The sequence below is a fragment of the Marinobacter sp. genome, from assembly GCF_046484525.1.
Lineage (GTDB): Bacteria > Pseudomonadota > Gammaproteobacteria > Pseudomonadales > Oleiphilaceae > Marinobacter.
In genome coordinates, this window is record NZ_JAWOIS010000027.1 from 1 (window position 1) to 55686 (window position 55686).

The following is a 55686-nucleotide window of genomic DNA, read 5'->3' on the forward strand; positions in this document are numbered from 1 at the left end:
CGCCCTCGGATTTTGCCTTCCCGCACGATGCGGTCATGGCTGAAACCACGCCCAATACCGAAATGATCATGTTCTCGGACATGGACCTGGAAAAACTGACACTGATTCGTAACGAAGGGTCGGTGAACAATCTGAAGGACCGCCGGGAAGATATGTACGAGGTGCGGGTGAAATCATCGGACTGATAAGAACAAACCCTCTCACAATTAAGGAAGTGCCTGAGAGGGTTTCCGTAGGGCACTGATGGAATTGCCAATACCGTAAACAGTGTCTATTGTTTAATCATTATCCAGCCTGTCCGATCAGTGGACAGGTCGCAGTGGATAGGAATCTTAGCAGAGAACAGGATTCATGAACGAAGCATTACCGGATCTCATTGCCCGTTTCAGGATCAAGCAGGGGCTGTTCCGCAAGGAGTTGGTGGAGGCCTCCGTCTTTGAACTCGACAGCTACGGCTGCGTGATGAAAACCGACAAGGTCTTCGAGCCCGGCGACAGCCTGACTCTGGATCTGGTCATGGATATGCCCTTTGAAGAAATCTGTGCGGAAAGCGTTTCCGGCCTGGTGACCGAGCGCAGAAAGCACTGCAGCAATTTCTTCTACTCGATTGATTTTTCAGAGTTTGAGCCTGGATCGCCGAATGGCGACAAACTCAGGCGGATTCGCGAAGTGCTGTCCAGAAAACTGTCTCTGAAATCCCGCCGTACATCCTCAGGATCCATCTCCGGCTTCCGGCAAATGGCCTGATCGTTACTGTCCGTTCCACCACATCCGTAAGGAGACATTTCATGGCGAAGAAAGCCAAACCGAGCGTCGACAAGATCGTAAAGAAGGTCAACAAGGAGTTCGAGAAAACCTCATCCCAGATTGAGAGGCTCGTCAATGACGCCCTGAAGCAGTTCGACAGCCTGCAGACCCAGATCGAAGAGCCTGTACGCAAACTGCTCAAGGAAGTGAACGAGCTCCGGGAACGGGAAATGAAACGCTTCAACGAGGAGTTCGAGCGCCGCCTGGCCGAATTCCACGAACTCCAGAGCAGTATTCTGGAGCGCCTGGGCATGGCAGCCAAAGAAGCCGGCTCTGACGTCAAACAACTGACTGACGAAGTCAATAAGGAAGCCCAGGCCGCCGCCAAAAAAGCCGCGCCAAAAAAGGCTGCTTCTAAGAAGCGCACGACGAAGGCGAAGTCCGCGACCGCCGCGAAGAAGGCGCCGGCAAAGACTTCCGCCAAAAAGGCCGCCAAGCCCGTAGACAAGAGCGATCTGACCCTGGTCAAGGGTATCGGTCCGGCAACTGCCAAAAAGATGAAGGATGCGGGCATCACCTCCATCGACCAGATCGCCAACCCGTCTGCGGCTGACAGCGAAAAACTGAAAGCCTTCAAGAGCATCAAGAGATTTGACCAACTGACCGCCGAAGCCAAGAAAGTTATCTGATGCAAGCGCCTGACCAGCCTGTTTTACGGGACGTAGTCCTGGTTGGCGGAGGGCACAGCCACGTCGGGGTCCTCAAGCGGTTCGCCATGAACCCGGTCCCCGGTGTGCGCCTGACCCTCATCTGCCGCGACACCCACACCCCTTACTCCGGAATGCTGCCTGGCTATGTGGCCGGCCATTACAGCTACGATGATGTCCACATCGATCTGAGCCGACTTGCGGAATACGCCGGAGCGCGTTTTTACCGTGACGAAGCCATCGGTATCAACCGGACCAACAAACGCATCCTGTGCCGGAACCGGCCGAACGTGCCCTACGACATTCTCTCCATCAATATCGGCTCCTCGCCAAGGGTGAGTGAGGTCGAGGGTGCGGAGGAGCATGCCGTACCGGTGAAGCCCATCAACGGCTTCAACGAGCGCTGGTTGTCGTTGCTGTCCCGCATCGAGAACCACGAGGGCCCAATGTCCGTCGCGGTGGTCGGTGCCGGTGCAGGAGGCGTCGAGCTGACCCTCGCCATGCAGTTCCGGCTCCGGAACGAGCTCTCACAGCGCGGCAAGGATCCCGATCAGTTGCACTTTCATCTGTTTGACGCGGCGGACCAGATCCTTCCCACCCATAACGCAAAAGTGCGGGCAGTATTCGAGCGCAAACTGTCGGAACGGGGTGTAAGGGTGCATCTCGGCTCCCCGGTTTCCCGGGTCGAATCCGGCCTGCTGACCTCAGATTCTGGCGAGACACAGCAGGTGGATGAAGTACTCTGGGTTACCCGGGCCGGTGGCCCGGCCTGGCTGGAGGAAACCGGCCTGGCCCTGGACGAGGGCCGTTTCCTCCGGGTACGCGATACCTTGCAGAGCGAAAACGACGACAGCATTTTTGCTGCCGGCGATATCGCCAACGTGATCAATCATCCCCGGGAGAAAGCCGGCGTGTTCGCCGTGCGCCAGGGTCCGCCCCTGGCCGACAACCTGAAACTACTGGCCATCGGCAAGGACACACGCAACTTCTATCCCCAGAAGAAATGGCTGGCCCTGATCAGTACCGGCGACAAGTATGCAGTTGCCTCTCGCGGTGATGTGGAGTTCCACGGCCGCCTGGTCTGGCGCTGGAAAGACTGGATCGATCGGCGGTTCATGCGTAAGTTCAGTGACCTTCCTGCCATGGAAGAGTCCACCAGACTGCCGGATACCGCAGCGGCCCAGAGCGCCGAGGAAGCCTCCCAGGCCATCTCCGCCGTGGCCATGCGTTGTGGCGGTTGCGGCGCCAAGGTGGGCAGTACGGTTCTCTCCCGCGCCCTGAATGAACTCAAGCCCATCGAGCGAGACGATATCATCATCGGCCTGCACGCTCCGGACGATGCTGCCGTTCTGCGAGTACCGCCGGGCAAGGCCGTGGTGCATACCGTCGACTTCTTCCGGGCCTTTATCGATGATCCCTACGTGTTCGGCAAAGTCGCTGCCAATCACAGCCTGGGCGACGTATTCGCCATGGGAGCGGAAGCGCAGAGCGCGACCGCGGTGGCAACAGTACCCTACGGCATCGAATCCAAGGTGGAGGATGTTGTTTACCAGATGATGTCCGGTGCCGTGGAGGTCCTGAACGAAGCCGGCTGCGCGCTGGTGGGCGGTCACACCGGCGAAGGCAAGGAACTGGCTCTTGGCTTCGCGGTGAACGGCCTGATTGATCCTGAAGAGGTCATGAGCAAGGGCGGCTTGCGCGCCGGCGACGTGCTGATCCTGACCAAACCGATTGGTACCGGCACCCTGTTCGCTGCTCATGCCCGGCTTGCTGCCAAGGGTCGCTGGATCGATTCCGCCCTCGCCTCCATGATGCACTCCAACAAGCTGGGGGCCGAGTGCTTGCGGCGCTATGGCTCCAGGGCCTGCACGGATGTCACCGGTTTCGGCTTGCTGGGCCATTTGGTGGAAATGACCCGCCCCTCCGGCGTGGATGCGGAACTCGACCTTTCCGCCATCCCGGTGTTACCGGGTGCGGAAGAGACCGCGGCCGCGGGCATCCTGAGCTCCTTGCAGCCGGCCAACATTCGTTTGCGGCGGGGCATCCGCGACCAGGAGAAATGGGTGGATCACCCCCGCTACCCGCTGATCTTCGACCCCCAGACCGCCGGTGGTTTGCTCGCCAGCGTGGCCTCTGACCAGGCGGAAGCCTGTGTTCGGGAGTTGAAGGCGCTTGGCTATCCGCACACCGCAATTATCGGCAGGGTTTTGCCCCAGGACGAATCAGGTCCCATCGAACCGATCAGCCTTAAAGACTAACCGGCACCAACTCGTTCTGAACAGCGTTGGCAGGCAAGGGCCAACGCCTGTTCCAGGCTTTCCTGCTCCCTTTCCGGAGTAAATCGGACGGCAAGCCGGGTCACCCGGGATTTCAGGTCCTGCAGGAATTCCGGTTCGGCTTCCGCCTTACGAAGCAGGTTGGCCAGCGTCTGTTCGTCCCGGGCCGGAAAATAGCCCGGATAGTCATCGCCCAGCAGACCCCGGTTGCCGGGGATATCGCTGGCAAGTATCGGAATGCAGGCGCGGCAGGCTTCGGATACCACATTGGCACCGCCTTCCATCACGGAACTGATGACCATGAGCCGGCTGCTGGTGAGTAGCTCCCGGGTGCCCTGCTCATCCAGTTGCCTGAGCCACTCGAATCGTGGATTGTCGGCGGCTTCCTGCTCGGCCATTCGCTGCCATTCGGCGTTATGCGCCTTGCCGGCGGCAACCAACAGGATTCGGGATTCGTCAGGTAGCAGCCTTGCGGCCCGGGCTGCCCGCAGGGAATCCTTCTCGTCGCGCAGATGGCCAATAACGCAGACCCGGAAATGGTCGCTCGAGTGCTCCGGCGCTGGAGGTGGCGCGATGGCGGACTGGCAGAGAGTGACCAGTTTATCCCGAAAACGGGCGGGAATATCGTCTGCCACTCGATCATGCAGGCCAATGAGGGCATCGGCCGCGTCCATGGTGGCAAGGGTGGGCTCGGGAAATTCGATCTGGTGACGGTAGATATCGGTGCCGGTCAGCACCACGAGCAGCGGTATATTGGGCCAGAGCTCCCTGAAACGGCTTACTGCATCGCGGCTGCGCCAGGCATGCAACGCAATGAAAAGGTCACAGGGTTCACCCTGATAGTCCGTCACGACCTCCACCCGGTGGCCGGCATTCTCAAGCAATCTTTGCCAGCGTTCCGCCGTGGCCCGGTTGCCGGCCCGGGAGCCCGGAGCGGCAGGAGTAATCATTATTATTTTCATAGGTTGCAGTAGCTGGTAATCAGCTGAAAGAAAGACGTTTTTAGTTGAGCCGATAGGGCCTGCCAATCGTATAGCTGTTCAGAGTTCAGGTAAATCAAGGTATCCTGACCACCCTCCGAAACCAAGCGAAACAGGGATTTCAAATGGCTTTGAATCTGATACGGAAATTTGTGGCCTCCAGCCTTCTTTTCATGACGGCAGCCTCGGCAAGCGCGGAGACGTTTGTGTTCACGGCTATTCCCGATGAGGACGAGACCAAGTTGGTGGAGCGTTTTCGTGGCGTGGCCGACTACCTGTCGGAGCAGCTGGACGTGGATGTGCGCTACATCCCGGTAAAATCCTACGCAGCGGCGATCTCCGCCTTCCGCAATAATCAGGTTCAACTGGCCTGGTTCGGTGGTTTGTCCGGCGTTCAGGCCCGTCGTCTGGTCCCCGGCTCCGAGGCCATTGCCCAGGGCGTGGAAGACGAAGCCTTCCAGACCTATTTCATTGCCAACACCAGCACCGGCATTGAGCCGGTTGAGGAGTTGGCCGAGCTGGAAGACCAGCTCCGGGGCAAGACCTTCACCTTTGGTTCCAAAGGCTCTACCTCAGGGCGCCTGATGCCCGAATTCCACATTCGTGAGACCTTCAATGAAGCCCCTGAAGATTTCTTCGGACGGGTCGGTTTCAGCGGCAACCACACCCGTACCCTGCGCCTGGTCGAGTCCGGCACCTATGAAGTCGGCGCCCTCAACTTCCAGGTATGGGAAAAGGAACTGGAGAACGGCAACATCGATACCAACGCCGTCCAGGTTATTTGGGAAACCCCTGCTTACCCGGACTATCAGTGGACCATCCGTGGCGACGTGAATGAGCGCTTCGGCGATGGCTTCAAGGCCAGGGTGAAGGAAGCCCTGCTGGCGCTGGATGACCAGGAACTCCTGGAAAGCTTCCCCCGTTCCGGCTTTATCCCTGCCTCCAACGAGGACTATGAGCCCATTCGCAAGACTGCCGAAGAGATTGGAATCCTTGATTGATGTCCGGATTTGATCTCTCAGGCCTCAAAGCCTCATTCGGGGGAGCGCGCGTCCTCGGGCCGCTCTCCCTTCGTGTCCGGGAAGGCGAGAAGGTTGCCCTCGTTGGAAAAAGCGGCGCGGGCAAATCCACGCTGATCCGCCTGATCCACGAACAGGTGGGCCGCAACTCCTCGCTGGTTCCCCAGGAACTGGGCCTGGTCAACGCCCTGCCCGTTTACCATAACGTGTACATGGGCCAGCTGGACAAGCATCCCACCTGGTACAACACCCTGACCCTGATCCGGCCCTTCGCCGCCGACCGGGCTGCAGTTAAGAGCCTGCTGAGCGATCTGGGGATGGCCGAGAAGTTGTGGATTCCCACTGCGTCCCTGTCCGGCGGGCAGCGCCAGCGGGTTGCCATTGCCCGGGCAATCTACCGGAATGAAAACCTGCTGCTGGCGGATGAACCGGTCTCGGCGCTGGATGGCCCCAGGGCCCATCAGGTGATGGCCCTGCTCAGGGACCGATTTGCCACCAGCGTCATTGCCCTGCACGATGTAGAACTGGCACTGCAGTACTGCAACCGGATTGTCGGCATTCAGGACGGCCTGGTAGAACTGGACGAACCCAGCGACCGCCTGTCGCCCTCCGACATCATGTCCCTGTACTGAGGTTATCGGCGGATTCCATGCTTTCCTATCCTACGGTCAGAGCAAGCCTGATTTTTGTCGCCGTCGCGGCGGTAGGGCTGCTGTTTGCGGATATCGCCATCACCGCCTCCAATCCCTGGCGGGACCTGGGCAACTTCTTCCTCGGCGTGGTTACGCCCAATTTCTTCAGTTCCGAGGGACTGCTGACCGCCCTGCTGCGAACCGTAGCCTTCGCCTTCGTGGGCGTGGCGCTGGGCAGCTTCTTCGGCTTCTTGCTTGCATTGGTGTATCGCCTCCTCCCGGTACGCATCTTCTGCGCGTTTATCCGGGCCATCCATGAGCTTTTCTGGGCACTGATCTTCCTGCAGTTTTTTGGCTTCCACCCGCTGACCGGGGTGCTGGCCATTGCCATTCCCTATTCCGGGATCTTTGCCAAGGTCTACTCGGAAATCCTCGATGAGGCTGATCCGGAACCCCGGCGCCTGCTGCCGCCGGGCACAGGTATGATTGCGGCGTTTCTTTACACCCGCATTCCGGATTGCTGGCAGCAGATAAGAACCTACACGGCGTACCGACTGGAGTGCGGCCTTCGCTCCAGTGCCATCCTCGGTTTTGTGGGCCTGCCCACTCTCGGCTTCTACCTTGAGTCCTCCTTTTCCCAGGGGCTCTACTCCGATGCCGGGGCCATGCTGATCCTGTTTTACGTACTGATCGCCACCATTCCCCTGTGGGTCCGCCCAAAACTGCTGCCCATCTATATCCTGGCGGCACCGTTTTTCCTCGGGGAGGGGTTGCCCATCGTGTGGGGCAATGTGGAACGCTTCTTCACCGAAGACATCATCCCCGCACCTCTGCGCACTGGTGAAGGTATGGCCGGGATGGTGCCCTGGCTCCATGACCTGATGGTGAACGAGGCACTGCCCGGAATCTGGAATACCGTCCTGCTGACGCAAATTGCCCTGGTTGCCACCGGCATTCTGGCACTGCTCGCGTTCCCGCTGATCTCCAATCATTTCGGAGGCCCGGTGCGCCGGACCAGTGGGCATGTGTTCCTGGTTATCGCCCGTTCGACCCCGGAGTACATCCTGGCCTACATACTGCTACAGCTCTGGGGCCCATCCATGTTGCCGGCCATGGTTGCCCTTGCCCTGCACAACGGCGGCATCATCGGACATCTGATCGGCCGTCAGACCAACACCCTGCGGCTACGGCCCGACGCATCCACCGGATTCAACCGCTACACCTGGGAACTCATTCCCCGGGTGTACCGTTCGTTCCTGGCATTCCTGTTCTACCGCTGGGAAATCATCATGCGGGAAACCGCCATCCTGGGGATCCTCGGCATCTATACTCTCGGCTTCTATGTCGACAGCGCCATCCAGAACATCCGGTTCGATCGGGCCATGGTACTGATCCTCATTACGGCGCTGCTCAATATTGGCGTTGATGCACTGGGCCGCTATATCCGCCGCAAGCTCGCCCTGCAGACGATGCCCACCTGCTGAACCTGCCTGAGACCAGCGTCACAAGTTGGTAAACCCAGCGTTCGTCCCTGGATAAATTGCTGAACCGTTGGCAGCTTTCCGTCGTTACAGATTGTTACAATCGTTTCGTTCAGGGAGGTCTATCAAGGTGGTCGAGGATATGTCGTATTGGCTGGTGCCATTCGCACAGGCGGGCTTGTTTGCACTTTTGCTCTTGCTCGGGGTTCAGATGTTCCGGCTGTCACGGAAGGGGGCGCTGGTCGAAGGCATTGGTGATGAACCAACCCGGCCTCCCGAAAGCAAGGCAACCGGGGGCGGAAAGGCTTCCAACAGCCGATACCGCACCGAACTTTTCACCCAGCTTCACATCCTTGCCGCGCTGCAGGAACGGGAATGCCGGAATAAAGGGTTGGACCGGCCCGAGGCGGCACGCATCGTGGGCCCCTGCGCCACCGCCTGGCTTTATGGTGCTGGTTGTGCCCTGTGCGACGAATCCGACCGGCACTCGGAAACCCTGGCCGGCCTGGTGGCACATATTGTCGGCCGGAAAACCGGAATCGCTCGTGCAGAGGCCCTCTCGGTCATTGAGGAATTGACCGCCAGCAACATCTACCTCGCCTGCTTCCGTGGTGGTCTGGACGGCGCCAATCACTGGCGGGAGCACAACCATGTACCCAGCCCATCCGGTCTCTGTGAATTGGTGGCGGGCCATACTTTCATCTAGGTGGTGAGTATTAACGGGCCCAGAAGGTGAGCTTCATCGGGTTACCGCCCACCGGCTCTTCCGCGCTCTGAAGCTCAATCCGCCATTCCATTTCCGAGCCGGTGGTGCAGAACGGCGCAGTGAATCGGGCGGTCCATGTTTCACCGCCCTGGTGCTTCAGAGGAATCGGATATTCGCCCATATACATGGATTCGCCCCGCAATACCGCCAGGAAACGGTCGGGGGCCTCAGGCGCATTCACGGTGACCTGGAACTCAGTGCCCTGGTCCCCTTCGCCGAGCGGTTCCAATTCGACCAGCCAGGTGCCCTCTTCCCCTTCCCACTGGCAATCCCGTTCCAGCAAGTCGCACCGGGGCAGATCAGCACGTGACACCTCGTCGGACACGGGAGAACTCAGGAAACGGGGGCCAAACACCAGTAATGCAACCAGCCCGATAATCAAACCTGTAACCGCAATTGCCCGTATCATTACCCACCTCTTTTCGCCAAAGGCGCATTATGGGGATTTCCCCTGCCAAGGCAAAGGTTTCTAAACAGGCGCCAGTCGTGAGAAAATACTGCGCCTCCTAGGGAGCCTCTGATCACCTCCACCTTCTGACACAGGATACGCCCGTGCAACCGGATATTTCCGTCTGGCACCTGAACAAAACCTATGGCGATGGATTCCAGGCGTTGAAAGACATCAACCTGGAGATCGATCGCGGCGAGATCTTCGCCCTGCTTGGCCCCAACGGTGCCGGCAAGACCACCCTGATCAGCATCATCTGCGGCATCGTCAACCCGACCAGCGGTGAGGTCAAAGCCGCCGGCTATGACATCGTCAAGGATTACCGGAAAGCCCGGGAAACCATCGGCCTCGTGCCCCAGGAGCTGAACACTGACTCCTTTGAAACCGTCTGGGATGCGGTTTCTTTCAGCCGCGGGCTGTTCGGTAAGGCACCGAATCCGGACCACATCGAGAAAACCCTCAAGGCACTGTCACTCTGGGACAAGCGCAACAACCGGATCATGTCCCTCTCCGGCGGCATGAAGCGGCGCGTGATGATCGCCAAGGCGCTGTCCCACGAGCCCCAGATCCTGTTCCTGGATGAGCCGACAGCGGGGGTGGACGTGGAACTGCGGCGGGATATGTGGGAGATGGTGCGCAAGCTGCGGGAGAACGGCGTCACCATCATCCTGACCACCCACTACATTGAAGAAGCCGAGGAAATGGCGGACCGCATCGGCGTAATCCGGCAGGGGGAAATCATCCTGGTGGAAGACAAGGCCCAGCTGATGACGAAGCTCGGCAAAAAGGAGCTGCGCCTCCAGCTCCAGCACAAGCTCGACCAGGTGCCCGGGGAACTCACCCTGGAACCGGTGGAACTGGCCGACGACGGCTGGGAGCTGATCTTCACCTTTGATTCCCAGCAGGAGCAGGCTGGGGTGGCGAGGCTGTTGCGCACACTGGGCGATCTCGGCATTGAATACCGGGATCTGCAAACCCGGGAAAGTTCCCTGGAAGAGATTTTTGTCGGCCTCGTCCACGAGTAGCCCGACCTGACGGAGAATCGAATGAACATTTACGGTATCCGCGCAATCTACAAATTCGAAATGGCCCGGATGAAACGCACAGTGATGCAGAGCGTACTCTCACCGGTGATTTCCACCTGCCTGTACTTCGTGGTGTTCGGCTCGGCCATCGGCTCGCGCATGGGCGATATCGACAACATCAGTTACGGTGCCTACATCATTCCCGGCCTGGTGATGCTGTCGCTGCTGATGCAGAGCATTTCCAACGCCTCCTTCGGTATCTACATGCCCAAATTCTCGGGCACCATCTACGAGGTGCTGTCGGCGCCGGTCTCCTATGTGGAGGTCGTCATCGGCTATGTCGGCGCGGCAGCAACCAAGTCGGTGATCCTTGGTCTTATCATCCTGGCCACGGCCAAACTGTTCGTGGACTACACCGTGCTGCATCCATTCTGGATGCTGTCGTTCCTGGTGCTCACATCAATAACGTTCAGCCTGTTCGGTTTCATCATCGGCATCTGGGCGGACGGCTTCGAGAAACTGCAGATCGTGCCCATGATGATCGTCACGCCGCTGGTCTTCCTGGGCGGCACCTTCTACTCCATCGAAATGCTGCCCGAAATCTGGCAGACCATCAGCCTGTTCAACCCGGTAGTGTATCTGATCAGCGGTTTCCGCTGGGCGTTTTACGGGGTATCTGACGTGCATGTAGGGATCAGCGTGGGCATGACCATGGTGTTCCTGACCCTGTGCATGACCGCCGTCTGGTGGATCTTCAAGACCGGCTACCGGCTGCGCTCCTGATGGCTGCTATTCGATGGGCCAGCCTTGTGCTGGCGTTTGTCCTGGTAACCGGGTGCGGGGTCAGCGCCACCCCGGCCCAGTCCGACCTGCCCATGGCAGACGCATGCTTCGTGACCGACTCAGATTCTGTTCCAGTGGTCCTGGAAGTAGCCAGCACGTCGGAACAGAGGCAGGTAGGGCTCATGGGGAGGACAGAATTGCCGGCAAGCCACGGCATGCTTTTCCGGTATGAGGAACAAAGGGAACCAAAGAACGGTTTCTGGATGTATCGCACACTGATTCCCATGGATATCGCTTTTCTGGACCGGGAAGGCACCATTCGCAATATCCGCACAATGGTGCCCTGCTCCGCCTCACAGGGCAGGAACTGCCCCATCTACCCGGCGGGCGTCCACTACTGGTCCGCCGTGGAGATGAACGCCGGCTTCTACCTCGCCAACGGTGTCGAGGTGGGCGACCGACTGGTCCTGGATGGCGAGAACTGCCGGGCGAAAGATTAGCTGTCCTTCCACTCGGGCTTGCGCTTTTCCAGGAACGCACAGATGCCTTCCTGGGCGTCGTTGGCCTGCATATTTTCCGCCATCACCGTTGACGTATACTCGTAGGCCTCCGCCAGTGGCATTTCCAGCTGGCGGTAGAACGCGCTCTTGCCAATCTTCAGGGTGTGGCCGGATTTCTCCGCAATGGTGCGTGCCATCTGATAGACGGTTTCATCCAGAACCTGCTCGTCCACCACGCGGTTGACCAGCCCAATCTGCTCCGCCTTCGGCGCACTGACCAGCTCCCCGGTCAGCAGCATTTCCATCGCATGCTTGCGGGAGACATTCCGCGACAGCGCCACCATCGGGGTGGAACAGAACAACCCGATGTTCACACCCGGCGTGGCAAAGCGTGCGGTATCCGCGGCGACCGCCAGATCACAGGACGCCACCAGCTGACACCCGGCCGCCGTCGCCACTCCCGCGACCCGGGCAATCACCGGCTTGGGCAGGTTCACAATCTGCTGCATCACCTTGCTGCACAGGTTGAACAGACCCAGCTGAAAGTCATGACTGTCGAACTGATCCCGGATTTCCTTCAGATCGTGCCCGGCGCAGAACACATTACCGCGCGCGGCCAGAACCACGACCCGCGTTTCCGCATCCGCCGCTACCCGCTCAAGCTCGTCCGACAAGGCCTCCAGCATGGCCACGGACAGGCTGTTGCGACGCTCCGGCTGATTCAGCGTGAGCGTGGTGATTCCGTTTTCCGAATAATGCGTTACCAACGCATCGCTAACCTCGGTCATGAGATGAACCTCCTGAACGTGTTGTCATTCTTTTGATTCAGTATCAGCCAGGAGTAGCGCTCTGTCGAAGGGACTTTGGTCGGATTCATTAGGAGGGTTAGCTCCTATTAACCAGATAGCGGTTGCAAATGCAGTATCCGTCCACAGGATAACAGGTAGACACTCGTTAGATACGGGAGGAGGACCGGATGTCCAGATCACTGATTCTCAAGATTATCGTGGCCATCGCCATCATCGGCGGCGGGATTTTCGTCATAATCAAAGACGAACCAAACCCGCCCACCGGCGACATCAACCGCATTGAGCCCTTGCCCAAACAGGACAGCCCATGACCCACGCCAAACGCGTTTACCTGGCCGGCCCGGAGGTCTTCTTCCCGGCAACCGAACACCAGATCATCGTGACCGAGAAGAAACGCATTCTCCGGGAACTGGGCTGGGAGGGCGTGGATCCCCTCGATACCGGACTGGAATTCGGCGATGCCGAATCCCCGCAGCAGCGTGGCTTCCGGATTTACCGCGCCAATCGCGAACTGATGGACAGCTGCAATGCCATTATTGCTAATCTCACGCCCTTTCGCGGAATCAGCGCCGACCCGGGAACTGTATTTGAAGTCGGCTACATGATCGGCCAGGGGAAACAGGCGATTGGCTACAGCCTCAACCCCCTCACCTACCGCCACCGGGCCGGAAACCGCACCCACGACGATCTGGGCCATGCCATCGAGAATTTCGACCTGGCGGACAACCTGATGATCGAGTGCGGAATCGTCGAGTCCGGTGGCCGGCTTTTTGTGGCCGAGCACCGGTCAGAGTTAGAGTTCTTTGACTCGGAACTATTCGAGAAGTGTGTCCGGGCGCCAAAAGACTGACCCCCTCCTGATGGCCAGGGACCTGTTCATAGAGCATTAGGGAGTAGCCTCTTGCAGACCACACGGATCAAAGGCCTGACCATTGCCGCCCTGGGCGTCCTGTTTATTGTCCCGGACGCGCTGCTCGTAAAAATCACCTCCGTACCGCCGGTCGTATTCCTGTTCTGGCGAGGCCTGCTGCTGACCTTCAGCTTCTGGCTAATCAGCTGGCTGAGATACCGCGACCGGCTGACGACAGAAATCAGGCGCTGCGGCTGGAAAGGCATCTTCTGCGCAGGAGCCTTCGCCGTCAGCACCCTGGGATTTGTCGTGGGCATGAAAAACACGGCCGCTGGCAACGTGCTGGTGATACTCAACACCTCACCCGTCATCGCCGCGCTGATTGCCTGGCTGGTCTGGAAGGAAACCCTGCCCTGGAGAACCTGGATCGTTATCCTGGTCTGCGTCACAGGCGCAACCTTCATGGCCGTCGGCGAACTCGGCAAAGGCGATCCACTCGGCCTGATCATGGCCGGCATCGCCGCCACCGCCCTCGCCTCCAACCTCAACGTCGCCCGCTCCCGCCCAGACTGCGACATGAGCGTGATGCTGATGTTCGGCGCCCTGGCACTGGCCATCATCGCGGCACTCATGGGCGGCGCCGAGCTCCTTTCGGCGAGAGACGCTTTTTTCATCGGCCTGCTCTGCCTGGTCTTCCTGCCCATGGCCTGCATTCTGATCCAGATCGGGCCACGCTACATACCGGCGGCAGAGGTTAGCCTGATGCTGTTGCTGGAAACGGTGCTGGGGTCTTTTCTGGTTTGGCTGTTTCTGGGGGAAGTGCCACCGAAGCTTAGTCTGATTGGCGGGGTGATTGTCTTTTCAGCGCTGGCTACCCATGGCTGGATAGAAGTAAGACGGTATCGCAAAGCACGGGTGGCATGAGCCACAGAATTATGGTGCCCGGAGCCGGAATCGAACCGGCACGACCTAACGGTCGAGAGATTTTAAGTCTCTTGTGTCTACCAATTTCACCATCCGGGCATTCGGAGGGAGGTTTAGAGGGGCAGAATTGTATAAGGCCATGTGCCGTAACGCAATTCTGAATCCCGCTGCCGTCAGATCTCTGCTGGCTTCACCGCCCTCCCCTTGTAGATGTAACCGGCGATCTTCGGGGCGCTGGGGATGTAGAGGTTTTCCAGTTCCCGGATCTCGAAACCGGCTTCTCGGATGAGGTCGGCGATGTGGCGGTTCAGGTGGCAGCCGCCGGCGACTTTCTTCCACGCCGGGGTGATGCGGTGCTGCCATTTTTTTACGCCGTGATGGTCGGATTCCCCGTGTTCCAGGAAGATCAGTTCGCCGCCCGGTTTGAGGACGCGTTTCATCTGTTGCAGCGCGGTGTGCCAGTCGGGAATGGTGCACAGGGTGAAGGTGAGCAGCACGGTGTCGATGGTGTTGTCTTCCAGGGGGATCTTTTCACCGGGCAGGTCCAGCCACTCGACCTTGATGCTGGAGCGTCGCAGGTTTGGTTGGGCTTTGCGCCGCATTCCTTCGGAGGGTTCCAGGCCGTAAACGAGGTCGACTTTGTCGGTATCGTAGAATTCCAGGTTGATGGCCGATCCCATGCCCACTTCCAGCACGGTTCCCCGGGCGTGGGGAACCACCTGGCTTCTCAGCTTCATCACCTGGCCCATGGAGCAGGCCTTGTCTATGATGTGAGGGAGTATCCGGTCTTCGTAAAAGCTCATTGGTGTCACCATAATTGTTATAAATCAATCGGTGCGACAATCTGCCCTATCGGTTTTGTCGTGTCATTGAGTAGCATGGTATTCATCTGCCGGTAATTACAACATAACAATATGAGCTAAGGCAGCGGCTGGGCGGGTGTAGTGTCCCGGCTGGCTAATTCGCTAACCTACTGAGCCACTGAGGGCCTTGAGAGCAAGGCGTGGTGACGAAAATTTGGTGGTTCCAAATTGAGACACCGCAACGCGGCTATCAAGGCCCTCAGTGGCTCCCGAAGGGCGCTACGCTGAAGCCTCTGCCCGGTGTTGTCAGCCCTTGATGTGGAGCCACCACACCTGCGGACTGACGCCTTGGTCAGAGGCTTCAGCGTAGCGCAGTAGGCTAGCGAATTAGCCAGCCGGGACACTCTCGCCTTCTCTAATTGTGATGTGTGGATTTACCGGAGGTTCCCATGGAACTAGATCCCCTCTTACTATCGCGAATCCAGTTCGCGTTCGTGGTGTCATTTCACGCCATCTTTCCGGTGTTTACCATCGGTTTGGCCTCCTATATTGCAGTGCTGGAAGCTCTGGGCTTCAAGACCGGCAATCCGGTGTGGCTAAAACTCTCCGGCTTCTGGACCAAGGTTTTTGCCGTGGTCTTCGGCATGGGCGTGGTCTCGGGCATCGTGATGTCGTTCCAGTTCGGGACCAACTGGAGCAACTTCTCCCAGGCCACCGCCAATTTCCTCGGGCCGGTGCTCAGCTATGAGGTGATCACCGCCTTCTTCCTGGAAGCCGCGTTCCTGGGCGTGCTGCTGTTCGGCCGCAACAAGGTGCCGCCCGGCGTGCACCTGTTCGCCGCGATCATGGTGGCCACCGGCACCTTCATCTCGTCGTTCTGGATTCTCTCCGCCAACAGCTGGATGCAGACCCCGGCCGGCTTCGAGCTGATTAACGGCGTGTTCCATGTCACCTCCTGGAGTGAGGCGATCTTCAATCCCTCCTTCCAGTACCGCTTCATGCACATGGGCCTGGCCTCGTTCCTGACCGGCAGCTTCGTGGTAGCCGGTGTCAGTGCCTGGTACATCCTCCGGGGCCGGGAAGTGGAAGCGAACCGCAAGGCGCTGTCCATGTGCCTGTGGCTGATTCTATTCATCGCCCCGGCCCAGCTGGTGGTCGGTGACTTTCACGGCCTGAACACCCTGGAGCACCAGCCCACCAAGGTGGCGGCGATGGAAGGCAACTGGGAAACCTCCTCCAACGTGCCTCTGCTGCTGTTCGCCATTCCGGATCAGGAAGCCCAGACCAATCATTTTGAGATCGGCATTCCCAGCCTGGCCAGCCTGATCCTGACCCACGAGTGGGATGGGGTGGTGCCGGGCCTGAAGGACGTACCCCGGGAGGAACAGCCGCCGGTGGCCATCGTGTTCTGGTCGTTCCGGATCATGGTCGGCCTTGGCACCCTGATGATCCTGGTGGGCCTGACCGGCCTGGCGCTGCGTCGCGGTGGCCGTTACTTCCAGTCCACCTGGTTCCTGCAGGTGCTGCGGGTGATGAGCATTGCCCCGTTCATTGCGGTCCTGACCGGCTGGTTTGTGACCGAAGTGGGCCGCGCGCCCTGGCTGGTGTACGGCATCATGGACCAGGCTGCGGCGGTGACTCCGTCCCTCACTGGCGGCATGGCGTTGTTCACCCTGATCGGCTACATCGTGGTTTATGCTCTGGTGTTCTCCGCCGGTGTCTACTATCTGATGCGGGTGCTGTACGTGGGGCTGGAAGACCAGCATGACGAGGAAGAGCACGAGGCGGATCGCCCCGCCCGCCCGCTATCCGCTGCCCACGTGCCGTTCGAATACGGCGAAGACAAACACCGCAACCCGGCCAAGCAGGGAGGTCACTGATTATGGAACTCTTCGATCTGCCCCTGATCTGGGCATTCATTATCGGCTTCGGCATCATCATGTATGTGCTGATGGACGGCTTCGACCTCGGTGTGGGCATCCTGTTCCCGTTCGCCCCGAGTGAGGGTGACCGGGACACCATGATGAACTCGGTGGCCCCGGTATGGGACGGCAACGAGACCTGGCTGGTGCTGGGCGGTGCCGGCCTGCTGGCTGCCTTCCCGATGGTCTACACCATTTTCCTGCCGGCGCTGTACATCGGCGTGTTCCTGCTGCTGGCCGGTCTGATCTTCCGGGGCGTGGCCTTCGAGTTCCGGTTCAAGGCCCGGACCTCCCGCTACCTGTGGAACTGGGCCTTTGCCGGCGGTTCCACTGTTGCCTCCTTCGCCCAGGGCGCGGTGGTCGGTGCCTACATCCAGGGATTCAATACCGTTGATGGCGTTTACGTTGGCGGCGCCCTGGACTGGCTGACGCCATTCACCGTCCTCACCGGCCTGGGCATGCTGGCCGGCTACTCCCTGCTGGGTTCCACCTGGCTGATCATGAAGACCGAGGGCCGGCTGCAGGAATGGGCCTACAAGATCACCCTGCCATTGCTGGCAGCGGTGCTGATCGTCTTCGGCATCATCAGCGTCTGGACGCCGTTCGTGGACGACATGGTGCGCGAGCGCTGGTTCTCCAACCTGACCGTAATCTGGGTTCTGCCGGTGCTGACCCTGCTGTGTGCGTTCCAGATCTTCCGGTCCGTGCGCAACCGATTCGAGGGTATGCCGTTTGTGGCCACCATGGGGCTGTTCATCACCACCTACCTGGGCCTGGTGGTCAGCCGCTGGCCGTACGTGGTGCCGCCGGAGTACACCCTGTGGGATGCCGCCTCGGCCTATGGCTCCCAGATGTTCCTGCTCCTCGGCACATTGCTGGTGGTGCCCATCGTGATCGCCTACACCGCCTGGACCTACTGGGTCTTCCGCGGCAAGGTGCGCGCCGGTGAGGGATACCACTAAGTGACGGCTCCGGAGCAGCGAAACGTTCGCCGCTGGCTCACGGAGCTTGCCGCCGGCAATCGTCGGTGGGTGCAGGGTGCCGTCGTGAGCGGCACCCTGGCCGGCATTGCGACCATTGTGCAGATGGTCCTGCTGGCCCGTATCGTTCACCTCGGCGTGATCGAGGGCGTCGCGGCGTCAGAACTGACCCGGCTATTTGTCGCCCTGGTCATTACCCTTGTCATCCGTGCGCTGTTCCAGGGGCTGCAAACCCGTCTGGCGACCCAGTGCAGCAAGCGGGTCCGCCGGACCGCCCGCCGCCAGATTCACCGCCATTGGCAGGCCGCCGGCCCGGTGGCCATGGGCCAGGAGTCCGCCGGGGCACTTGCCCGGGAATGGATTGACCATGTGGAAGCCCTGCACGGCTACTACGCCAGGTTCCTGCCCCAGATGCAGCTCTCGGTGATCGTGCCCCTGCTCATCCTGGCACTGGTGTTCTGGCTGGATTGGCTAGCTGCGGTCTTCCTGCTGCTGTCTGCACCACTGATTCCCCTGTTCATGGCGCTGGTGGGAATGGGCGCGGAAAAACTCAACCAGCAGCATTTCGAGACCATCAGCCGGCTGTCCGGTCAGTTCCTGGACAAGGTGCGCGGCCTCACCACCCTTCAACTGTTCGGCCAGACCGAATCCGCCGGGGACATCCTCGCCCGCCGCTCGGATCGCTACCGGGTGGTCACCATGAAGACCCTGAAGATTGCGTTTCTTTCCTCCGCGGTACTGGAATTCTTCGCGTCGGTGGCGATTGCGGTGATCGCCATTTATATCGGCTTTGGTTTGCTGGGCTATATCACCTTTGGCCCCGCCGATGAGCTTACCCTGTTCACCGGCTTGCTGATCCTGCTTTTGGCGCCGGAATTCTTCCAGCCGCTGCGAATGCTATCCCAGTATTACCACGATCGGGCGTCGGCGCTGGGTGCCGGCACCGAGATTCTCGCCCGCCTGCAGCACTACCCGGCTACTAGCCCGGCCGTGCAATGGGAGCCGCCCGCCTCCGAAACTGCCGGACCGGCCAACCTCATTACCCTCGATCACGTGAACTATACTCACCCGGGCGAAGCTACCCCCTGGTTCAGCGATTTGAACCTGGAGATCAAAAAAGGTCACGCCGTGGCCCTGACCGGCCCGTCCGGCGGTGGCAAATCCACCCTGCTCTATCTGTTGGCCGGTTTTCTGGCGCCGGACTCGGGGGAGATCCGGATCCTTGGCCAGGCGCCGGGTAAAGCCGGTTTTGGCTGGCTGGGCCAGAAGGGTTTCCTCGTTCACGGTACCTGGGCCGATAATCTCCGGCTCACTTCCCCGGACGCTTCCGACATTGCCATTGATGCGGCACTCCGGCGGGTTGGTCTCGGCGATCTGGTGGATAGCAGGGAGGACGGCATCTACAGCGGGGTGTCGGATCAGGGCCGGGGTCTGTCCGGTGGCCAGGCCCGGCGCCTCAGTCTGGCCCGGATCTTCCTGGCGGACTACGACCTGATTCTGTTGGACGAACCGACCGCCGGGCTTGATTCAGCCAGTGAAATCTTCATTCTGGAGAGCCTTCGCAAGCTGTCGGAGGCAGGCAAGACCCTGATCTTCTCGACCCATCACCATGCCCTCCTCACCCTTGCGGATCGCGTTCTGACCGTCGACAACGGGGAGGTCGCCAATGCGTGAACTGACGCCCTGGCTTGCCCTGATCTTCCAGCGCCCCTGGCGACTGGTGCTGGGAGGGGTGCTGATTCTGGCAACCCTGGCATCGGGCATCGGCCTGCTGGCGCTGTCCGGCTGGTTCATCACGGACACCGCTATTGCCGGCATCCTGCTTGCAGCCGGCACCCAGGTAGCAGTCAACCTGTATGTGCCCGGCGGCGGCATACGGTTCTTTGCGGTCTCCCGGACGGTGGCCCGGTATCTGGAGCGGGTCTATAACCACGATACCGTATTGCGGCTACTCACGGACATCCGGGTGGCGCTGTTCCGCAAGCTTGCCGGGGCAAACCGAACCGGGCAGTCGAAACTTTCCGGGGCGCAGTGGCTATCGCGCCTGACCAGCGATGTGGATGCCCTGGATACCATCTACCTTCGGGTCATCGCACCTGCGGCCCTGGCGGGAGTTATCACCTTTTTGGTGGCCTTGCTCGCCTCGGTGCTGTTCAGTGGCGCGGTGGCGCTGGGTCTGCTTGTCATCACCGCCCTCGCCTTCGTGCTCGCAACCGTCGCCGTCTATGTTCGTACCCGAGAACCATCCTATCGCCAGGCCAACCTTCAGGAGCAGCTGCGCACCGCGGTCGTCGAGCACATTGAAGGCTTCGCGGAACTGCGTGCTGCCGGGCGCACCGGGCGGCACGGAGCCTGGTTGCTTCGCCAGGCTCACCAGATGAACTCGGAACAGGTTGAGGTGGACTCCAAGGTTGGCTGGCACCAGGCGATCAGCCACCTGCTGATCAATCTGTGCGCTGTATTTGCACTCTGGGCCGGCTACAGCCTGTTTGAGACCGGTGCCATCTCTGGCCCGGTCCTGGTGCTGCTTCCGATCGCGATCCTCGGCCTGGCAGAGGTCTATTCCATGCTGCCGGAAGCCTTCGGCAAGCTTGGCAGTACCGTCTCCTCCGCCGCCCGCCTGAACCAGGATGCAGCGCCAGCCGGTGAGGACGCGAAGGCCGAAATACCAGCGCCGGCCGACGATCTTGCCCTGGAGGCCAGGGATATTGCCGTTCGGCACGAGGGGTTCGCACCTGTTCTTACCCATTTCGACCTTACCCTTGCCCGGGGTGAACGGGTCGGCATCCTGGGCCGTTCCGGTAGCGGTAAATCGTCCCTGGCCGATACCCTGGCCGGCCTGCTGCCCCCATCCCGGGGCGAACTTGCCCGGCAACCCTGTATCTACCTGACACAGCAGACGGTGCTGTTTGACGACACCTTGCGGGCGAATCTGGTGCTGGGAAACCCGGCAGCCACCGATGCGGAGTTGTGGCAGGTCCTGGAACTGGTGGAGCTGGGGGATCGGTTTGCCCGTGAGCCGAAGCAGCTGGATACCTGGCTGGGGAATACCGGAAGCCGGCTTTCCGGCGGGGAGGCCCGCCGGGTGGCACTGGCGCGGGTATTGTTGAACCCGGCGCCACTGGTGATCCTGGACGAACCGTTTACCGGGCTGGACGCTGACACCAGAAGCCGCATCAGCAAACAGTCGGAGCGCTGGCTGGAAGGCAAAACGGTGGTCAGCCTGGCTCACGGGTCGGAAGCCCTGCCAGCAACCGACCGTGTGATCCATCTGGAGTAATGACCGCCCTAGCGGGTTTCGACCACCTCGAAGGTCAGGCCCGATTTTTCGGTCAGCCGTTTCAGCAGGTCCCCGTCGAGCAGCGATGCCGGCGTCCAGAAGCCTCCGGGCTTGTCAGCGGGCACATCAAACGCCAGGCACATACCGGCTTCCCCGAGCATCTTGGAGGTGGAGCCATAACCCGGATCGCGATCGCCGGTCACCTTGGTGATCATGGTCTTGCCATCTTCGGTGCGACCGACAAAGCGGATATCGAAGAACCCAGTACGCTGCTCTTCAGGGCTCGGGCCCTCACCGGGCTTGGGTACCAGTTTCTCCACCACCCACCGGGTGGGCTTTATGGCGGAGGCCGCGAAGAAAGTTCCCAGCGCCGCCGTCATTGCGTAGGCACTGGCCCTACCCTTCACGCCCCGACCGGTCATCATGGCTTCGTCGTACGTGAATTCCTTGCCGTAGCGTGCGTCCTGCAGGGCGTTGGAACGGTGCACGACACGGGTGTTGATGGCGCCCATTACGAACGGCGCCAGCCAGACCTGAAAGTCCTTGTCGAACTCGGCGGTTTTCAGGCTAGGCTGACGGGTTTGCGAGCGGTGTTCCGGGGGGCTAATGGAAAAGGGATTGGCCAGTTCCTTACGCAACGCCGGATCGGAGCCCGCTTCTTTTGCGATATTGATCATCGAGGCCACGGTTCCCCCGGACAGCCCGCCCTTGACCGCCTTGACCCGCATGCGGACATCCTTGCAGGGGGCTCCAAAGGTCTCCTCGGCCTGCTGCTGCAGGTACCAGACACCGAGATCGGAGGGAATCGAGTCGAAACCACAGCAGTGGACGATGCGGGCGCCGGAGGATTTGGCTTCCTCCTCGTACCGTTCGATCATCTTGCGAATCCACTGGACCTCTCCGGTCAGATCGCAGTAGTCGGTACCGGAGCGGACACAGGCCTGCACCATCGGCTCACCATACAGGGCGTAGGGGCCGACGGTGGAAATCACCGCCCGGGTCTGGCCACAGAGGGCTTCCAGGGAACCTTGATCCGACACGTCTGCGAGGATGACCGGAAGATCGTTGGCCTTGTTGCCCAGCTCGCTCTTCACCCCTTCCAGCTTATGGCTGGAACGACCGGCAATGGCCCAGTTGACCGATTGGCCGACACCATAGGTCTCGAACAGGTACCGGGTAAGAATCTGCCCGACAAAACTGGTGGCCCCGAAAACGACGAGGTCATAACTGGTATTCGTTGTCTTTGCCATCGGAGTTCCTCTCCTTGCATTCATAAATTGATTATAGGGCTCAGGCGTTCGGGCGCGTGCCCATCAGGCGCATCAGAATGGCAACGCCCAACCCCCAGAATCCGTTGAGTAACAGGCCGCCTGTCCAGGTCTGGGCGGTAACTTCCAGACCCTTAAAAGGAAACACCACTAGCATGGCGACTGCAGTTGGCGCCAGGGCGCCAAGCAGGATGTATCCGAGCCAGATCCCGATTCCCGCCAGTCTCCCCAGGATCAACCAGAGCACCATTCCCCACAGGCCACCAAAGAAAGCCAGGGAGACGATTTGAGGGACGCCAAAAGGTGGTACCGGCGACATGTTGAATGGTTCACTGGGCACCATGCCTGCGAGGTAAAACACCATGAACAGTCCCTGGTGAAAAATCAGTGTTGCCAGAAATCCGGCTATAAACGCTTTGATCCAGACCATTGCTGGGTTCCTTTTTTTAAGTTCCACTAACCAATTGATTCTCCGAATATGACGCAACAGCTGCAAATCAAGGTAGCAGCTTTGTGCATCGCTTCCAGTTTCCGGGTTTCTTTCCCAGTTCCGTCGGCTCGGCCAATCGTTTGGCTTTCCGGTTGCTGCACACTGGCCGCTGATCCCGAAAACCAAGCTGGAGGCCTCCGTTGCTCATATTATTACTGGTTCTCAGCGTTATCCTGGTGCTGTTCAGCGGCTTTCTCTACTGGCAGATCCTTGAGCAGAGGAGAGTCATACGCCAGATCATGGAACAAGACAGGATTGATGAATCCGGTGGCGATCCGGAACTGGTGCTTACGCTAAAAGTGCTCGACCCGATTGCCATCGCCAAGCGCGAATCCCGCTCTGCCCGCATCCTGGCAGACCGGTTGCCGGTCATGGTCAGCAAGATGGTGTACCAGGAAGTCATGAAAGAGCTCGAACAGGAGCTGCAGGAACGGGAAATCGACGTTTACATGCAGATCGAATACCGCTGAAGGTTCCGGGCATGATAACTGAACTGCTTACTCTCCCTCTCCTGCTGGTCGCCGCCGTTGCGCTGGCGCTGGTTTTCCGGCAACTGCAGGTCTGCCGAGTACTGCTCCGGCGGGTCAACACCCGCCGGGTAGCGGCCCGCAGTGCCATTCAGAAGCGCCGGATGGACCTGATGGAAGTCCGCAACCGGACGAAACTCCTGGAGGAAACTGTCTCCGGCGGTACCAGCGCCGTGGAAAAGGTGCACAAGACCCTTTCAAGCACCACATTCGGACTGATTGATCTGTTCTCAAGGGACGAGGACTTCAGAAAAAGTGCCAGGAAGGCCCGGACAACCCACGATCAGACCAGTAGCGAGATTTACAGCGCCGTTCGAACGACCAACCGGGCCCTGCACATGCTCGCGGATACCCTCATTATCAGTAAGGTAGAGAAACGCATCATCTCCCGCCACACTCGACGGCCCCGGAACAGCGACGACCACTCCGGGTAGGCCCGGTCAGCTACCAGACAAGTTTGAACGATCCGTCAGGAGCCTTGTCCAGGGCTGTTCCCGAGTCCCGGAAGACCTCATTCAGCTGGCCCTGCAGCCAGGCTGCCTCCTCCTCGGTGGCGTGGTTCAAACGGAACCGCTCCATGCGCATCGGGACCACCTGAAGGCTTTCCAGCAGACCGGTATCGGAATCGATTGTTGGCAGGTGCAGCAGGGATAATTCCGGGCGAAAGGCCTCATAGCCTCGAATGCCCTCGTAGTCATTTATCAGGTCCCCGCAACCATAAAGAATCAAGCGGCCATGCCACACCTCAATCCCGCGAGGATGGTGGGAGGAATGACCATGGACCACATCGACACCGGCCTCCTCGATCAGCCGGTGGGCGAACAACCGCTCCTCGTCCTCCACGTAGTAGCCCCAGTTGCCGCCCCAGTGGACCGAAACCAGAACCCGGTCGCCCGGTTGCCTGGCCTGTTCGATGATCCGGGCGATCGCTTTGACCGACCGATTGTCGAGACCCGGGAGCAGGAACACGCCACTGCGGCCGGGACCCGCCGTCCAGTCCTCGGGAATACCACTGGACGCCAGCCCGCACGCAAGCACCAATAGCCTGCCTCCGCCGGTAAGCCGGAAAGCTGCCGGAGACTGAGCTTCCACCTCATCCAGGCCGGCGCCGGGCGTGAGCAGTCCGGCGCCATGAAGCACCTTCAGTGTTTCCGCAAGCCCTTCCCGTCCCCAGTCGAGTACGTGATTGTTGGCCAGGCCACACACGTCCAGGCGCGCCGCCAACAGACAGGCCAGGTTGTCCGGATGCATTCGATAGTGGATGCCTTTGCCAGGCCAGGGCTTACCAGCGGTAGTTACACTGGTCTCAAGGTTCACGATACGTACGTCAGGGTTGAACCGATCCAGCTCTGCCAAGGCATCACCCCAGATATAGTCACCGGCAACCTTCCCGGGAATCGGCCCGGCCTTCCTTTCTGCCAGGGCGATATAGTTCCGCGCGTCGATCACACAGGGTTCATAAAGTCTCGGTTGTGAAGGAACGGGCATGATCTGGTCAATGCCTCTCCCAGTCATCACGTCACCGGCCAAAAAGAGTTTCAGCGGTTGCTTTTTCATCGTCGATCCATCAGCTATTGTCTATAAAATAGACGATGAATGATCATTGGAGGGATCGCTCATGCTCGACGTCAACCCGGATACCGTTTGCCATCTGGTCCAGCTGGCGAGGGAATTTCATGCCCAGGAGCAGGTCGTCATACCCACCGACTCCGGTGATGCCAGCGAAGACTGGCACGTCCAGATGCTCGCCTCCCACGCTGGAGATTCCACTCTGGAGGAGTTCCGCTCGGTGATTACCGACCTGGAACCGGACCAGCAACAGCAAGTGGTCGCACTCTTGTGGCTCGGCCGGGGCGACTACAGTCTTGAGGAATGGGAGGAGGCATTGTCCTATGCCTCGGATGCATCGAACGATACAACCGCCGATTACCTGATCGCCCACCCGCTGTTACCGGATTACCTGCTCGAAGGCCTGTCCCTGCATGGGTACTCCTGCGACGAGTGACTCGTAGTATCCCCCGGGGACCCAAACCCTCAGTTGCAGTTTCTTGCGGTCAATAAAAAAGGCGCCCTGAGGCGCCTTCTTTCAAGCTTTTCAGAAAGTTACAGAACTTTCTTCAGCTCTTCTTGCAGCTGCGGAACTGCTTCGAACAGGTCCGCGACCAGGCCGTAATCGGCCACCTGGAAGATCGGGGCTTCTTCGTCCTTGTTGATCGCAACGATCACCTTGGAGTCAGACATGCCCGCCAGGTGCTGGATGGCACCGGAGATACCCACGGCAACGTACAGCTGCGGGGCGACGATCTTACCGGTCTGCCCAACCTGCATGTCGTTCGGCACAAAGCCTGCGTCAACAGCGGCACGGGAAGCACCAACCGCGGCGCCCAGCAGATCAGCAACGTTCTCCAGCATCTTGAAGTTCTCGCCGTTCTGCATGCCGCGACCACCGGAGATCACGATACCGGCAGAGGCCAGGTCCGGACGGTCGGATTTGGCTTTCTGCTCGCCAACAAAGGAAGACAGGCCAGCGTCCTTCACCACGTCCAGCTGCTCAACGGAGGCGGAACCACCTTCAGCAGCAACGGGATCGAACGCGGTCGGACGAACGGTGATGACCTTGATGCTGTCATTGGACTTCACAGTCGCGATGGCGTTACCGGCGTAGATCGGACGAACGAAAGTATCGTCGGATTCAACGCGCATGATGTCGGACACCTGGGCAACGTCCAGCAGTGCAGCAACGCGCGGCATGAAGTCTTTACCGGTGGTGCCGGCAGCGGCCAGAATGTGGCTGTAGCCCTTACCTGCTTCGGCAACCAGCTCACCCAGATTCTCACCCAGGAAGTGACCATAAGCAGCGTTGTCGGCAACCAGAACCTTGTTCACGCCCTCGGCCTTGGCAGCAGCTTCGGCAACGGCACCACAGTTCTCACCGGCAACCAGTACGTCGATGTCTCCGCCGATGGCCTTGGCAGCCGCTACAACATTCAGGGTAGCCTGTTTCAGGCTGCTGTTGTCATGTTCAGCAATTACAAGGATGCTCATTTAGATCACCTTCGCTTCGTTCTTCAGTTTATCGACCAGCTCGGCAACGTCGGCCACTTTCACACCCGCCTGACGGGAAGCAGGCGCTTCAACCTTCAGGGTAGAAAGGCGCGGAGCGATGTCGACACCCAGATCGGCCGGGCTCATGTTGTCCAACGGCTTCTTCTTGGCCTTCATGATGTTCGGCAGAGAAGCGTAGCGCGGCTCATTCAGACGCAGGTCGGTGGTGACAACCGCAGGCAGGTTCAGGGAAACGGTCACCAGACCACCGTCTACCTCGCGGGTTACGTTGACCTTGTCGCCCTCAACAACCACTTCGGAAGCGAAGGTGCCCTGACCCATGCCGGTCAGCGCGGCCAGCATCTGGCCAGTCTGGTTGTTGTCGGAATCGATGGACTGCTTGCCGAGAATGACCAGCTTCGGCTCTTCCTTCTCAACAACAGCCTTCAGCAGCTTGGCCGCTTCGAGAGACTGGACTTCTTCGTCGGTCTCGACGTGGATACCACGGTCAGCACCCAGGGCCAGAGCGGTACGGATTTGCTCCTGCGCAGCCTTCGGACCGATGGAAACCACCACGATTTCACTGGCAACTCCCTTTTCTTTCAGACGAACCGCTTCTTCAACAGCGATTTCGCAGAACGGGTTCATTGCCATCTTGACGTTGGCAAGGTCAACACCGGTGTTGTCCGGCTTGACGCGCACCTTCACGTTGTAGTCGATAACTCGTTTTACAGCGACCAGAACCTTCATAGATTCCTCGTTCTTCTACGATGGGTTTAATGACTCGCAGTCCCCGCGGAGCCTGCCGAAATTCAGTGCGCACTAATGATGGAGGCAACGCTCAGCAGAATCAATAGCCTCAAACGACGCGCCGGGACTGCTTTAAAAGCCAATGCGACGGTGTTGACCCGGATTGGCAATGAGACGATACTAAAAATCGACTCAAAACACACGATCTTTCGGTGTACACGTACAATGCCAAAGCTCAGGGAGAATTTCAAACAAACGTTTGTTTGATTTATCAAATGCGGTATGCTTTCGGTTAAACCGGCCGGGTTATTCGGCTCGGGGCAGTCGTCTATAGGCATTTTTACCGGTATGATAACGCCCCTGTAAATCGGCCTGCGGGCAAACTATATCCAATAGAAGCTGTTTGAGGAGACCAACGTGGAACGCGAATCGATGGAATTTGATGTTCTGATCGTCGGCGGCGGCCCTGCGGGCCTGTCGGCAGCCTGCCGCGTCATGCAACTGGCGCAGGAAGCCGGCGAAGAACTGACCGTATGCGTGGTGGAAAAAGGGTCCGAGATCGGTGCGCACATCCTCGCCGGAACCGTATTCGAGCCCACCGCCCTGAACGAACTCTTCCCGGACTGGAAAGAGAAAGGCGCTCCCCTGAACACGCCGGTCACCCGGGATGACATCTTCCTGCTGAAGAACCAGGAAAACGCCACCAAGATCCCGAATGCCTTTGTGCCCAAGAACATGCACAACCATGGCAACTACATCATCAGTCTGGGCAACCTGTGCCGCTGGCTCGCCGAGCAGGCCGAGCAGCTGGGTGTTGAGGTGTACCCCGGCTTTGCCGCGGCCGAAACTATTGTTGAAGATGGCCAGGTCAAGGGCATCATCACTGGTGACATGGGCGTGGCCCGTGACGGTTCCGAGAAAGATGGCTACATGCCGGGCATGGAACTGCGCGCCAAGTACACCCTGTTCACCGAGGGTTGTCGCGGCCACCTGGGCAAGCGCCTGATCAACGATTTCAAACTGGATGAAGGCAAGGATCCGCAGCACTACGGCATCGGCATCAAGGAGCTGTGGGACATCGATCCGGCCAAACACGAGCCGGGCCTGGTCATCCACACCGCCGGCTGGCCGCTGAACGAGTCCGGCTCAACCGGCGGTTCCTTCCTGTATCACCTGGAAAACGGCCAGGTTTACGTGGGCCTGATCACCGATCTGTCCTACAGCAACCCGCACCTCAGCCCGTTCGAGGAATTCCAGCGCCTGAAGCTGCACCCGGAAATCAGTAAGTATCTGGAAGGCGGCAAGCGCGTGTCCTACGGTGCCCGCGCGATTTCCAAAGGCGGCTACAACGCGCTGCCCAAGATGAGCTTCCCGGGCGGCCTGCTGCTGGGCTGTGACGCCGGCACCCTGAACAGCTCCAAGATCAAGGGCTCCCACACCGCCATGAAGTCCGGCCTGCTGGGTGCGGAAGCGGTATTTGAGGCCCTGAAGGAAGGCAAGAGCGGTGAGGAGATCACCGGCTTCCAGAAGCGTTTCGAGAAGAGCTGGCTGTACAAGGAGCTCTACGCCGAGCGTAACTTCGGCCCGGCCATGCACAAGTTCGGCAACGTGGTAGGCGGCGCCATCGCCTTCTTCGAGCAGAACATCCTGCGCGGCAGCCTGCCGATCACCTTCCACGACACAACTCCGGACTACGCCACCCTGAAGCCGGCGTCCGAGGCCAAGAAGATCAGCTATCCGAAGCCGGATAACAAACTGACCTTCGACCGCCTGTCATCGGTGTTCATTTCCAACACCAACCACGAGGAAGACCAGCCGGTTCACCTGAAGCTGACCGATCCGGATATCCCGCTGAAGGAAAACCTGCCGAAATACGACGAGCCCGCGCAGCGCTACTGCCCGGCCGGTGTATATGAGGTCGTCGAAGCGGAAGACGGCAGCGGCAAGAAGTTCCAGATCAACGCCCAGAACTGTGTTCACTGCAAGACCTGTGACATCAAGGATCCTGCCCAGAACATCACCTGGGTGACCCCGGAAGGCGGCGGCGGCCCGAATTATCCGAACATGTAAGCTTCGGAGTTCGAAGTGAACATGGGGTCAGATGAAAGCGTTAATCTGACCCCTTTTTTGAGCCCGAAATTTGGGAAGGTCCGAGGCGCGAAGACGGGGTCGGAAGAAGGCTTTCTTCTGACCCCAGAGTCCGGACCCAAATCCGAAGTTAGTTTAACCTCAGGGGTCTGAAGAAAACCTTCTTCAGACCCCATTTTTAACCCCCCCTTTCTCCCAGGCACAAAAAAACGACCCACAAGGGGCCGTTCTTTTCGCAGAGGCGGGGCGGGCAGGCCTTAAGTTGGGGGCAGATGAAAGTTTTCATCAGACCCCGTTGCCATGAGACCCGGATCCGGGGAAGGTTTTAATCTGGGGTCGGATAAAAAATTTCATCTGACCCCGTTTCCATTCTCCCCCGCCTTCAGGCGCGACTTCAGTGCACGTGGCCGTGCTCTTGCTCTTCTTCAGTCGCGTCGCGGGCCTCGACCACTTCCACGTCGAAGTGCAGGGTCTGGCCAGCCAGCGGGTGGTTGGCATCGATGGTGACGGTCTCGTCACCAACTTCCACTACGCGGACGATCTGGGGGCCGCCCGGAGTCTGTGCCTGGAACTGCATGCCCGGCTCGATGGTGTCAACGCCTTCAAAGGCAGAGCGGGGAACCGGCTGGATCAGTTCTTCGTTTACTTCGCCGTAGCCTTCTGCCGGCTCAACGGAAACCTTCACCTGATCACCAGAGTCTTTCTCTGTCAGCGCGCTTTCGAGACCACCAATGATGTTCTGGGCACCTTCCAGGTAAGTCAGCGGCTCACGACCTTCTACGCGGGAGGAATCGAGTTGCTCTCCCTGGTCGTTGGTGAGGGTGTAATGAATGGTAACAACACGAGGTTGGGCCATTTTATCTCCTTGCGTGTCGCAATGACTGCTTTTATGAATTAAGGCAATCGAAAGTGATCATGAACAGCCGGACTGCACAGAGGGACTAACGACCACCGGGCCTCGTTAGAGAGCCAGGCTCGATAACAAGTAAGAAAACATAGTCTAACAAGTGACAGGTTGCGTTTTCTACCGTGATTGATGGGGGCAGGCCGGAGTTTTTCAACCGCTCTGCCCGACTTTCCAGAACTTTCCGTGACTCATCACGCCGTAAACGGTTTCGCCGGCATCTTCCTTTTCGACAACAAGGTCCGCCAACTCATAGAAAGCCGCGGTGACAATCCGGGCTTCAACGCCGTGACGTACCTTGATGACAGGTCGTGGCTCGCCCGAATCCGGATACTGTCCCACTTCCAGCGGATGCTCATCGCTGATTTCCAGGGTCTCGCCGACATTGGTGGTGAGAATGAGCACCTGATCATCCCCGGTGCCATCCGCTTCGAGAGAATGGGCCAGCAACGGCGTATCCTCAACCTGGATGCGCCACTTCTCCACTGGCGTGACCAGGTAGAACTCCCCGTCTTCCTCACGCCGCAGGATGGTCGAGAACAACCGGACAATTGCCTCGCGGCCCAGGGGGTCGCCCTTGAAGATCCACTGTCCGTTCCGGCGGATCACCATATCCATATCCCCGGACAGCTCCGGGTGCCATTGATCCAGTGGCGGCAGCCCCGGCTTCTTGACAGTCTCCTCGACTTCTTTGGCGAAGGTTTCCGGATTCTTGTTCATGGCTCAGTGCCTCCTAGTGTCCCTTAACAAAAGTTCGTCTTGTTATTAAGCTTATCGGATAGACGAGCAATTGATTCAATGATTTGATCCGCTGTTTTGCGCCAGACAAAAGGTTTGGGATCGTCGTTGTATCTTGTCAGGTAATCTTTAATGGAAGCCTCCAGTTCGCGAGTGCTGCGGTGCGAGTTGCGCTTGATCCAGCGTTCTGAGATCAGGCCAAAAAATCGTTCCACCAAGTTTACCCACGATGCTGATGTTGGCGTGAAATGAACGTGATAGCGGGGCCGTGCGGCGAACCAAGCTCGTACCTTTTCGGTCTTGTGGGTCCCGTAGTTGTCCATGACCAGGTGAACATCCAGATCTTCCGGAACCTCCCGGTCAATCTCATTTAAAAACGCCAGAAACTCTTTGGCACGGTGTCGCCTGTGCAGGCGTCCGATAACCTCGCCAGTGGCAACGTCCAAGGCTGCAAACAGAGTTGTAGTGCCATGGCGAACATAATCGTGCGTTCGGGTTTCGGAATAACCAAACGACAGCGGAAGCGCCGGCTGGGTGCGGTTCAGCGCCTGTATCTGGCTTTTCTCGTCCACACACAGGACCAGAGCCCGGTCGGGCGGATTCATATACAACCCGACAATGTCGTGGACCTTGGCCACAAAGTGGGGGTCGGTTGAGAGCTTGAAGGTCTCCAGACGATGAGGCTTTAACCCAAACGCCCGCCAGATTCGACTGATTGCCATGGCATTGAGCCCGGCTTCCTTGGCCATCAGAGTGGTAGACCAGTGGGTCGCATCCTTGGGCTTGGATTGAAGCGTTTTGTTGATAACTTCTGTCACCTTGTCGTCATCAATACTGCGGGGCCGACCACTTCTCGGGGCGTCTGTCAGTCCCGCCACACGGAACTGTTCAAACCGCTTACGCCACTTACTGACTGTTTCTGCCGTTACGCCCACTCGCTCAGCAATCACTCGTCCGGGCAGGCCCTCGGTGCTCAACAGGATCATTCGCGCTCGTTGCTGCTCGGCTGCTGGCATCTGCCGGCGGCGAACCCACGAATTAAGCTCATCGCGTTCTTGGTCTGTAATGATCAAAGGAATAACTGGTCGACCCATTGCAGTAGCTCCATCGATGCTTTCTGCAATTATAACCTTAAGCTACAATTTATTCGACGAACTTTTGTTAAGGGACACTAGCCTCCAGCGAAGCCGGGAACTGCGACAGCGGCCCGGCTTTTTTATTGTCCAGGCTCCAGTTGCCCCAGCGACCGCAAATCTTCGTCACTGACTGCATTGACTTTTAGAGCATTAACTCTAAAAATCACAGGTATCAACAACAGACTATGGACGACGGCCATGTTGCTCAAACGTATCCAGCCGATGATGTTCCAGGCGCGCCGACTCTACGTGGACATAATGTTCCAGGTGATGGGGCGGGCCTTGCAGGCAGTCAGTGAAGTGGACGAAACCGTGCAGAATGAAGCGCGGGCGCTTCCGAAAGGTCTGCTTTTCGAAATGATGGTCATGCCCGAGGGCCCCCGCCTGATTGTGGAGCACACCGGAGACGGTCATTTTCATTACCACAGCCAATCCGCGCCGCGGCCGGTGGACCTGTCCATCCAATTCAAGCACATCGCCCATGCCTTCCTCGTGCTGTCCTTCCAGGAAAAGACCTCTGAGGCATTTGCCAATGACCGGATGCTGGTGGACGGTGACGTCAGCTATGCGGTGCGTATGACCCGTGTGCTGAACCGGCTGGAGACCTTCATCCTGCCCAAACTGGTTGCACAGCGGGCGGTGAAGGAGTACCCGGCCAATCTGCATCTACCGGAAAAGCTGATCAGTGCCGCCAGGATCTACCTGAAGGTTGCCACCAATTTTGTCGAGACAGTGAGACCCTAAATGAGCCAAAAATATTACGAGTTCTTCTGCCCGGTCAAAGTCATTGCCGGCAAGGCTGCCCTTGAGCATATTCCTTATGAACTGACCGGCCTGGCGGCCAAGCGGCCCATGATCGTCACCGACAAGGGCGTGCGCGCGGCCGGCCTGCTGGACCCGGTGATTGCTGCCTGTGAAGAGAGCGGGCTGGAGATCGTCAGCATCTATGATGACGTGCCGCCGGACTCCTCCACTTCCGTCGTCCGTGATATCGCCGGTATTTACCGGCAGGAAAAGTGCGACGCCATCATCGCCGTGGGCGGCGGATCGGCTATCGATACCGGCAAAGCCGTAAACATCCTCGTGTCCGAAGGCGGTGACGACATTGCCAAATACAGCGGCGCCGGCATTCTCAAACACCCGCTCAAGCCGTTCTTTGTGGTTCCGACCACCGCCGGCACCGGCTCCGAGGTCACCGCCGTGGCGGTGATTACCGACGAGAAAAAGGGCGTGAAGCTGCCGTTCACCTCCTCTTTCCTGCTGCCCAATGCCGCCATCATCGACCCACGCATGACCCTGACATTGCCGCCTCACATCACCGCGGCAACCGCCATGGATGCGATGACCCATGCCACCGAGGCGTTCACCTGCATGGCAAAGAATCCGCTCAGTGACGCCTATGCCACGGCCGCCATCAAGAAGATCAGCGGATCACTCCTGAACGTCATGGACAATCCCAAGGATTCCGCGGGTCGATTGGAGCTGGCCCAGGCCTCGACCATGGCGGGCATTGCTTTCTCCAATTCCATGGTTGGGCTGGTGCATTCCCTGGGCCACGCCACAGGGGCGATATGCCACCTGCCCCATGGCCTGTGCATGAGCCTCTACCTGCCCTATGTGCTGGAGTACAACCTGGAATCGATCCGGGAGCCGCTGGGTGAGCTGCTGCTGTATCTTGAGGGCCCGGAAGTCTACTCCGCGACACCGGCCGCCCGCCGTGCGGAAGCCACCATTTCTGCCATCCGCAAGCTGCGGGACCAGCTTTACAAGCGCTGTCAGCTGCCCCGGACCCTGAAGGAAACCGGCAAGGTGCTGGAAAGCCAGCTGGACCATATTGCCGAGATGGCTCTGGACGATGGTTCGATCATGTTCAACCCGAAAGAAGTCACTCTGGAGGATGCCCGGGCGGTGCTGCGCCGGGCCTGGGCTTGAGCAACGGGCCCTCGGGCCCGTTTAATTCATAGTAAAAGAAAGAACCAAACTAATTGAAATCGACCGTCAATATGTTAACAATTACATAGCAAGCTGGCAGAGAGGTAGCCGGATTAACCTGAAAAACGTTCACGACGCCATCAGAGTTCGAAAATGAATGACCGAAAGCCCTCCCTCCTGGCCCTGTCCTTCCTGTGTCTTCTGTCCTCAGCCCTGCTTTTTCCCATCAAAGCCAGCGAAGCCTCCGAAAAACAGACAGTACGTTTCAACGTATCACCGGACGGGTATCCGCCCTACCTCATCGTTGAGAACCAGACGCCGTCGGGCATCATGTGGGATGTCATGTCCCTGATTACAGATCGACTCGGATATGAATTGATCGCCGAGAAGGTGCCCCGTAAACGGGTGGATCAGATGCTGCTTGAGGGTTATATCGATGCCACGCCCCGGGCCCGGGAATGGACGGATGAGCCGGAAAAGTTCCTCTTCACCGATCCGGTGGTGGCCATCGAGGAAGTGTTCTTCATCCCGAAGGATTCGGAACTGGTTTACCGAACCCCGGAGGACCTGTTCTCCAAGACCATCGTGACTCACCTGGGCTATATCTACCCAGCGCTGGAACCGCATTTGGAATCGGGCAAGATCCAGCGCTTTGACGTAGCCCGGGATCGGGAGATGTTCCTGTATGTGTTGCACGGAGACCGGTTCGACGCCGCCGTCGCCGATCGCCTGGTTGGCAACTGGTTCCTGAGAAATCAAGGCCTGCGGGACCGCTTTCGTACGTCCGCGAAAAGTATCAGCACCTTCGGGTTCAGGATCATGTTGCGCAAGGACTGTCAGGACTTCGCCAACGAATTCAATCGCGAACTGGCCAGGATTCGCGAGAATGGCGAGCTGGACGCCATCCTCGCGAATTACCGATGACCCGGCTCACTCAAGCCGCCGCAATAGCAGCATGGGCGAAACGCTCAGCACCGGCCGCAATTGCCAGCGTCCGAAAATGGAAAGCACGACGGCACTGATCAGAGGGATCGGAATGATGACCCGCCAGTGCCAGCTGAAGCTGCCCTCGAACATTCGGAACTGCAAGGCATAAACCGCTGCCTCGGCGGCAACGACACCCAACAGGCCGGCAAAGCCCCCCAATACCGCAAACTCCAGCATGGTGCTGCGCACCAACAGCGACTGGCGCCCGCCCAGGGTCCTTAGCAGCGCGCCTTCCCGCTGACGGTCCCGAAGCGTGGCACTGACCACGGCTGCCATTACCACCAGCGCAGCAGCCAGAATCAGGGCCAGAATCGCCTCGATGGCCCGGGTCACCTGCTGCACAATTTCCTGTATCCGACTGATGATATGGTCGATCTCCAGCACCGATACGGTCGGGAACTGGCGCGAGAAGGCGTTAAGCGCTGTCTTCTTTTCCGGCGGGAGATAGAAACTGGTGATCCAGGTGGCGGGCAGTCCTTCCAGGCCACCGCCCGGGGGAAAGGCCATGTAGAAGTTGGGCTTCATGCTGTCCCACTGGACGGTACGGATGCTCGTCACGGCCTCGGTCACCTTCTGTGACCCGATGGTGAAGGTTAACTCGTCACCAAGCTGCAGCCCCAGCCGCCCGGCCAGTTCCGCCTCAACCGAGACGCCGCTCAGCTCGCCATCGACAAACCACTTGCCTTCGACGATCTTGTTGTCTTCCGGCAGAGACTCCATCCAGGTCAGGTTCAGTTCCCGGTTCAGGGCGCCAATGTTCTCGTCCTTGCTCACCGCTTCCTTCACCGGCTGGCCGTTCAGCTCGGTAAGCCGTCCCCGGACCATGGGATACAGTTCTTCCAGTGGCTGCCCCTGTTCTTCCCAGAATCCGGCCACTTCATCCACGGTATCCGGCGCGATGTTGATCAGGAAATGGTTGGGCGCATCGTCCGGCAGCTGTGCCTGCCAGTCGTTCAGCAGCGAGGTGCGGACCAGCACCAGGGTGGCCGCCAGCATGAGTGTCATGGCGAAGACGGCGATCTGGGAAAGGCTGGCGTTGCGGTGCCGGTACAAGCCGACCAGAGCCAGGCGCCAGGCATTGCCGCCACCGCGAACCCGGCGCAATACCATCACCATCCCCCACCCGAGTAGCCCCAGGGCCGCAAGTAGCAGCACCAGGCCACCGAGCAGTGACACCACCAGGGCCAGTTCACCGGCGTAGAGCCAGACCAGTCCGAAAATGGCAACAACGGCCACCAGAATATCCGGCCAGGCCTCGCGACCACTCTCTCCGGGTTGACTGCGCAGTACCCGCATGGCCGGCACATTGCGCAGGCGCCGGATCGGCGGGTAGGCGAAGGCGAACAGGGACACCAGCGCGGTCAAAAGCGCGGGGGCGAGTGCGACTGGATCCAGGGAGATGTCCACCGGGCGCTCCAGCACATCACTGAGCATGGACGCCAGCAGCCAGAACAGCGGCAGGGCCACCAGCAGGCCTCCGACGATGCCAGTAATGCCCCACAGTAGCAATCTTCCAAGGTACAGCCGGCCGATGCCGGCGCCATTGAGGCCCAGGGTTTTCAGCAGCGCCACTGTATCCCGCTGGGACAACGCATATTGCCGGCTGGCCACAGCGACCGCCACGGCGGCCAGCAATACCGCCAGACTGCCACCGAGCAGGAGGAAACGCTCGGCTCTCTGCAGGGAGCGGGAGAAGGTCTCACCGTCCCGCACCCCCTCCCATTCATGGCTGGGTTCCAGCCTGGGTTGAAGCCACTCGTAATAACCTTCCAGAGCGGCTTCCTCACCCGCAAACAGATACACGTATTCCACCCGGCTGCCTTCCTGCACCACGCCCGTGGATGACACGTCGTCCTTGTGCATCATCACCCTCGGAGCCAGCGCAGACAGGCGAAAACCGCCGTCAGGCTCCCGGATCAGCAGGCCGGAGACCGTTAGCTGCCGGCTGCCCACTTCCAACGAATCACCGATCTGCAGTTCCAGCAATCGCAGCAATCGGGGATTGATCCAGACCTCTCCGGGCTGGGGACCCGCCTGGACCAACTCCCGGGGGCTATCCGGGCCTGACTGGATTTCGATCTCGCCCCGCAGCGGGTATTCATTGCTGACGGCCTTGACGGACACCAGCTGGAAGCCGCCGCCCCCGAACACCATGGTTGAGAACTCAACCATCTGACCGGTCTCAAGGCTCCGGGCATCGGCTTCCCGCAACCATGAATCCGGGATCGGCCGGCCATTTTCGGCCTCAAGCTGACGATCCGCCGCCAGAAAAGAACTGGCAGATGTGACCAGGGTCCGTTGCAACTGGCTGGCAAACAGAGCAATGGTGGCTATAGTTGCGACCGCAATCACCAGGGCCGCGAGGACGACCCGTACATCCCGTTCGCGCCAGTCGCGGCGCACAGACATGAGTTTCTGTTCAGCCGCCATCAGGATACCGGCTCCCCAAGCTCATTGGGCTCAGTCAGTTGCCCTGCCTCGATATGGAACTGCCTTGAACACCGCGCCGCCAGGTGTTCGTCATGGGTAACCATCACCAGGGTTGTGCCCTGCTCCCGGTTGAGCGCCATCAGCAGGTCCGAGACCGCCTGGCCGGTGCGGTTATCCAGATTGCCGGTGGGCTCATCGGCAAACAGCACCACGGGCTCAGAGGCGAAGGCCCGGGCGATCGCCACCCGTTGCTGCTCTCCGCCGGACAACTGCCGCGGCGTGTGGGTCAGACGCTCACCGAGGCCGACCCGCTCCAACAGCTCCCGGGCGCGCTTCTCCGGATCCTCGATGCCTGCCAGCTCCAGCGGCAGCATGACGTTTTCAAGAGCGGTCAGCGCCGGCAGCAGCTGGAAAGACTGGAACACGAAACCGACCCGGCTGGCCCGCAATTGCGCCCGTTGGTCTTCGCTCAGCCGGCTGATGATGGCGCCGTCGAGTTCCACCAAACCCTCGGTTGGCGTATCCAGCCCCGCGAGCAGACCCAGCAGGGTAGTCTTTCCGGAACCGGACCGGCCGACAATGGCTACTGATTCTCCACGATTGATTTCCAGGTTGACCCCTTGCAAGATCGTCAACGTATCGGTTTCCAGGCGAACCCGATGAGTCAGGTCTTTCGCTCGCAACATCGGTGGCTGGCTTTCAGGCGTCGGATTGGTCATCTGGTTCACGGGTACTCCCGGGTCAATGGTTTAAAACGTTTTATCAAGGTAAACGAATTGTCTATGGATACGCTATTGCTGCGCGCCAGATCAATCCTTCTGGTGCTGTTCACTATCCAGGCCGCTCCGGCACTGGCCAGCCAGAACACCATCCTGATCATGGGTGACAGCCTCAGTGCTGCCTATGGCGTGCCCTCCGAAACCGCCTGGGTCCAGCTGCTGCGCCAGCGCCTGGAGGAGAATGGCCTGAGCCACTGGCAGGTGGTCAATGCCAGTATCAGTGGCGAAACCACCGATGGCGGCGCGAGACGACTGCCGGAGCTGATCGAGAAGCACGGCCCGGAGGTCGTGATCATCGAGCTGGGTGGCAATGACGGGCTACGGGGTTTCCCGCCCAACGTGATCGAATCCAACCTGGCGTCCATGATCGAGAATACCCTGCAGTCCGGCGCGAAGGCATTGCTGGTCGGTATGCAGATGCCGCCCAATTACGGGCCCCGTTACACGCAAATGTTTGCGGAGCTGTACCCGACTCTCTCGGACCGGTACAACACCGAACTGGTTCCCTTCTTCCTGGATGGTATCTACAACCATGAAGAGATGATGCAGCCAGACGGTATTCACCCGGCCGAACAGGCGCAACCGAAGCTTCTGGACAAAGTCTGGCCGGTGCTCGAACCCATGCTGGAGGAGGCGCGTACGGCCGCCACCGGTTCATGACAGGTGGCTGAGGAAGCCCAGGGCACGCCGTTCCGACCAGTAGAATCCGTCCCGGGCGTGCTCAACAAAGCCGACATGCCCGCCCCAACGGGGTGCTTCAAGACGCACATGGCCCCCCAATAGCTTTCGTGACTCCGGGAAGCATTTTGCGGACAGGAACGGGTCATCCGCCGCATTGATCATCAAGGCAGGAACCCGGATATCCCGAAGACGCGGTAAGGCCGAACACTGCGCCCAATAATCCTCGGCATCCCGGAACCCATGGAGGGGCGCGGTATAGCGGTCATCGAATTCCCTGAAATTCCGGATCAGCTCAAACCCTTCTGTATCAATAAGATCCGGGAACCTTCTCGATTTCTCCTGCATTTTTACGTGCAGGTCCCTCAAAAACCTCTGCATGTAGATCCGGCGACTGGGAAGTGCGAGCATCTCCGCGCTGCCGGCCAGGTCGCACGGTACGGAATAGGTCACGGCGCCACAGATTCGACTGTCCACCATCTCACCCTGCTGCCCAAGGTACAGCAGTGTCAGGTTACCGCCCATGCTGAAGCCCGACAGGAACAGGGATTTGTAGTCGCCTGCGAGGGCGTGATTGACCACATGGGTCAGATCCCCGGTGGCGCCACTGTGGTAGAAACGGGGCTGAAGGTTCATCACACCGCCACAAGATCGATAGTTCCAGGCCAGCACGTCCCAACCCTCAGCCAGCAGCGCCCGGGCCAGGCCAAGCACGTAGGGTCTTCGGCTATTTCCTTCCAGACCATGGGAAATGACCGCCAGACGATCACTGCCCTGGCGATACCAGTCCAGTTGCAGCTCGTCTTCATCAAGGGTGGGCAATACCTCCCGGACCGGCTCCTGCATCGGCACGGTCCGGAACAGGGTTGGCCACACCGATTGCACGTGGCCATTCCTCAGCCACACTGGCGGCCGGTACCGTAACGTCTTGCTTCCGTACAATTTTTAACCTTTTAATTCAGGGGGTTGACGACTCAAATCAAAGCGCTTAATATGCGCGCCACTTCGACATTGTTCCCCGATAGCTCAGTTGGTAGAGCAACGGACTGTTAATCCGTTTGTCGCTGGTTCGAGCCCAGCTCGGGGAGCCACTTATTCCGAAAGGCCGCTGATTTCCGATCAGCGGCCTTTTTCATTTCAATACTAGAACACCTCTTCCCGCTGCATGAATTCCGCCAGCACGCGGAACAAGGTGAAGCCATCCTCCGCCCCGATCAGCTCGCGGATTGAGTGCATGCCGAACTGGGGCACCCCGATATCCAGCGTGGTCACGCCGAGGTTCCCGGCGGTCAGCGGCCCGATGGTGCTGCCACAGCCCATATCACTGCGCACCACGAAGGTCTGGTGCGGCAGGCCCAACTCATCGCTAATGTGCCGGTACAGCGCCGCGGACCGGCTGTTGGTCGCATAGCGCTGGTTGTGGTTGACCTTGATCACCGGTCCCTGGTTCAGGATCGGCCCGTGGTTCTCGTCGTGTTTGTCGAGGTAATTCGGATGCACCCCGTGGGCATTGTCCGCGGAGATCATCATGGAATGGGCAATGGCCCGGGCCTTACCAGCACCGCACCAGCGATCCAGCACCGCGGTCAGGAACGGCCCCTGTGCGCCCTCGGCGGACATGCTGCCGACTTCCTCGTGATCATTACACACCAGCAGTGCCGCCTCGTCACCGGAGGTCTGGATCAGGGACTGCAGGCCGATGTAGCAGCTCAGCAGGTTGTCCATCCGGGCAGAGGCGACAAACTCATTCCGAAGCCCCACAAATTCCGCGTCCTGGGCGTCGTAAAAGCTCAGCTCATAGCCAAGAATCTTGCGGGCCTTGATACCACTTTCCGCAGCGACCTGCTGGCTCAGAAGGTCCGCGAAACGGGTGGTGTCGTCCTCCGGCACCTGCATGAGCACCGGCGGAAGATCGGTCTGGGCATTGATAGAGCGGTTGCTATTGGCCTCCCGGTCGAGATGGATCGCGAGGCTCGGAATGAACGCTACCGGCTTGCGGAAATCCACCAGGACATCCTGCACCTCGCCCGCTTCGTCCAGCAGGGTGACGCGGCCAGCCAGGGACAGGTCCCGGTCAAACCACGGATTCAGCAACACGCCACCGTAGACCTCGACGCCAAGCTGGAAATACCCCTTGCGGCGCAGTTCCGGGTTGGGTTTGACCTTCAGGCACGGGCTGTCCGTATGGGCGCCAATCATGCGGATACCGCTGGCGGAAACATCTTTACTGCCGGTTCGGAAGGCCACAATGGAGGAACCGTTGCGGATGACGTAATATCCCCGGTTACGGTCCAGTGACCAGTCATCACGCTCGTCCAGCTGCTCGAATCCGGCGGCATCAAGTCGGCTTTTCATGGTCGACACCGCATGCCACGGAGTCGGTGATCTGTTCAGAAATTCAATCAAATCTTTGTTAAATTCAACGTGTTCCATGATGTTCCCGATTGATTGATAATTGCTTTGTAACAGTATGGCATGAAGCGATAACAGCTCCTACAGGCCATAGTGACATTCCTTATATCCACTCATACGGCGGAGCGGAGACGACCTTGTCCCTACCCAGATTTCTCGATATCGAATACTGCCAGACCGACGACGCCCTGTTCCCGACGGCCATTGCGTGGTCTTTGGCGGATGGGCAAATGAAAGCTGTAGTCATTGCCCCGGATGAGAGCTGGCTGCCTGACGACGGCGATCCGGGAGACACCGATATCCGCTACCTCATGGAACAGGGAGTGCCCCTCATCGAGCTGGTCCGGGAGTTGCACGAGGACCTGCCCGACCAGACCGTGTACGTTGACGGCCTGGATCCGGATGAGGTCCTGGTGGATCTGATTTTCAGCGCCGTAGGCCACGAACCACCCTTCGAGATTGCGCCGATCAGTGATCTGATTACCGGCCTTGATGTTGAAAGCCTGGAGGATCGTCGACATCAGCTGCTGATCGAGGAAGGGCTGGAGCCACTGCTGCCGGAGAATGGGGTGTATGCGTTACTGCTGCTGGCGCGGGAAGAAGGCTACCTGGACGAAGACTGAGGGCTGGAAAATGAAGATGGGGTCAGATGAAAGCGTTCATCTGACCCCGGAGTTATTGTTGGGGTCTGAAGAAAGCCTTCTTCTGACACCTTTTGAGACCAAACCTCTCCACGCTGGGCAAAGGGAAGTGTGACACGGGTCGACGTAACAAACCGTTACACAAGGCAGAATCGGGCCAACCGCTCACCCGTCAGGAAGCCCCATAATAATGAAAAAGGCTGTACCCACCACCCTTCGATCCGCCCTGGCACCGTTCCACCTCTGCGTCCTCCTGGCCTCTCAACAGGCACTCGGCCAGGAAACCACCCCGCGGGCCGACAAACACTATATTGGCCTGATGGCCACCGCCATCAATCATCGCACTATCGGATCCGCTGCCGAGCGCGCCTGGGGCAGCGCCGCCACCCTGGTGGTTGGCGGTCACATCACCGACCTGTTCCATGCGGAGTTACGCGCCGGTGGGGGCTACAAGGATGCCGAGGTCCCGAACAGCGACCTCACCCTGGCAGTGGACTATTTCGCCAGCTGGTACATTGGGATGCACTACCCGCTCGGCAAATATGCCAATATCTATGGCCAGTTCGGCTTTTCCTACATTCATGGCGAAGCCATCCTCGAAAACCCGGATGCCGACCGTAACGTTTTCTATCGCAATTTTGGCGAGGAATTCCCGGACAGCAGTTTCAGCGCCAGCTGGGTGGCTGGCCTGGATTTCGAGGTCATGGAGGACACCTTCCTGGTGTTCGAGGGCGGAAAACTGTTCGAAGACACCGGCAGTGAAGTGAACAGTTTCCAGTTCTCAGGCGGCTTGCGGTACGAATTCTAGACCTTGTGCCTGATGTGCCAGCAGCGGTGAATCCTCGGATTGCGCTGGAAGTCCTTGTCCAGGGTGCTGCGGGACACTTCCTCCACGGCAAACTCCTCCTCCAGGGCCTCATCCAGCCGGAACCTGCGAAAGTTGTTAGAGAAGATCAGCAAACCATCTGAGGTCAGCCGTGCCATTGCCTGGCGGATCAGTATGGCGTGATCCCGCTGAATATCCAGCACCCCGGCCATGCGGGCCGAATTGGAGAACGTAGGCGGATCCATGAAGATCAGGTCAAAACGCTGGTCCGGTGCCGGCTTTGCCGCCAGCCAGGCCTGGCAGTCGGCCTGCTCTACCACATGTTTTCGCGGGTCAGCATCGTTGAGCGCCAGGTTTTCCCGGGCCCAGTTCACGTAGGTCTTTGACATGTCCAGGCTCAGGGAGCGACTGGCACCACCCACCGCTGCATGCACGGATGCTGCACCGGTGTAACAGAACAGGTTCAGGAAACGCTGGCCCCGGGCGCGCTGCTGGATCCAGTGCCGCACCGGCCGATGATCAAGAAACAACCCTGTATCCAGGTAATCCTTCAGGTTTACCTTCAACCGGCAGCCGTGCTCGTGCACAGTAAAGAACTCGCCACTGGCCGCCTGCTTCTCGTACTGCCGGGTGCCGGCCTGACGCTGGCGCTGTTTGCACACCAGATCCGAGCGTTCGATCCCCAGTACGTCGGGAATCACTGCCAGAGCTTCGGCCAGACGTTCCCGGGCTGCGCGCTCATCGACAGACTTGGGCGCGGCATATTCCTGCACGTGCACCTGCCCCTCGTAGATATCGATGGCCAGGGCATATTCCGGCATATCCGCATCGTACAACCGGTAGCAACCGATGCCCTGTTTCCGGGCCCATTGGCCGATGGTTTTCAGATTCTTTTTCAGGCGGTTACTCAGCATGGCCGCCCGCTCTTCGTTGGCGATGCGCGGGCGGACTTCCCCGGGAACATCCGGCTCCCGCGGAGTCATGGCATTCTCCTCGGCCACCTCGAACAACAACAGCTGGGCGGGCAGTTTGCCGTTAAACAGTTTGTACTGTTTGAAACTGCGCAGACCGATGGATTTACCAAACTCCGGCGCCCCGGTAAACACCCCCAGCCGCCAACCCGGTACGGCCTGTTTCACCACATCACCGAGAGCCTGGTAGAGGCCCGCCAGTTCCTTGCGCTCGCTCAGGCGCTCGCCATAAGGCGGGTTGGTCAGCACAAGACCACGCTCCGACCACTGCCCCTCCAGGCTGAATTCCTGCACCGCCCGCGCTTCCACGTGCACCACGCCCTCCAGGCCGGCACGCTGAATGTTCTTCCAGGCCGTGGCGATAACCCGTGAATCCTGGTCAAATCCGGCTAATCTGGGGATCCTTCCCTGCTTGCCCTCATGGGCGCGCCGCTCCGCTTCCTGCCGGAGCGCGAGCCAGACCTCAGGCTCGTGACCCGGCCACTTCTCGAAACCGAACTGTTCCTGCCCGCGCCCGGGAGCGAGATCCAGGGCCATCATCGCAGCTTCAACCAGCAGCGTCCCGGAGCCACACATAGGGTCCACAAAATCACCCCCCTGCCCGGCAATCTCCGGCCAGCCCGACCGCATCAGCAGCGCTGCCGCCAGATTCTCCTTCAGCGGCGCAATGCCCTTGTCAGTCCGGTAGCCGCGCATGTGCAGGCTATGGCCGCTGAGATCCACACCGATGGAAAGCCGGTTACGATTGAGGCGGGCGGAGATCGTCACGTCCGGGTTCTTGGCATCCACCGCGGGCCGCGCAGCACCCTTGGCGCGGAAGCCATCGACAATGCCATCCTTGACCCGCTGGGCGCCAAACTGGGTATTGCGGATCGCCTGGTTCTGGCCGAGGAAGGTTACCCGGAAGCTGCCTTTTTCAGGGATGTGTTGTGCCCAGTCCACATCAAGCACGCCTTCGTACATGGCGTCCCCGTTACCCGCATCCACCTCGGCGATGTTGAGGATCACGCGGTTGGCCAAGCGCGACCACAGGCACGCCCGGTACCCCGCTTCCAGCTCGCCTTCAACCCACACCCCGGCCGGTGCGTTACGGACCGTCTCCAGGCCGAAGGTCCGAAGCTCATCTCCCAGCAAGTACTCAACACCTTTCGGGCAGGTTACGAAAAAGACACATTTAGACAAAGCGAGCTCCTGGGCAAAAAAACAATCCGGGTAAGTTTCCGTTTTTTGCAGTAATTCCAATTTTCCTGCGTCATTTTTAGTTCATAAAATTATAAAGAAACGGTCACATAGATTAAATAATTAGTGTACACGCGCTCAAGGTTCGTTCTACCTTGTACTTGACGCGTCGTTCCGGAGGCCTGAAAAGCCTCCGTTAACAGGATCCTGACTGCTCTGGTCGAAGCTGGCAATAGGGGGTTGTCCCGGAGGGAAACCCGGACCGCCACGACCACTGCAGACGTGTACACGCTTGTTCTGTTAATCCATTAGTGAGGAACGGCATGAAAAGACAGAAAAGAGACATGTACGCCCGTGCATATAAAAGGGGTTATCTAGCCGGAGTGTCCGGAAAACCGAAAGACAGCTGCCCGATCGAACAACCGGAAGTGCGCCAGGAATGGCTGAATGGGTGGCGCGAAGGTCGCACAGATAACTGGGAGGGCATGACCGGCGTCTCCGGTATTCACAAACTTGCCAATGTCACATCAGCGTGACGGACATTCACCAGCAACCCCGAATCTTGATCTGATCTTTTTCTACACAATTTGACGCAGTACCAAGAGCAACCCAAACGGGGTCTCCCGCCCCGTACCATGCGAAGAAGCGCAACGGGGTTTATTCCCCGCAAGGGCCCGCTAAGCGGGCCCATCCTTTTTCAGCCTCCTGATGTTCCCCGCCGAATGGCCTCCACTGCCTCTTTGATCAACGCCGGCCCCTTATAGATGAAACCCGTGTAGATCTGCACCAGTTTTGCCCCCGCCCTGATCTTCTCCGCGGCACTCTCGCCGTCGGTAATGCCACCAACGCCGATAATGGGCAAACGTTCCCCGAGTTCTGCGTACAGCCCCTGGATAACCCTCAGGGATGCCTCACGGACCGGAGCACCACTGAGGCCACCGGCCTCTTCCGCGTGGCGGTGGCCAGCCACGGCATCGCGACTGATGGTGGTGTTGGTAGCAATGACACCATCAAGGCCGGTGTCCAGCAGGGCGTTGGCAACAAACCGGATGCCGGTGTCGTCCATATCCGGGGCAATCTTTACCGCAATGGGAACGTACTTTCCCGTCTCCTGCTCACAACGGTTCTGCTCGTCCTTGATAGCCTCCAGCAGGCCTTTCAGGGAATCTCCGAACTGCAGGTCACGGAGCCCCGGGGTATTCGGCGAGGACACATTTACCGTAATGTAGTCAGCGCGGGAATATACCGCCGCGATTCCCTTGCGATAGTCAGCCCCGGACTCCTCGTTCGGAGTGTCCTTGTTCTTGCCGACATTGATCCCGAGGATGCCGCGGTAATGCCGGTGATCCACCCGCTCTATCAGGTGGTCCAGGCCCTCGTTGTTGAAGCCCATGCGATTGATGATGGCTTGGTGCTCGGGCAGACGGAACATCCGGGGCCTGGGATTACCCGGCTGAGCCCGCGGCGTGACCGTCCCCACCTCGATGAATCCGAAGCCCAGAGCGCCCAGGGCGTCCAGATGATCGGCATTCTTGTCCAGGCCCGCCGCCAGTCCCACGGGGTTGCGAAAATCCAGACCCATAACATTGACTGGCAATGCATCTATTTTTGGCGAAAAAGCGCCCAACAGTCCCAGCTTCTGGGCGACATCAAGGCTGCCCAACGCCATATTGTGGGCCTGCTCGGGTGGAAAACGGAATAACAGATTGCGAATAACGCCGTACATCAGATAACTCCCTGAATGTCAGTGGGCGGGAGTATACCGGAAGTTTTCCACAGCATCCTGTCTGCCTGCGCAATCGCCTGTAACTGCTTGTCTTTGTAACACCTCGTGAGCTTTTCCACGGAATCTGTGGATAACCCTGTTGAAAATCACGGGGCAAACTTTCAGACCCCTTGATAACTGCGCCAGCCTACAAATTGATCATTTTTTAACCAGTTTATTTTTTCCTATTTTTCAGATAGTTACAACTTCGATGGCTTGCATGGCTACATATAGTCAAGGTTCTTTACACCGTCACCGGAATGCAACCATGTGCATAAATTGCGGGACCGGGAGGGTGACATCCGTCACCACGGGAACGGTGATTAACGTTATACTTTCCCGAACACTCAGCCGACGGAGCCATTCCTAATGCAAGACCCCGTTTCCACGACATCCAGTACCCAGGATGCCCTGAACAAGGAAATGAAATCGGCCTCGCGGGTCACCATAATCGGAATGATTCTTGATGCGATACTGGGTGTAATAAAAGTCATCGGTGGTGCACTTTTCAACTCCCAGGCGCTGTTTGTTGACGGCATCCATTCCTTTACGGACGTCGCCTCTGACCTGGTGGTGCTCGGGGTCATGCGCATCTCCCGGCAGGAGCCCGACGAAGACCATCCTTACGGCCACCAGCGCATCGAAACCTTCGGCACACTACTGCTCGGCAGTATTCTCATAGCCGTTGGCGCCGCCCTGGCGTGGGAAAATATCCTGCGTCTCATCGAGGGCGGAATCAGTCAGGTGCCCGGCTGGCCGGTTCTGGTGGCAGCCGCGCTTTCCGTCGCTGGCAAGGAGTGGATTTATCACTATACCCGCCGAGTCGGTCAGGCGATCCGGTCGGACCTGATCATTGCCAATGCCTGGCACAGTCGCACCGATGCCTTTTCGTCCATTGTGGTCCTGCTATCTACCGTCGGAGCCATGATGGGTTGGGAGTGGCTCGACGTACTGGCGGCTGTGGTCATCGCGCTGATCATCATTCACATCGGCTGGAAATTCACCTGGGACAGCGTCAAGGAACTGGTGGATACAGGGCTTTCCCAGGAGGATACGCAAAAGCTGAAAGCCATTGCCCGGGAAACCGACGGCGTACGCAATGTCCACGAGCTACGCAGCAGGCGCATGGGGCATGACATCCTGCTGGATGTTCACCTGCTAGTGCGTCCGGACATCAGCGTCTCAGAGGGCCACCAGATCGGCATGCAGGTGGTGACAGGCATGCGGGAGGAACTCGACAACATCCGCGATATCAATTTCCACATCGACGCAGAGAACGACGAGGAGCAGACGCCGACCTCTGGGCGCCTGCCTTCTCGAAAGGAAATTCGCCAAACGCTGTATGAAACCACTGGGGAACTACCGACCCACAGCCGGCTCCGACTCCACTACCTGAAAAACAAGGTACACCTGGAACTGTTCTTCGATGCCCCGGACAAGTCTGGCGACATCACCAGCGAGCAGGTCCGCAAGGCCCTGGAGCACTATCCATGGTTCGGCAGCGTGAGGATCTGGCTGGGCGAGCCGTAACAGCCGGCCTGGCCGATCAGCCCCGGCGCTTGGCCTCCATCCGGGAGAGAAATTCCTGCATGATCAGGGTGTAGAGCTCTCCACCGAGGAACTTGTCCTCGACACCGGAATCGACACTGGGGTTGTCATTCACCTCGATAACAGCCACCCGGTTGCCCGACTGCTTGATATCGACCCCATAGAGGCCGTTACCAATCAGCCGGGTGGAATTCAATGACGCCTGGATCACGCCTCTGGGCACCTCGTAGGTGGGCAGGGTCTCGAAGTCACCACTCTCCACCTTGGAGTCACCGTGCTGGTAGATCTGCCAATGTCCCTTGACCATCATGTACTTGCAGGCATAGATCGCACGCCCGCCCAATACTCCGATCCGCCAGTCATAGTCCGTGTACAGGTATTCCTGGGCCAACACCAGGGCTGACTGCCGGAACAGTTCCCGAAGACCCGCCCGCAGTTCCTTTTCATCCCGAGCCTTGGTCACCCCTCGAGAGAAAGCTCCGTCCGGAATCTTGATGACCACCGGAAAGCCCAGGGCATCGATTACCTGCTCCACTGCATCTTTCTGGTCCCGGGACAGGATCAGCGTCTTGGGTGTCGGCACCTTGTTGTTCCTGAGCAGGTCCGCCAGGAACACTTTGTTGGTGCAGCGAAGGATGGAAACGGGGTCATCAATGACCACCATTCCCTCTGCCTCCGCCTTGCGGGCAAACCGGTAGGTGTGATGGTCAATAGCGGTAGTCTCCCGGATGAACAGGCCATCGTATTCCGGCAGCCGCATGTAGTCCCGACGGGTAATCCGCTCCACATTGATGCCCAGTTTTCGGCCTGCTTTCTCGAAACGCTTGAGCGCGGCCTCATCGCTTGGTGGCATCGCTTCTTCCGGGTTCACCAGCATGGCCAGATCGAAGCGGTAGCGGCGGCGGGTTCGGGGCTTGCGCCAGACCATGGTGCTGAAGCGGTCCAGCGCGGCCGCAAACAGATCCTGCTCTTGCTCAGATAGGTCCGCCGGCGCTGCGGGCCGCATGGACGCAATCTGCCATTTCTTGCGGCGCTTGAAGACGATCTCCAGGATGGGACACGGAAAACTCTCGAACAGTGCCCGGGCAACCGGCTTCAGGTCAGGATGCTCGGCCTGGCCAAAGTAGGTGCGGATCCTGACTTCGTGGGTCGCGTCCTTCTCCTGACCAGCGGGCTCGATTTCGGAGCCTGCCGCGTCCAGCCAGCTGAGCACACTGGGGTCCAGCTCTTCCAGCTCCAGCGAGAACAGGCCCTTGCGGCTGAGGTCGTTCAGGGTCATTACCGACGGCACCACGTGGTGGCCACGGGCTTCAGCCAGCAGCGAGCAGTAATAGCCCTTGCTCAGGTATTTCGCGCTTTGGCAGAGGTTGATGACCCGCACCCGCCCGGTGGATGGTGAGGAATACTGCAGGTACTGGTCAAAGGTCAGCACATCTTCGCTGGGGTAGTACGGCGCCCAGTCTTTGGCGCGATCGACAACAATGAGCAAACGGGACATCTGTGGCATTCCTCCCTGAAGGTTCAGCCGCCTGGATGTGCGCAACGATACGCCCGGCCCCGGTGTTGCACAATCGCCTGAGCGTGCGTGCTTTTACGCATGCAGCAGGGGCTTGCGTACCAGCTACTCTCTACCATAATAGCCGCGAGAGGGAAGCCCGCCAGCATGCCCTTCCCACCGACCAGGGCCAGTAAAACCATGTCTGATGTAACGCTTCGCCACGCCGTCAATACGGACCTGGACAACCTGGTACAGCTGGAGCACCGCTGTTTCAGCGACGACCGGCTTTCCCGGCGGAGTTTCCGCCGTTTCCTGGAAGTACCCCGGGACCGCCTGATTGTGGCCGAGCAGGACGGCAGTCTGGTCGGCTATTGCCTGGTGCTGATGAACGCCGCTACCCGTCTAGCGCGGATCTACTCCATTGCGGTCTCGCCGGCTGTGCGGGGCCGGGGTATCGGTGAACGACTGATCCGCGAGGCCGAGAAAGAAGCGGCCGAGGCCGACCGCATCGTCATGCGCCTGGAAGTGCGTGAGGATAATCCCGGCGCCATCAACCTATACAAGCGCCTGGGCTACCGGCAATTTGGTACCTACCGGGATTACTATGAGGACCACGGCAATGCGCTCAGATTTGAGCGCAGGATCCTGTATTACGAACCAAGCCGGGAGTTTCTGCCGGTTCCCTATTACCCGCAAACCACCGAGTTTACTTGCGGCCCCTCAGCCCTGATCATGGCCCTGGCAGCACTGGAAGAGAACCAGCCGGTCACCACCCTGGAAGAGCTGAAAATCTGGCGCGAGGCCACCACCATCTTCATGCTCGCCGGCCACGGCGGCTGCGGCCCCCACGGCCTGGCCCTGGCCAGCTGGAACCGGGGCTTCGAAGCCAGTGCCTGGATCAGTCAGGAAGGCGCGCTGTTCAAGGACACCGTCCGCAACGAAGACAAGAAGCGAGTGCTGGAGCTGGTGCATGAGGGATTCCTGCACGACATCGGTGCCACCGGCATCGAGCTCCACCACGACCCTTTAACCCTTGAGGGTATGGAGAGCGCCCTGCACGATGGGCGCATCCCGGTCATCCTGATCAGCACCTGGCAACTGAACCGGAGCCGGGTACCGCACTGGGTCACCGTCTGCGCCATCGACGAGGAATTCGTTTACCTGCACGATCCGGAAATCGACGTGCAGGCAGGCGAGACCGTCGCAGACAAACAGTACTTGCCAGTGGACAAACGGGTCTTCACCCAGATGTCCAGCTACGGCCGCAACCAGCCATTGCAGGCGGCGGTGATTGTAGGTCCGAAGAGAACCGGGTAATCAGCCGGTTCGCAGCGCCGCCTCCTTGAGTTCGGAAATCTCGTCCCGCAGGCGCGCGGCGGTCTCGAAATCCAGCTCCGAGGCTGCCTTGTACATTTCGTCCTCCAGGCGCGCCACTTCCTTGAGCACCTCCGCGGGTGACCGGTTGCCGGCCTTCGCCCGATACTGCTCGGCTTCCTCGGCCGCTTTCTGGCCCGGACGCTCAGCCTTGCGACGGCCACGGCCGCCGCCACCGGCCGCACCCTCCATGATATCAGCGATCTTTTTATTCAGACCAGTGGGCGTAATGCCATGCTCTTCGTTGAAGGCCGTCTGTTTTTCCCGGCGACGCTGGGTCTCATCGATGGCCCGCTGCATAGAGCCGGTGATCTTATCGCCGTAGAGTATTGCCTTGCCGTGCACGTTACGGGCAGCCCGGCCAATGGTCTGAATGAGGGAACGTTCACTGCGCAGAAAGCCTTCCTTGTCCGCATCCAGAATCGCCACCAGGGAGACCTCCGGCATGTCCAGACCTTCCCGCAGCAGGTTGATCCCCACCAGCACATCAAACTCGCCGCGGCGCAGGTCCCGGATGATCTCTACCCGCTCCACGGTATCGATATCCGAGTGCAGATACCGGACCTTGATGTCATGTTCCATCAGGAAGTCGGTCAAGTCTTCCGCCATGCGCTTGGTCAGCGTGGTCACCAGAACCCGCTCCTGCACCTTCGCCCGGGCGTGGATCTCGGACAGCAGATCATCCACCTGTGTGGAGGCCGGGCGGACCTCGATTTCCGGATCCAGCAAGCCGGTGGGACGGACCACCTGCTCCACCACCTGGCCTGCGTGCTCGGCCTCGTAATTCCCCGGCGTCGCCGAGACAAAAATCATCTGTGGTGCAATGCGTTCCCATTCCTCAAAGCGCATCGGCCGGTTATCCAGGGCGGAGGGCAACCGGAACCCGTATTCCACCAGTGTTTCCTTTCGGGATCGGTCGCCCTTGTACATGGCGCCGATCTGCGGAATGGTCACGTGGGACTCATCCACCACCAGAAGGGCATTGGGTGGCAGGTAATCAAACAGCGTTGGTGGCGCCTCCCCAGGCCGGCGTCCGGACAGGTACCGGGAATAGTTCTCGATGCCGTTGCAGTAGCCGAGCTCCAGCATCATCTCGATATCATACCTGGTGCGCTCTTCCAGACGCTGCGCTTCCACCAGCCGGTTGTTGTCCCGCAACTGCTGCAAGCGTTCATCCAGCTCCACCTTGATGTGTTCCACTGCATCCAGCACCGTCTGACGCGGAGTGACATAGTGGGACTTCGGATAGATGGTCACTCGGGGCACCCGGCGCAGGACTTCTCCGGTGAGCGGATCGAAATAGCTCAGGTTCTCCACCTCGTCATCAAACAGCTCGATCCGAATGGCCTCCTTCTCCGATTCCGCCGGGAACACGTCGATGACATCACCCCGGACCCGGTAATTGGCCCGATGGAATTCCACGTCATTACGGGTGTATTGAAGCTCGGCCAGCCGACGCAGGATGAAGCGCTGGTCAATCTGGTCGCCCCGGTCAAGGTGCAGCATCATCTTCAGGTAGGACTGGGGATCACCAAGACCGTAGATGGACGATACGGTGGCCACGATGATGGCGTCCGGCCGCTCCAGCAGCGCCTTGGTGGCGGACAGACGCATCTGCTCGATATGCTCGTTGATGGAGGCGTCTTTCTCGATGAAAGTGTCCGAGGACGGCACATAGGCTTCCGGCTGGTAATAGTCGTAATACGAAACGAAGTACTCCACCGCGTTGTCCGGAAAGAACTCGCGGAACTCGCCATAGAGCTGCGCCGCCAGGGTCTTGTTATGGGCCATGATGATAGTGGGCCGCTGCACCTGCTCGATCACATTGGCGACGGTGAAGGTTTTCCCCGAGCCTGTCACCCCGAGCAGGGTCTGGTGCGCCAGACCGGACTGGATGCCATCCACCAGCCCTTCGATCGCCTTGGGCTGATCACCGGCCGGCTGGTAGGGAGAATCGACTCTGAAAGCCCCGCTATGGGATGTACTGGTTTCTTGCTTTGCCATAACTGGCGGATAACCTCCGGATTTGCGCAGCGCCCGCCACAGGCGGACTTATACCCACGAGAAATTTAGCGTTACGCTGGCTTCATGATACCATCAGTGCGACCGACGGCTGGGCGAAATTCAGCCCGCAGTGGCTCCTCCCGGCCGATCGCAGCCCAATAAGACGCAGCTTTAAGGAGCTCAAGTTTGGACCTTCAACTTTCCAGCCGAGTACAGGCTATCAAGCCCTCTCCCACCCTCGCAGTCACCAACAAGGCCGCGGAACTCCGCGCCGCCGGCCAGGACATCATTGGCCTGGGTGCCGGCGAGCCGGACTTCGACACCCCCGAGCACATCAAACAGGCAGCCATTGAAGCCATCAACAACGGCCAGACCAAATACACCGCCGTGGATGGTACGCCGGCCCTGAAGAAAGCGATTATTGCGAAGTTCAAACGGGACAACGGCCTGGAATACGAAGCCAACCAGATATTGGTAAGCAGTGGTGGCAAACAGAGCTTTTTCAACCTGGCACTTGCCACACTGAACAAGGGTGATGAAGCCATCATCCCGGCCCCCTACTGGGTTTCCTACCCGGACATGGTACTGGTTGCCGAAGGCAAACCCGTGATCATCGAGACCAGCGCCGACAACCGCTTCAAGATCACCCCGGAGCAGCTGGAGAACGTCATCACCGAGCGTACCCGCCTGTTCGTCATCAACAGCCCGTCCAACCCGAGTGGCATGGCCTACTCCATGGAAGAGCTGAAGGCGATCGGTGAAGTACTGAAGAAGTACCCGAACATTATGATCGCCACCGACGACATGTACGAGCCGATCCTGTGGACCGGCCAGCCGTTCTGCAACATCGTGAACGCCTGCCCGGAACTTTACGAGCGTACCTTCGTGCTGAACGGTGTCTCCAAGGCCTATTCCATGACCGGCTGGCGTATCGGCTATGCCGCCGGTCCGGCCAAGATCATCGGCGCCATGAAAAAGATCCAGTCCCAGAGCACCTCCAACCCCTGCTCCATCTCCCAGGCCGCCGCTACCGCAGCCCTCGATGGTGATCAGGCGTGCGTGGGCGAGATGGTCAAGGCATTCAAGGAGCGCCACGACTGGCTCGTAGATGCCCTGAACAAACTGCCGGGTGTTGAATGTCTGACTGGCGACGGCACCTTCTACGTGTTCCCGAGCTTCCAGGGCGCCATCGATGCCGATGACAGCGTCAGCACGGACGTGGAGTTCGCCGAGAAGCTGCTGACCGAGGCCGGCGTGGCCATCGTTCCGGGCTCAGCGTTCGGCGCTCCGGGCCACATGCGTCTGAGCTTCGCGACCAGCATGGAGAACCTGCGGAAGGCGGTTGAGCGTTTGCAGAAGGCGCTCGGCTAAAAAGTTTTTGTCAGGGGTTGACGAGGCGGTATCGCCACCTTAATATACGCGCCTCGTCACATGACGACGTTCCCCGATAGCTCAGTTGGTAGAGCAACGGACTGTTAATCCGTTTGTCGCTGGTTCGAGCCCAGCTCGGGGAGCCAATATTTCGAAAGCCCGCTAATTCTCTGAGTTAGCGGGCTTTTTTGTGTTTGTTCGTTTTTCTCTCGAAGCTCTGATTTAAGCTTTGGGTTTGGGCTTTAGTCCTGCCCTAGCCTTCTAGTTGCGGGAGCATGGCGTGGTGGGGCCGGCCTCCCAAAAACCGCTACGAGCACGTCCATGTGCGCTTGTTTCAGGCCATCCTTGGCCTTCAACATTTTTGGGAGGCCGGCCCCACCACGCCATTCGGCAAAAGCAGTTATAGGAAGCACAAAAGATTCCGCGGAATTCAGGCAGATCACTGCGAAACTCTCTCCGGATCAAGACATCCTTTCAATAAATAGCGGACAACTGCGGTGTTGGAACGGGACTGCTGGCAGGGCTTTCCAAAACTGTTGAGGGCCATGGACGGCCCGAAACAAGCGCACATGGACGTGCTCGTAGCGTGTTTTGGAAAGCCCTGCCAGCAGTCCCAGCCCCCATCACTGGAAGGCTGGGGCAGAACTAGAAACCAGGAAAACCCTAGAGCCCAACCACCTCAGAATGGATAGCCTCCAGAGCAGCCAAAGGATCCGGCGCCTGGGTAATCGGACGGCCGATGACGAGGTAATCGGAACCGGCTTTGAGGGCATCCGTGGGGGTCATGATGCGTTGTTGGTCGCCTTTGTCGGCGGTCAGTGGCCGGATACCCGGGGTGATCAGTTTGAAGTCAGTGCCCTGCTCGGCTTTGAGCTTCGGTGCTTCCTGCGCGGAGCAGACGACGCCATCGAGGCCGCAGTTGCGGGTCAGGGTGGCCAGACGTGAGACCTGGGTTTCCGGGGAATCGGTGATCCCGATGCCGGCGAGATCTTCGGCTCCCATGCTGGTGAGAACCGTGACAGCGATCAGCAGGGGCTTGTCGACGCCGAAGGATTCCAGGCGTTCGCGGCAGGCGACCATCATTTTTTCGCCGCCCGAAGCGTGAACGTTCACCATCCAGACGCCCAGATCCGCCGCAGCGGCAACGGCGGCCGAGGTGGTATTCGGGATGTCATGGAATTTCAGGTCCAGGAACACATCGAAGCCCCTGCCCTGCAGCAACTGCACCAGTTGCGGACCGGAGCGGGTGAACAGCTCCTTGCCGACTTTCAGGCGGCATTTGGCCGGGTCGAGCTGGTCGACCAGGGCCAGTGCCGGGTCCTGGGAGGGGAAGTCGAGGGCGACGATGATTTTGGGGTCAGAGGGGTTTTGCACGATTCGGTTCCTGGGGTAAATCTAACGGGTTTATTCGGC

General features: G+C 59.3%; 52 protein-coding genes, 3 tRNA genes and 1 pseudogene. 34 read left to right on the plus strand and 22 right to left on the minus strand.

Annotation, left to right across the window (positions count from 1 at the left end; all coding sequences use genetic code 11):
- The 4 genes and pseudogenes from R6W86_RS06240 to selD all read left to right on the plus strand — a co-directional run.
- Positions 1 to 185, plus strand: a pseudogene (locus tag R6W86_RS06240) (hydrolase); the annotation flags it as partial.
- A gap of 166 nt (positions 186 to 351) precedes the next feature.
- Positions 352 to 747, plus strand: coding sequence for a hypothetical protein (locus R6W86_RS06245; protein WP_410328513.1), 396 nt, complete (start codon positions 352 to 354; stop codon positions 745 to 747).
- 41 nt (positions 748 to 788) lie between these two features.
- Positions 789 to 1436 carry a helix-hairpin-helix domain-containing protein gene (locus R6W86_RS06250; RefSeq protein WP_410328514.1) on the plus strand — a complete coding sequence of 216 codons (648 nt, stop codon included), beginning with the start codon at positions 789 to 791 and terminating at the stop codon, positions 1434 to 1436.
- Positions 1436 to 3712, plus strand: a complete 2277-nt coding sequence (selD, locus tag R6W86_RS06255; RefSeq protein WP_410328515.1) for a selenide, water dikinase SelD — start codon at positions 1436 to 1438, stop codon at positions 3710 to 3712. The genes R6W86_RS06250 and selD overlap by 1 nt, the downstream gene beginning before the upstream one ends.
- On the opposite strand, the gene senB is transcribed toward selD, so the two are convergent.
- Positions 3709 to 4680, minus strand: a complete 972-nt coding sequence (senB, locus tag R6W86_RS06260; protein WP_410328516.1) for a selenoneine biosynthesis selenosugar synthase SenB — start codon at positions 4678 to 4680, stop codon at positions 3709 to 3711. The two genes, selD and senB, sit on opposite strands and share 4 nt — an antisense overlap.
- 155 nt (positions 4681 to 4835) lie before the next feature.
- Here senB and R6W86_RS06265 point away from each other — a divergent pair, with 155 nt between their 5' ends.
- The 4 genes from R6W86_RS06265 to R6W86_RS06280 all read left to right on the plus strand — a co-directional run bounded on the left by R6W86_RS06265 (position 4836) and on the right by R6W86_RS06280 (position 8548).
- Entirely contained in the window at positions 4836 to 5711 is an 876-nt protein-coding gene (locus R6W86_RS06265; protein ID WP_410328517.1) for a putative selenate ABC transporter substrate-binding protein, read from the plus strand.
- A complete protein-coding gene (locus R6W86_RS06270) occupies positions 5711 to 6361 on the plus strand; it encodes an ATP-binding cassette domain-containing protein (protein WP_410328518.1) in 651 nt (216 codons plus the stop codon). Before R6W86_RS06265 ends, R6W86_RS06270 begins: the two co-directional genes overlap by 1 nt.
- A gap of 17 nt (positions 6362 to 6378) precedes the next feature.
- A complete protein-coding gene (locus tag R6W86_RS06275; RefSeq protein WP_410328519.1) occupies positions 6379 to 7845 on the plus strand; it encodes a PhnE/PtxC family ABC transporter permease in 1467 nt (488 codons plus the stop codon).
- 139 nt (positions 7846 to 7984) lie between these two features.
- Positions 7985 to 8548: a hypothetical protein gene (locus R6W86_RS06280; RefSeq protein WP_410328520.1), complete on the plus strand. Its 564-nt coding sequence runs from the start codon at positions 7985 to 7987 to the stop codon at positions 8546 to 8548.
- 10 nt (positions 8549 to 8558) lie between these two features.
- Here R6W86_RS06280 and R6W86_RS06285 read toward each other — a convergent pair whose 3' ends face one another.
- A complete protein-coding gene (locus R6W86_RS06285; RefSeq protein WP_410328521.1) occupies positions 8559 to 9017 on the minus strand; it encodes a hypothetical protein in 459 nt (152 codons plus the stop codon).
- Between the two features lie 143 nt (positions 9018 to 9160).
- On the opposite strand from R6W86_RS06285, the gene R6W86_RS06290 reads away from it, so the two are divergent.
- Genes R6W86_RS06290 through R6W86_RS06300 form a run of 3 tightly spaced genes read left to right on the plus strand, consistent with a single transcriptional unit; the run spans position 9161 to position 11364 of the window.
- Positions 9161 to 10081, plus strand: coding sequence for an ABC transporter ATP-binding protein (locus tag R6W86_RS06290; protein WP_410328522.1), 921 nt, complete (start codon positions 9161 to 9163; stop codon positions 10079 to 10081).
- A gap of 21 nt (positions 10082 to 10102) precedes the next feature.
- On the plus strand, positions 10103 to 10864 hold the full coding sequence (locus R6W86_RS06295) for an ABC transporter permease (protein WP_410328523.1): 762 nt from the start codon (positions 10103 to 10105) through the stop codon (positions 10862 to 10864).
- Positions 10864 to 11364, plus strand: a complete 501-nt coding sequence (locus R6W86_RS06300; RefSeq protein ID WP_410328524.1) for a DUF192 domain-containing protein — start codon at positions 10864 to 10866, stop codon at positions 11362 to 11364. The genes R6W86_RS06295 and R6W86_RS06300 overlap by 1 nt, the downstream gene beginning before the upstream one ends.
- On the opposite strand, the gene R6W86_RS06305 is transcribed toward R6W86_RS06300, so the two are convergent.
- Positions 11361 to 12152 carry an enoyl-CoA hydratase gene (locus R6W86_RS06305; protein WP_410328525.1) on the minus strand — a complete coding sequence of 264 codons (792 nt, stop codon included), beginning with the start codon at positions 12150 to 12152 and terminating at the stop codon, positions 11361 to 11363. The genes R6W86_RS06300 and R6W86_RS06305 overlap by 4 nt on opposite strands.
- 188 nt (positions 12153 to 12340) lie before the next feature.
- On the opposite strand from R6W86_RS06305, the gene R6W86_RS06310 reads away from it, so the two are divergent.
- The 3 genes from R6W86_RS06310 to R6W86_RS06320 are packed head-to-tail and all read left to right on the plus strand — an operon-like array spanning position 12341 to position 13947.
- Positions 12341 to 12484, plus strand: coding sequence for a hypothetical protein (locus R6W86_RS06310; protein ID WP_410328526.1), 144 nt, complete (start codon positions 12341 to 12343; stop codon positions 12482 to 12484).
- Positions 12481 to 13023 carry a nucleoside 2-deoxyribosyltransferase gene (locus R6W86_RS06315; RefSeq protein WP_410328527.1) on the plus strand — a complete coding sequence of 181 codons (543 nt, stop codon included), beginning with the start codon at positions 12481 to 12483 and terminating at the stop codon, positions 13021 to 13023. Before R6W86_RS06310 ends, R6W86_RS06315 begins: the two co-directional genes overlap by 4 nt.
- A gap of 51 nt (positions 13024 to 13074) precedes the next feature.
- Positions 13075 to 13947, plus strand: coding sequence for a DMT family transporter (locus tag R6W86_RS06320; protein ID WP_410328528.1), 873 nt, complete (start codon positions 13075 to 13077; stop codon positions 13945 to 13947).
- Positions 13948 to 13959: 12 nt separating this feature from the next.
- Here the strand turns inward: R6W86_RS06320 and R6W86_RS06325 are convergent.
- Positions 13960 to 14046 (minus strand) — tRNA-Leu (locus R6W86_RS06325).
- Between the two features lie 74 nt (positions 14047 to 14120).
- A complete protein-coding gene (locus R6W86_RS06330) occupies positions 14121 to 14750 on the minus strand; it encodes a class I SAM-dependent methyltransferase (RefSeq protein ID WP_410328529.1) in 630 nt (209 codons plus the stop codon).
- Positions 14751 to 15199: 449 nt separating this feature from the next.
- On the opposite strand from R6W86_RS06330, the gene R6W86_RS06335 reads away from it, so the two are divergent.
- From R6W86_RS06335 to cydC, 4 genes are read left to right on the plus strand one after another with little or no spacing between them, the layout of a single operon-like run.
- Complete coding sequence (locus R6W86_RS06335; protein ID WP_410328530.1) at positions 15200 to 16630, plus strand: cytochrome ubiquinol oxidase subunit I; 1431 nt, start codon at positions 15200 to 15202, stop codon at positions 16628 to 16630.
- 2 nt (positions 16631 to 16632) lie between these two features.
- A complete protein-coding gene (cydB, locus tag R6W86_RS06340) occupies positions 16633 to 17634 on the plus strand; it encodes a cytochrome d ubiquinol oxidase subunit II (protein WP_410328531.1) in 1002 nt (333 codons plus the stop codon).
- Positions 17635 to 19326 carry a thiol reductant ABC exporter subunit CydD gene (cydD, locus tag R6W86_RS06345; RefSeq protein WP_410328532.1) on the plus strand — a complete coding sequence of 564 codons (1692 nt, stop codon included), beginning with the start codon at positions 17635 to 17637 and terminating at the stop codon, positions 19324 to 19326. It begins immediately after the preceding gene.
- On the plus strand, positions 19319 to 20932 hold the full coding sequence (cydC, locus tag R6W86_RS06350; RefSeq protein WP_410328533.1) for a thiol reductant ABC exporter subunit CydC: 1614 nt from the start codon (positions 19319 to 19321) through the stop codon (positions 20930 to 20932). Before cydD ends, cydC begins: the two co-directional genes overlap by 8 nt.
- 8 nt (positions 20933 to 20940) lie before the next feature.
- Here cydC and R6W86_RS06355 read toward each other — a convergent pair whose 3' ends face one another.
- Complete coding sequence (locus tag R6W86_RS06355; protein WP_410328534.1) at positions 20941 to 22182, minus strand: saccharopine dehydrogenase family protein; 1242 nt, start codon at positions 22180 to 22182, stop codon at positions 20941 to 20943.
- Between the two features lie 40 nt (positions 22183 to 22222).
- Positions 22223 to 22630 carry a hypothetical protein gene (locus tag R6W86_RS06360; RefSeq protein ID WP_410328535.1) on the minus strand — a complete coding sequence of 136 codons (408 nt, stop codon included), beginning with the start codon at positions 22628 to 22630 and terminating at the stop codon, positions 22223 to 22225.
- A gap of 200 nt (positions 22631 to 22830) precedes the next feature.
- Between R6W86_RS06360 and R6W86_RS06365 the strand changes: the two genes are divergently transcribed.
- Positions 22831 to 23160, plus strand: a complete 330-nt coding sequence (locus tag R6W86_RS06365; RefSeq protein WP_410328536.1) for a hypothetical protein — start codon at positions 22831 to 22833, stop codon at positions 23158 to 23160.
- 11 nt (positions 23161 to 23171) lie between these two features.
- On the plus strand, positions 23172 to 23651 hold the full coding sequence (locus R6W86_RS06370; RefSeq protein WP_410328537.1) for a hypothetical protein: 480 nt from the start codon (positions 23172 to 23174) through the stop codon (positions 23649 to 23651).
- Between the two features lie 10 nt (positions 23652 to 23661).
- Here R6W86_RS06370 and R6W86_RS06375 read toward each other — a convergent pair whose 3' ends face one another.
- Entirely contained in the window at positions 23662 to 24774 is a 1113-nt protein-coding gene (locus tag R6W86_RS06375; RefSeq protein WP_410328538.1) for a CapA family protein, read from the minus strand.
- A gap of 61 nt (positions 24775 to 24835) precedes the next feature.
- Here R6W86_RS06375 and R6W86_RS06380 point away from each other — a divergent pair, with 61 nt between their 5' ends.
- Positions 24836 to 25222 carry a DUF3775 domain-containing protein gene (locus R6W86_RS06380; RefSeq protein ID WP_410328539.1) on the plus strand — a complete coding sequence of 129 codons (387 nt, stop codon included), beginning with the start codon at positions 24836 to 24838 and terminating at the stop codon, positions 25220 to 25222.
- Between the two features lie 98 nt (positions 25223 to 25320).
- Here the strand turns inward: R6W86_RS06380 and R6W86_RS06385 are convergent, their stop codons facing one another.
- Positions 25321 to 26262: an electron transfer flavoprotein subunit alpha/FixB family protein gene (locus tag R6W86_RS06385; RefSeq protein ID WP_410328540.1), complete on the minus strand. Its 942-nt coding sequence runs from the start codon at positions 26260 to 26262 to the stop codon at positions 25321 to 25323.
- Entirely contained in the window at positions 26263 to 27012 is a 750-nt protein-coding gene (locus R6W86_RS06390; RefSeq protein WP_410328541.1) for an electron transfer flavoprotein subunit beta/FixA family protein, read from the minus strand.
- Positions 27013 to 27429: 417 nt separating this feature from the next.
- Here R6W86_RS06390 and R6W86_RS06395 point away from each other — a divergent pair, with 417 nt between their 5' ends.
- Positions 27430 to 29082, plus strand: coding sequence for an electron transfer flavoprotein-ubiquinone oxidoreductase (locus tag R6W86_RS06395; RefSeq protein ID WP_410328542.1), 1653 nt, complete (start codon positions 27430 to 27432; stop codon positions 29080 to 29082).
- Between the two features lie 412 nt (positions 29083 to 29494).
- Here R6W86_RS06395 and R6W86_RS06400 read toward each other — a convergent pair whose 3' ends face one another.
- The 3 genes from R6W86_RS06400 to R6W86_RS06410 form a co-directional block, all read right to left on the minus strand.
- Positions 29495 to 29956 carry a peptidylprolyl isomerase gene (locus R6W86_RS06400; RefSeq protein WP_410328544.1) on the minus strand — a complete coding sequence of 154 codons (462 nt, stop codon included), beginning with the start codon at positions 29954 to 29956 and terminating at the stop codon, positions 29495 to 29497.
- Between the two features lie 201 nt (positions 29957 to 30157).
- Positions 30158 to 30724, minus strand: coding sequence for a DUF1285 domain-containing protein (locus R6W86_RS06405; RefSeq protein ID WP_410328545.1), 567 nt, complete (start codon positions 30722 to 30724; stop codon positions 30158 to 30160).
- 23 nt (positions 30725 to 30747) lie between these two features.
- Positions 30748 to 31836: an IS630 family transposase gene (locus R6W86_RS06410; protein WP_410328546.1), complete on the minus strand. Its 1089-nt coding sequence runs from the start codon at positions 31834 to 31836 to the stop codon at positions 30748 to 30750.
- A 240-nt stretch (positions 31837 to 32076) separates the two neighbouring features.
- On the opposite strand from R6W86_RS06410, the gene R6W86_RS06415 reads away from it, so the two are divergent.
- From R6W86_RS06415 to R6W86_RS06425, 3 genes are all read left to right on the plus strand, one after another.
- Complete coding sequence (locus tag R6W86_RS06415) at positions 32077 to 32622, plus strand: hypothetical protein (RefSeq protein ID WP_410328547.1); 546 nt, start codon at positions 32077 to 32079, stop codon at positions 32620 to 32622.
- Positions 32623 to 33810, plus strand: a complete 1188-nt coding sequence (locus R6W86_RS06420; protein WP_410328548.1) for an iron-containing alcohol dehydrogenase — start codon at positions 32623 to 32625, stop codon at positions 33808 to 33810.
- Between the two features lie 153 nt (positions 33811 to 33963).
- On the plus strand, positions 33964 to 34734 hold the full coding sequence (locus tag R6W86_RS06425) for a substrate-binding periplasmic protein (protein ID WP_410328549.1): 771 nt from the start codon (positions 33964 to 33966) through the stop codon (positions 34732 to 34734).
- A gap of 6 nt (positions 34735 to 34740) precedes the next feature.
- Here the strand turns inward: R6W86_RS06425 and R6W86_RS06430 are convergent, their stop codons facing one another.
- Complete coding sequence (locus tag R6W86_RS06430; protein ID WP_410328550.1) at positions 34741 to 37227, minus strand: ABC transporter permease; 2487 nt, start codon at positions 37225 to 37227, stop codon at positions 34741 to 34743.
- Complete coding sequence (locus R6W86_RS06435) at positions 37227 to 37946, minus strand: ABC transporter ATP-binding protein (protein ID WP_410328564.1); 720 nt, start codon at positions 37944 to 37946, stop codon at positions 37227 to 37229. Before R6W86_RS06435 ends, R6W86_RS06430 begins: the two co-directional genes overlap by 1 nt.
- Positions 37947 to 38009: 63 nt before the next feature.
- Between R6W86_RS06435 and R6W86_RS06440 the strand changes: the two genes are divergently transcribed.
- Complete coding sequence (locus tag R6W86_RS06440) at positions 38010 to 38666, plus strand: arylesterase (RefSeq protein ID WP_410328551.1); 657 nt, start codon at positions 38010 to 38012, stop codon at positions 38664 to 38666.
- Here the strand turns inward: R6W86_RS06440 and R6W86_RS06445 are convergent.
- The gene (locus R6W86_RS06445; protein WP_410328552.1) at positions 38661 to 39569 is read right to left on the minus strand and encodes a YheT family hydrolase; all 909 of its coding nucleotides are present in this window, start codon (positions 39567 to 39569) and stop codon (positions 38661 to 38663) included. The genes R6W86_RS06440 and R6W86_RS06445 overlap by 6 nt on opposite strands.
- 130 nt (positions 39570 to 39699) lie before the next feature.
- Between R6W86_RS06445 and R6W86_RS06450 the strand changes: the two genes are divergently transcribed.
- A tRNA-Asn gene (locus tag R6W86_RS06450) sits at positions 39700 to 39775 on the plus strand.
- Between the two features lie 52 nt (positions 39776 to 39827).
- Here the strand turns inward: R6W86_RS06450 and R6W86_RS06455 are convergent.
- The gene (locus R6W86_RS06455) at positions 39828 to 41117 is read right to left on the minus strand and encodes a M18 family aminopeptidase (RefSeq protein ID WP_410328553.1); all 1290 of its coding nucleotides are present in this window, start codon (positions 41115 to 41117) and stop codon (positions 39828 to 39830) included.
- 116 nt (positions 41118 to 41233) lie between these two features.
- Here R6W86_RS06455 and R6W86_RS06460 point away from each other — a divergent pair, with 116 nt between their 5' ends.
- Positions 41234 to 41719, plus strand: a complete 486-nt coding sequence (locus R6W86_RS06460) for a hypothetical protein (RefSeq protein WP_410328554.1) — start codon at positions 41234 to 41236, stop codon at positions 41717 to 41719.
- 208 nt (positions 41720 to 41927) lie between these two features.
- Positions 41928 to 42545 (plus strand): outer membrane beta-barrel protein, encoded by a 618-nt coding sequence (locus tag R6W86_RS06465; protein ID WP_410328555.1) that lies wholly within the window; start codon positions 41928 to 41930, stop codon positions 42543 to 42545.
- Here the strand turns inward: R6W86_RS06465 and rlmKL are convergent.
- Positions 42542 to 44716: a bifunctional 23S rRNA (guanine(2069)-N(7))-methyltransferase RlmK/23S rRNA (guanine(2445)-N(2))-methyltransferase RlmL gene (gene rlmKL / locus R6W86_RS06470; protein ID WP_410328556.1), complete on the minus strand. Its 2175-nt coding sequence runs from the start codon at positions 44714 to 44716 to the stop codon at positions 42542 to 42544. The genes R6W86_RS06465 and rlmKL overlap by 4 nt on opposite strands.
- A 320-nt stretch (positions 44717 to 45036) precedes the next feature.
- Between rlmKL and rmf the strand changes: the two genes are divergently transcribed.
- Positions 45037 to 45249 (plus strand): ribosome modulation factor, encoded by a 213-nt coding sequence (gene rmf, locus R6W86_RS06475; RefSeq protein ID WP_092002744.1) that lies wholly within the window; start codon positions 45037 to 45039, stop codon positions 45247 to 45249.
- 161 nt (positions 45250 to 45410) lie between these two features.
- Here rmf and R6W86_RS06480 read toward each other — a convergent pair whose 3' ends face one another.
- Positions 45411 to 46439, minus strand: a complete 1029-nt coding sequence (locus tag R6W86_RS06480; RefSeq protein WP_410328557.1) for a quinone-dependent dihydroorotate dehydrogenase — start codon at positions 46437 to 46439, stop codon at positions 45411 to 45413.
- Positions 46440 to 46847: 408 nt separating this feature from the next.
- Between R6W86_RS06480 and R6W86_RS06485 the strand changes: the two genes are divergently transcribed.
- Complete coding sequence (locus R6W86_RS06485; RefSeq protein ID WP_410328558.1) at positions 46848 to 48008, plus strand: cation diffusion facilitator family transporter; 1161 nt, start codon at positions 46848 to 46850, stop codon at positions 48006 to 48008.
- Positions 48009 to 48024: 16 nt separating this feature from the next.
- Here the strand turns inward: R6W86_RS06485 and R6W86_RS06490 are convergent, their stop codons facing one another.
- On the minus strand, positions 48025 to 49524 hold the full coding sequence (locus R6W86_RS06490; protein ID WP_410328559.1) for a RimK family protein: 1500 nt from the start codon (positions 49522 to 49524) through the stop codon (positions 48025 to 48027).
- Positions 49525 to 49722: 198 nt separating this feature from the next.
- On the opposite strand from R6W86_RS06490, the gene rimI reads away from it, so the two are divergent.
- Positions 49723 to 50841, plus strand: coding sequence for a ribosomal protein S18-alanine N-acetyltransferase (gene rimI / locus R6W86_RS06495; RefSeq protein WP_410328560.1), 1119 nt, complete (start codon positions 49723 to 49725; stop codon positions 50839 to 50841).
- On the opposite strand, the gene uvrB is transcribed toward rimI, so the two are convergent.
- A complete protein-coding gene (gene uvrB / locus R6W86_RS06500) occupies positions 50842 to 52902 on the minus strand; it encodes an excinuclease ABC subunit UvrB (protein WP_410328561.1) in 2061 nt (686 codons plus the stop codon). It abuts the gene before it with no gap.
- A 186-nt stretch (positions 52903 to 53088) separates the two neighbouring features.
- Here uvrB and R6W86_RS06505 point away from each other — a divergent pair, with 186 nt between their 5' ends.
- Both R6W86_RS06505 and R6W86_RS06510 read left to right on the plus strand, forming a co-directional pair.
- A complete protein-coding gene (locus tag R6W86_RS06505) occupies positions 53089 to 54273 on the plus strand; it encodes a pyridoxal phosphate-dependent aminotransferase (protein ID WP_410328562.1) in 1185 nt (394 codons plus the stop codon).
- A 70-nt stretch (positions 54274 to 54343) separates the two neighbouring features.
- Positions 54344 to 54419 (plus strand) — tRNA-Asn (locus R6W86_RS06510).
- Positions 54420 to 54936: 517 nt separating this feature from the next.
- On the opposite strand, the gene pyrF is transcribed toward R6W86_RS06510, so the two are convergent.
- Positions 54937 to 55647, minus strand: a complete 711-nt coding sequence (pyrF, locus tag R6W86_RS06515; RefSeq protein WP_410328563.1) for an orotidine-5'-phosphate decarboxylase — start codon at positions 55645 to 55647, stop codon at positions 54937 to 54939.
- Positions 55648 to 55686 lie beyond the last annotated feature (39 nt).

Bases quoted from the DNA above. Each gene is read 5' to 3' on its own strand.
- R6W86_RS06245 (WP_410328513.1), top strand. From the start codon at position 352: ATGAACGAAGCATTACCGGATCTCATTGCCCGTTTCAGGATCAAGCAG.
- R6W86_RS06250 (WP_410328514.1), top strand. From the start codon at position 789: ATGGCGAAGAAAGCCAAACCGAGCGTCGACAAGATCGTAAAGAAGGTC.
- selD (WP_410328515.1), top strand. From the start codon at position 1,436: ATGCAAGCGCCTGACCAGCCTGTTTTACGGGACGTAGTCCTGGTTGGC.
- senB (WP_410328516.1), bottom strand. From the start codon at position 4,680: ATGATTACTCCTGCCGCTCCGGGCTCCCGGGCCGGCAACCGGGCCACG.
- R6W86_RS06265 (WP_410328517.1), top strand. From the start codon at position 4,836: ATGGCTTTGAATCTGATACGGAAATTTGTGGCCTCCAGCCTTCTTTTC.
- R6W86_RS06270 (WP_410328518.1), top strand. From the start codon at position 5,711: ATGTCCGGATTTGATCTCTCAGGCCTCAAAGCCTCATTCGGGGGAGCG.
- R6W86_RS06275 (WP_410328519.1), top strand. From the start codon at position 6,379: ATGCTTTCCTATCCTACGGTCAGAGCAAGCCTGATTTTTGTCGCCGTC.
- R6W86_RS06280 (WP_410328520.1), top strand. From the start codon at position 7,985: ATGTCGTATTGGCTGGTGCCATTCGCACAGGCGGGCTTGTTTGCACTT.
- R6W86_RS06285 (WP_410328521.1), bottom strand. From the start codon at position 9,017: ATGATACGGGCAATTGCGGTTACAGGTTTGATTATCGGGCTGGTTGCA.
- R6W86_RS06295 (WP_410328523.1), top strand. From the start codon at position 10,103: ATGAACATTTACGGTATCCGCGCAATCTACAAATTCGAAATGGCCCGG.
- R6W86_RS06300 (WP_410328524.1), top strand. From the start codon at position 10,864: ATGGCTGCTATTCGATGGGCCAGCCTTGTGCTGGCGTTTGTCCTGGTA.
- R6W86_RS06305 (WP_410328525.1), bottom strand. From the start codon at position 12,152: ATGACCGAGGTTAGCGATGCGTTGGTAACGCATTATTCGGAAAACGGA.
- R6W86_RS06310 (WP_410328526.1), top strand. From the start codon at position 12,341: ATGTCCAGATCACTGATTCTCAAGATTATCGTGGCCATCGCCATCATC.
- R6W86_RS06315 (WP_410328527.1), top strand. From the start codon at position 12,481: ATGACCCACGCCAAACGCGTTTACCTGGCCGGCCCGGAGGTCTTCTTC.
- R6W86_RS06330 (WP_410328529.1), bottom strand. From the start codon at position 14,750: ATGAGCTTTTACGAAGACCGGATACTCCCTCACATCATAGACAAGGCC.
- R6W86_RS06335 (WP_410328530.1), top strand. From the start codon at position 15,200: ATGGAACTAGATCCCCTCTTACTATCGCGAATCCAGTTCGCGTTCGTG.
- cydB (WP_410328531.1), top strand. From the start codon at position 16,633: ATGGAACTCTTCGATCTGCCCCTGATCTGGGCATTCATTATCGGCTTC.
- cydC (WP_410328533.1), top strand. From the start codon at position 19,319: ATGCGTGAACTGACGCCCTGGCTTGCCCTGATCTTCCAGCGCCCCTGG.
- R6W86_RS06355 (WP_410328534.1), bottom strand. From the start codon at position 22,182: ATGGCAAAGACAACGAATACCAGTTATGACCTCGTCGTTTTCGGGGCC.
- R6W86_RS06360 (WP_410328535.1), bottom strand. From the start codon at position 22,630: ATGGTCTGGATCAAAGCGTTTATAGCCGGATTTCTGGCAACACTGATT.
- R6W86_RS06370 (WP_410328537.1), top strand. From the start codon at position 23,172: ATGATAACTGAACTGCTTACTCTCCCTCTCCTGCTGGTCGCCGCCGTT.
- R6W86_RS06375 (WP_410328538.1), bottom strand. From the start codon at position 24,774: ATGAAAAAGCAACCGCTGAAACTCTTTTTGGCCGGTGACGTGATGACT.
- R6W86_RS06380 (WP_410328539.1), top strand. From the start codon at position 24,836: ATGCTCGACGTCAACCCGGATACCGTTTGCCATCTGGTCCAGCTGGCG.
- R6W86_RS06385 (WP_410328540.1), bottom strand. From the start codon at position 26,262: ATGAGCATCCTTGTAATTGCTGAACATGACAACAGCAGCCTGAAACAG.
- R6W86_RS06390 (WP_410328541.1), bottom strand. From the start codon at position 27,012: ATGAAGGTTCTGGTCGCTGTAAAACGAGTTATCGACTACAACGTGAAG.
- R6W86_RS06400 (WP_410328544.1), bottom strand. From the start codon at position 29,956: ATGGCCCAACCTCGTGTTGTTACCATTCATTACACCCTCACCAACGAC.
- R6W86_RS06405 (WP_410328545.1), bottom strand. From the start codon at position 30,724: ATGAACAAGAATCCGGAAACCTTCGCCAAAGAAGTCGAGGAGACTGTC.
- R6W86_RS06410 (WP_410328546.1), bottom strand. From the start codon at position 31,836: ATGGGTCGACCAGTTATTCCTTTGATCATTACAGACCAAGAACGCGAT.
- R6W86_RS06415 (WP_410328547.1), top strand. From the start codon at position 32,077: ATGTTGCTCAAACGTATCCAGCCGATGATGTTCCAGGCGCGCCGACTC.
- R6W86_RS06420 (WP_410328548.1), top strand. From the start codon at position 32,623: ATGAGCCAAAAATATTACGAGTTCTTCTGCCCGGTCAAAGTCATTGCC.
- R6W86_RS06425 (WP_410328549.1), top strand. From the start codon at position 33,964: ATGAATGACCGAAAGCCCTCCCTCCTGGCCCTGTCCTTCCTGTGTCTT.
- R6W86_RS06430 (WP_410328550.1), bottom strand. From the start codon at position 37,227: ATGGCGGCTGAACAGAAACTCATGTCTGTGCGCCGCGACTGGCGCGAA.
- R6W86_RS06435 (WP_410328564.1), bottom strand. From the start codon at position 37,946: ATGACCAATCCGACGCCTGAAAGCCAGCCACCGATGTTGCGAGCGAAA.
- R6W86_RS06440 (WP_410328551.1), top strand. From the start codon at position 38,010: ATGGATACGCTATTGCTGCGCGCCAGATCAATCCTTCTGGTGCTGTTC.
- R6W86_RS06455 (WP_410328553.1), bottom strand. From the start codon at position 41,117: ATGGAACACGTTGAATTTAACAAAGATTTGATTGAATTTCTGAACAGA.
- R6W86_RS06465 (WP_410328555.1), top strand. From the start codon at position 41,928: ATGAAAAAGGCTGTACCCACCACCCTTCGATCCGCCCTGGCACCGTTC.
- rmf (WP_092002744.1), top strand. From the start codon at position 45,037: ATGAAAAGACAGAAAAGAGACATGTACGCCCGTGCATATAAAAGGGGT.
- R6W86_RS06480 (WP_410328557.1), bottom strand. From the start codon at position 46,439: ATGTACGGCGTTATTCGCAATCTGTTATTCCGTTTTCCACCCGAGCAG.
- R6W86_RS06485 (WP_410328558.1), top strand. From the start codon at position 46,848: ATGCAAGACCCCGTTTCCACGACATCCAGTACCCAGGATGCCCTGAAC.
- R6W86_RS06490 (WP_410328559.1), bottom strand. From the start codon at position 49,524: ATGTCCCGTTTGCTCATTGTTGTCGATCGCGCCAAAGACTGGGCGCCG.
- rimI (WP_410328560.1), top strand. From the start codon at position 49,723: ATGTCTGATGTAACGCTTCGCCACGCCGTCAATACGGACCTGGACAAC.
- uvrB (WP_410328561.1), bottom strand. From the start codon at position 52,902: ATGGCAAAGCAAGAAACCAGTACATCCCATAGCGGGGCTTTCAGAGTC.